This window comes from Pedobacter sp. KBS0701, from assembly GCF_005938645.2.
GTDB lineage: Bacteria > Bacteroidota > Bacteroidia > Sphingobacteriales > Sphingobacteriaceae > Pedobacter.
Genome location: NZ_CP042171.1, coordinates 1095756 through 1153426, shown reverse-complemented (window position 1 = coordinate 1153426; position 57671 = coordinate 1095756). Strand labels below are relative to the sequence as shown.

The following is a 57671-nucleotide window of genomic DNA, read 5'->3' as shown; positions in this document are numbered from 1 at the left end:
TCAAATATCTTGGCGTTACATTTAGATTTTCAGCCAAAGTGTTCACATCAGGAAGCCCTTTAATTAAAGAACGTTCTCCTCTAAAATAGTCATCCAATTGCCGTTCCAATCCGGCAAGAAGGTCGTTGCTCACAGTCTTCCTGGTGAGAAACTGCCGGTCATAAAATCGATTGGCATAATTGAGCAGCAACTCGATTTGCGAAATGATCACATCCTGGCTAAATTTATCAATACGCTCATTCAGCTCATCCTGTATAAACCTGTAAATGCTCAGGATGGTTGCTTTTTCTTTTTCCGAAAGATATAGTGCCTCTGCGGCAGAATAACTAAAAAAACCATATTGTTTAATCCCAGAATTTAGCGGATAGGATCTTAAGAAATCCGGGTGGATATGGAGCGTCATCCCGCTGTAGTCCGCTTCCTCATCCTGCATTTTCAAAAGCTGTCCGGGGGCGATGAATGACATTCCGCCTTCTTCAAAATCGTAGTATCCCTGACCATATTTCAGTTTCCCTGAAAAACTCGTCTTGAAAGATATCTTGTAAAAATTCAGGATGATGCCATGCTCAAAATCCATTGGATCAAACTTTGCATCTCCATAATTCATAACGCTGATCAGCGGATGGGACGGAGCCGCCTGCCCCATCGCCTTATGCAACTGGGAAAGCGAATCGAATAGGACCGGATGTTTTCTCATTGTACAAATTTAGTTAATTCATCAGCAGCCACTCCCATGTCAATCCATTATAGAATGGCTATATCTATTAAAATACGAACTGGGAACGGAGTTTTTCGAATTGTCCTTCCGGAGTTAATTCAAGGCGCTCTTGATATAAACCTTTAGCATCATTGCCGGCAATATACCTCAGCTGTTCTTTATTGTCTGTAGCTGCATCATAAATGATTTTGGCTACGTCTTCTGCTTTTGTGTAACTGGCAATCTGCTCTTCGCTATAGCCCTCACTAACCTTAGTCACCAGTTGACTGTAAGCTTCGTGCATTCCAGCCTGTAGAGATCTTCCTGCAAAGTTAGTCTGCATTCCGCCTGGGGCCACTACTTTCACCGAAATTCCAAATTGTGCCAATTCATAAGCCAGACCTTCTGAAAAACCATCAACAGCGAATTTGGTAGCATTATAAATGGAGCAGGTTGGATATCCCAGCAGGCCAAATGTACTGGTAATATTGATGAACGTTCCACTCTTTCTTTCTCTAAAATATGAGATGAATGCTCTTGTAACATTGATCACGCCAAATAAATTCGTCTGTACCTGAGTCTGGATTTGCTCATCTGTAAAGGCTTCCAGCGGACCAATTAACCCATAACCTGCGTTGTTTAATACTACATCAACAGAATGGGACTTCAAAACCTCTGATATCGCATTCTTTATTTTTTCCGAATCAGTAACATCCAATTGAACTATGGTTACATTTGGAAGTTCCTTCAATTCATTTTCTTTTTCGGGATCGCGCATTGTTGCGATTACATGCCAGCCATTTGCATGAAATAATTTGGCTGTTGATTTGCCCAGCCCGGATGAGGTTCCGGTAATGAAAATTGTCTTTTGCATAATTCTTTGTTTTAGATTGAACTATACAAAAGTGGGCATTGCATAAACACTGAAATTAGTCTAAAACGAATTATGGTAAGTCAAAATGACGTTTTGGATTTAAAGCTGTAACGGGTGTTCAAACTAATCTGCTATTCCCACTTTACCAAACTGAAAATTAAGCCAAATTACAAAGTCTATAAGTACATATTTCCCCTTGAAATCTGATAATTAACGCAAAAACAATCCATCCTTTTCGATAAAACGGTTATATTTCTCCTAATTATCAGTTGTAATTCTCTTTTTATGGTTTGTACCCCATTGCGCCAGGGCCGTGATGATATCCTTTAAAGATTCACTATATTCAGTGGGCAGGTACTCCACTATAACCGGAAACTGATCGGCCAGCACTTTCCTTTCCACCAGTTGATTTATTTCTAATTTTTTTAATTCTACCGACAGCATTTTCGCAGAAATTCCTTTTACCGTTCGTTGCAGTTCATTAAATCTGGTATTGCCACCTAAAACCCCGATCATCACCCTGATGGTCCACCTACCGCCAAGAACATAAAGGGCATCCTCAGTTGCCGATATACGGTTTGTACATTGTACTGGTGTGTATTCTAATTTACTCGTTGCCATAGTTTCTATTTGATTTAACTAACCTAAAGGTTACTACTCACCTTTGGTATACTACTATACTTTGGTTAGCAAATGTACATAGCTTTGTAGCATAAAATAATAGAGAAATGAACAAATTAAAAATTACCTATTACGCTACAACTGCAATTATTTCAGCAATGATGCTATTTATTGCTTTTGAAACGCTTACAAAGCCCGAAGTTAAAATTTCCATGGCACATTTAGGTTTCCCCGATTATTTCAGGATTGAATTGGGAATTGCAAAAATTATAGGTGCAGTTTTAATCTGGTTGCCTGTCCGCTTGTTGAGGGAAGCCGCATACATCGGTTTCGCTATTATGTTTGCCTCAGCTTCCCTATCACATGCGGCAGTAGGCGATCCTGTTGGTAAAGTGATAACAGGATTGGTTTTCCTGGCGATCCTGATTGTGTCGTATGTGTGTGGTGCAAAACTTCCAAAAACAAACAGAGATTAATAACAATTTAAAAAATAAGTTATGATTTTAGTTACAGGAGCAACAGGCCAATTTGGTTCTAAAGCAGTTGAACATTTGTTAAAGAATGGAGTTGAACCTTCAGCAATTGCGGTTTTGGTAAGAGACAGCAACAAAGCAAAGGACCTGGAAAAAGGAATAGCCATTAGGGAAGGTGATTATACCGACCAATTTTCGATGGTAAAGGCTTTTACGGGTGTAGATAAATTATTGCTGGTATCAAGCAACAATAGAGAAGCGATTGAAAACCGGACACAGCATCACAAAAACGCTATAAATGCGGCTAAAGAAGCAGGCGTTAACCATATTGTGTATACTTCTTTTGTGAGAAAACCAGGATTTGAGGACTCAGCGATTGCTGATTTTCAAAAATCCCACCTCGAGACTGAAAAACACCTGGCCGAAAGCGGACTGGATTATACGATACTTCAAAATGGGATCTATGCAGAAATGATAATGGCTTTTTCAGGTGATAAGGTTGCGGAAACTAAAAGCATTTTGTTTCCTGCAGGCGAAGGAAAAGCGAGTTGGGTGCTTCGTGAAGAACTGGCAGAAGCTGCTGCTCATGTTTTAATTACCGAAGGCCATAAAAATAAAACCTATACGTTGACTAATTCCGAAGCTGTAGGTTTCGAATTCATTGCACAGCATATATCTGAAATACTAGGCAAAGAAATTGAATATAAATCTCCTGGCATCAGCGAATTTAATGCGATTCTGCAAAAGGCAAATGTCCCGGAAATGTACATTAATATGTTAACCATGTGGGGTACTGCATTGAAACAGCAGGCAATGGATCAGGAAGATGATACTTTAGCCCGTTTTTTGAAGCGGGAACCAACTTCTGTAAGCCAATATCTGGAAAATTATTTTAGAAAATAGCAGATAAACCTTTTGATGCCGTCACTGGTGTCTGTTGATTTGGCGAAATATAAAAATCTATAGCTCGTTGAATAAATGATATCGAATAGCAAAAAGCTATAAGTTTTAAGCCACTTGGTTTTTATGTTAAATATCGGTTAGCATAGGGAATAATGACTCAAACATTTTATTTGCTTTAACCAAAATCTCGTCCTTATTTTCATTCTTATTATTTATGGCTAAATAAGTGCTATTTTTCCTATCCATGTGATGTGAAAAAGTTTCTTCATTTAAATAATTCATCATAACATACCTATATATTCGATATCTTTTTGTTTCGCATTTAGACTCAACATATTGTTTGGAAAAATCAATAGTATTTGATCCTAAAAAACCAAAATTGGCGAGTGGATTTTTTTTGAGGGTTTGTAACATAACCTGAACACAAGTTGCAACGATTTGAGGCATTTTGTTTTCGTTGGTAAGTATATTAAACCTCTTGGGATGTCGCTTTAGTTTTTTTGGGCAGAATTTAATAATGTAAATATTATGCCCATATTCTTCAACATCAATTAAGTAGCTCTCGCCATTATCAATCTTGAATACGTAAGTAGTTTTACTTTTTAAATGATTTTTACCACCAAGATCCTTTGAAAAAAGCTTTGTAAATGGATAAGAATTATCAAACAAGGTATTTATAAGCGGAACATCTTATTGTTCTTATTTCTTCAGTTGAGACTTTAGTTAATTGAGACTTTACGGCTTCTGGCTTAATGGTATTTTTTGTAGAAGCAACCATGTATACTCCTTGATCAGCCCTGCTGTTCAATGGACCAAAATTGTTGTCTTTACCCATTTTGAATTCGATTTAAAGTTCTGTTATTTAAGGGAGTGCAAAAGTAGGATAATTTTTTAAATAAAATACTACTCTACAAAAAAATATGTCGTTAAACATATTCTTATTTTAGCTCCTTCTGCTTAATAACAACTAATATAGCGTAAAGTTTGAAACTTCCAAATATAATTATCAAAATATTACATAACTTTTCAATTGTAAATCAACTATTTACCAATCATTACAAGCAACCCTAACACTCGGCGGCCGACTTATTGAAGATATCAATTATAATTTATGATATAGCTATAAGTTTGTATATAAAAATACATACTAAAACTAAAAACGCTTTGTAAGTCTATATTTTACAAAGCGTTATCTTTTACTGAGTACCATCAGCAGGAATAATTGAATATACAAATCGTCTTTTATTTCTTGCTGAGCCTATTATTGAGGATTTAGAGTAATAAATTTTAGTCATAAGTTAAAAATAAAGGTGATTTTAGAATCGACAACTTTACCAGATTATAACCGGACAAAAAAGTAGGAAATGACCGATCCCACTTTGGACGCTGATGAGAAACAAAATTAATAATTAAAGTTCTTTGAGATTTAAGATATTATTTCTAAATTGCTAATGCGAATTACTAATTAATATCATCATTCACTTAAACACAGAGCTAAAATCAATTAAATTTCTTTAACAATATTCCTGGTCGAGTGGTAGCCCCACATTTTCAATTTCTCTGTGAAGAGTTATTTGGTAGTTCGCAGCGACCAGGATACTTTATTTTACGGTTATGCGAACTACCAAAAGTAAAAACCAAAACACACAGCTCCCTGTTCAGGTTGCAGCTGAATCAGCCAACATTAATGTATTACCTGCCATTTGCGCAGTGAAGGCTACCTTACATCATATTGATGGGCATGTTTCAGAAATCATGATGACTTTGCCACGCTACACCGGTTGGGCAGAATTTTTAGAGGACGGGCAAAATTCCATTCGGGAATATGTGTATCAGCTCACCCGGCATTGGGTTCAAATCACCCATTTCTTTATAGAATCCGGAACCATCACTACCAATGGAACAATAGCCTCTTGTTTTTTGCCACGCCGCTTCGAAATCCCTTTAGGCAAATTTTATAAACCGATGGAACCGGGTGCCTGGGTATCGGCCAATCAGCACCCGCATCATCTAAGATATAACCAAAAAGGTTCGAGTAAAAATTTATCAGCCTTAATCGCCATTGCAAACCATAGAAACGATGTTGTTTATCATCAAATAGAACCAAATACCATGCTTTGCGGTATTCCATTCGAAAGTAAATCAGCTTACTTTGAAAAAGGCGATATTCCTATCGGGCATTTCCAAAAGAACGGAACCGAATATATGGTGATTTACAGCTATGTTGCTGATGGGAAAGGAAGTTTTGAGTGATGAATGGCTAACTAAATTTAAGCCCTTGCGGATTGTGAGGGCTTAAAATATGTTAGAATTCAAATTACCTCCTTAGCGGCACACTTTATATATTACTTACTGGCAGATTAACGTTTAGCAAATTCACAACGATTTCGGACCCTTAAACTGCACCAGAGTAAAGGATTAAGCCCCTAATTGGGGATAAGGGCTTTTTAAAAAAAAACACACGGTCTTTAACATGCTAGATTCCACCTAACATATTGTGGAGGTTTCTTGAATTTCGAGCCTGTTCTTCAGCCTGCGCTTTGTGTACCGCTTCACATTTGTCTGCAGGGAGAACCTCTTCAAATGTAAACTCTACACTATGAAAAACACCTGCACCAAAATATCTGCAAACTACTGAACCTTGGTTAATTGCTGCGACATACATTTCTGGCCCTTCTTTTAGAAACTGGTGCTTAACCATATCCCCAATGTTTAATGATTCACTCATAAATTTTGAATTACCTTAAGCTGCAATATACGACTTATTTACATTCTCTGATAACCTCGCTACCTTACCTACCTTACTTTGTATTTCAGGGAAAGTGAGTTATCTGTTTAATGCCAAACTGGGCAAAAATCTGATTACCGGCTGATGCATATCTAAGTTTCTTTCCCTATCTGCCCATAGAGTTAATTACAGCGACTCTACGGATTATGGTGTAGTGTTGAGTTTCTAAACTTCACAAGGTTTTATCCTTTATATGTAGTCTCCCTACCCTGTATCATAAGGCTCAAGACTACTTAAAGATGGGTCAAACATTAAAAAGTTGTCTTTATAATTTTTTCAACACCATTAATCAAGTCGCTTACCTCAGCTAATGTTGGATCTTTCTCTTTGTTATGGTCACACAAATTACGAATGTCTCCTAAATGTTGAATGAATCGCCATTTAGCTGTATCTATGACGTCGTTATTTTTTAATAATTCGTTAAAATCATTAATCGTAGGATTTTTCTTTCCCGCATTTAACTTATGGTTTATCGCTACTTGATGTAGGTGTTTTTCAAGAACCACACCTGAAATTGCTCCCGCAGCCCGTATAAACTTATGTTTGGCAAGCTCCTTAGCAGAGCCTAACTCTGAATCGAACAAATCTGCCTGCACTAATTGTCTAATGTCAAATAAAGAGCTCTCGAAACGCCTTTTGACGGATCTTACTATATTTAATTGCTGTCTAAACTGGGGAATAGCTGCATCAGGTCCTACTACTTTTTCCTGATTATATCCTCTAGTTATGGTTAATTTCTGTAAATAGTCTTCAATAACATAGTTTCCATAAGATACATCTTTTCTAGTTTTTGGCTTTTCATAGAACTTAACGAAATCGAGTACTCTGTCTGGCAAAAGTTGCTTAATTAAAACCAAAGCTTCCGAATACCAAAGTTGGTAGCTGGTAGAAAAATCAGGCAATTTCCCGATGAAAGCCATGACTTTTTCGTCGGTTTTAAGAGTTGCCATTGCTTCTTTCTTAAACTGACCAGGGAATTGTTCATATTGCATAGCATTTAATAAATCACTCCCCTCATCTATCAAGTCTAATAGTTCATTCTTATATTTTTCTATGTTTGAAGTCATTTTCAATTGTTTTTATAGCAGTTATCCTAACATATTTATTTCACTTAATAATTTTTCGCGATTTTTTTGATTCTCAATCCCGTTAACCACTTTCAATGCTATTGCTTTTAAAATTTCCAGGCTTTTCTTCAATTGGTTATCGGTTGGTGTGTCGATTCCATGTAGAAGATAATTTCGTAATTTTCTAAGATCATTTAATTCACTTACCTCATTTGTATTTAGTACATTTTTATCTGTCAAAACACTAAAGTTCGGGATCATGTATTTTCTTGACTTTTTTTCATCCTCGGTAATAAACTCGCGTGTAGCTTTTTCCAAAATCACCCAATATTTCACAAAAAGCTCAAAGATTGATGCTTTTCTTTCCGAAATCTTCAAATTCTTAAAATAGTCTTTCACGTCTACCAAATTCAGCTTGCTGTTAAACTCGTTAAACAACATACCTAGTAATTGATCAGTAACGGATTCATTAAGATCTGTATTAATTTTACTAATAAATTTTGTAAAGGTGTTTGTGTTAAGCGTTTTATTGGTTTTCAGAAAATTATTCAACAAAAAAGTATCGCCTAATTTAATCTTATCATGATAGTCTTTATCAAGATTATTAATCAAATAGTTTGTTAATTCATACTTGTCTTTTATATCTTTTTTTGAGCGTGTTCTTTCAGCCATAGCGACTTGTAATCTTTCTAATGCAATTTCACCACTTAATACGAGACCATTTATTTCATCAAGGATAGCGAGTTCTGAAGCAGATAAATTTCCTGAAAAAGGTTTATACACTAAATCATGTTCTACTTCCGACCAAGCATGCATTAGCACAGAGGCAACCTGTATTTCAACAATTGAATCTGAATATCTTTTTATTAACCCTTCCTCTTTTAACTTTATTCGGTAGTGAGTGGCCCAGTATCCAGAAAAACGTTTTTCGTGCACTGGCTTATGCGCCTGTTCAGGAAACTTCTTTTTCTTTTCAACATTAAAAAGCTCAGTGATTATTTCGTCTAAGATATCGCGATCCGATGGAAAATAAAGAGAAACTCTTATTCCTGCCAAATCAACGATATCCTCATAAACATCTTTAATGCTTTCATAATTTTTGCCTTGATTTCGTTTTGTTAACTTATCAAAAAGTCTATCTGGCTTTTTTGCTCTAAAAGTGACGATTGCTTTTATACCCCGTTTAAAAAGCTGGTCTTCAATTTTGCTAGACACTATTTGTGAAAGCTTTTGGTAGTAATCGTATTCTTTGTTGTACTGCTTTATAAATTCTTCGACTACGTTCATGAGAGTTATCTTTGGGGTTAATTTGATATGTAAGTATATAGAAATACTTTGACTCTTGTCACTTCACGTTGCAAAAATTTTATAACACTTTCCTAACGCAAGTCTTAGCCGCTTGGGAACTGTTATGGCTGACTTGTGCTTTCCAAAGCTTATAAATAATTATCCTTAATAATCATTTTACTAAAGCGCAAATCAATAGGAAATAAAAAGCCGGAGTCAAGATTAAAAAACTTGAACTCCAGTGAAGTACCAATTAACAGAGACTTCCCCTATCAATTCAGCCAAAGAAATCAAAACCAATCATCGAACGTGGTGAAACAGGGAGTTACCGTGGCGAAACGAGCATTAAACACCAGCATTCTACCCAATTACAATTACCTACTTTGTGTTAACATTAACTTAACACAACAGACATCTTTTCTCCATACCTTCGTGCCGCATTGAAAAATGATCTATGTTAACGCGAACAACCAGACATTAAAATCAAAGCATGAAATTAAAAAACATCCTTACCTATTCAGGATTTATCGGCATCCTGATCCTATCCTCCTGTTCAAAAAAAACAAGCATCGGAGATGAAAAACCAACAACAACAACAAAAGCGCCAACGGCTTATGCCATAACGGAGACTTTCGAATCTGGCAGCAAAGGCTCTTATGCGTTAGACAGTGTTCAGCTACTAACCGGCAAATGGACATTGAGCGATGCGCTGCTGGGCAATCTTGCAGCTGATGCCAAGGATGGCGCGAAGTCTGTCCGGTTAAGAACAGGTTACCTGTCTATGAACTTTGATATCGCAGGCACTCAAATGATTTACGTTTCCCATGCCAAATATGGAACAGACGCCAGTTCAACCTGGCAGCTTCTGGCTTCTACCGATGGAGGTAAAACCTTCACGCAGTTAGGTACTGATATTACAGAAAACAGCACCACACTGGTTACCGATTCCTTTAAGGTTAATACAACAGGCAAAATACGCTTTCAGATCAAAAAAGCTGGTACAACCAGGATCAACATCGACGATATCATCTTTAAAGGTACAGGTGATCCGGGCATTACCGTAGGTGGAGCGGATACGGATCCTGTGGATAACGGCGGTTCCTCAGCAACACCAGGAAGAGGCACACCAGATGCAGGTCCGGATGCACCACCGGCCGGAGGTGATAATTCCAACCTACTTTTTGGCAACCCATCAGGCGCTACGGCCAACCTGGTTTCAGCAGAAAATTACCTGATCGATCAAAAATATTATACCGAGAGTTACAGTATGACCCGCGGGACACCAAACTGGGTAAGCTGGCACCTGGATCCGAACAACTTTACTGGTGCAGCAAGCAGAAAAGACGATTTCGCTTCATTTACAGGCCTGCCGGCAAATTGGTACCAGGTACAGAGCAACAGCTATTCAGGTTCTGGTTTTGACAGGGGGCATAACTGTCCAAGCGGTGACCGTACAAGCTCAAATACGGCCAATTCAGCAACTTTCCTGATGACCAACATGATCCCTCAGGCACCGAACAACAACCAGAAAACATGGGAATCTTTTGAAAGCTATCTCCGTGCCCAGGCATTGAACGGATACGAGGTTTATGTGATTATGGGCAGTTATGGCACAGGCGGCATCGGTTCAGCAAGTGCATCGGTAGTGAACACCATCAACAATGGCAAAGTTACCGTTCCGGCAAACGTATGGAAAGTGGCAGTACTGCTAAAAACGGGAGACAATGATATCAGCCGCGTGAGTAGTTCGACAAGGGTTATTGCCATCAATACACCCAACGTCAACAGCACAAATCCAAGCTGGAAGAACTATATTGTGTCTGTACGCGATATAGAAAGTGCAACGGGTTATAATTTACTTTCAAATTTACCGCAGAACATACAAGACGTGGTGGAGAAAGTGAAAGATCCGGGTAACTAAAACCAGTTATTAACTTGAGGATATAGCTATTACCCCCTACAGAGGCGAAATTTGCATCCCATAAACAAGTTAAAAAATATACTTTCAGAACTAAAAAGGAATCCCATTGCCGATGAGTACAATGGGATTCCTTTTTATACTTTTTTTTTGCTCAGTAGGATGTTCGACTTATGTTCAAATACTTACATTATCGCATATCAATTATTTGACAATAACAGTTGGGGTAATTCTGTCTATCAGCGCGTTATTTAACCAGACCTTTCCTAATCCGATTGAACCCCCGTTTCTTACGATTTCTGCCTTGACTGTATCCGGCTTATTCTCCCCAAATTGGATGAGGGTATAACTTATCCCGCTTTTATCTGTTTCGGTGTTTACGAATAATTCAAGTTGATATTCCGCTGCATTCTGCTTCTTGAATATTTTAATATTTTTTGGAAAATCCATTGATGGTTTGTTTATCAGCTGATACGTACCATCTATTAGGTTAAAAATCTGTATGTTTTGCTGATTGAATCCGTTTGCAGTCCCAGGAGCCAGAAGATCTGCCTGTACATTATTTTTTACAGCAAACATCACACTTGTTTCCACTGAAACATTTGCAACCTTCTTTTTGCAGGAAAACAACGGGTAGATCATAAAGATTAAAGCTATTACTCTTGTCATTTTTCTCATAACGGTTTTATATTATAGTACATGATATTTTTATAATTGTAAGTACCCTCAAAATCATCTCTGTAAACATCCCGGAAGTTAGTAATCGTAGGCCCAAAATCCCCAACCATATACCATCCGTTATAAGAACCGTTCCAACCCCAGTTCATATGAAAATAAGTTGGATAAGTTACTTCGACGCGTTCGTCAAAATAGTCATCTACAGGTATTTGCACAATACGGGTATATTCATAGCGGTAAAATCCATCGCATACCCATTCATGACCGCCTTTATAGGTATTAAAGAAAATAAAGGAACCCTTTCTGCCTCCGGAAATGATAAAAGGCCTGTTAGCGCGCAGTTCGTTTAAAAAATCATTGGTCGGATCGGTGGCAGAGAATGCCTTGAATTCCCTTTTGGACATGGAGTAACCTAATAAATTAAAACCATCAACAGTTTTTGTACCGCCATTTGTTCCCGACCCGTCACATTTATAGTCCATATCTACCGCTACGCCGATGTTATGCATTAATCTGGCCGTTTCGGGTGTTCCGTAATAATTAGACATGGAACTCCAGTTGTAAGAAGACGGGAACTGATGATAGGCCGCAATCTGGGCGATGGCTGTTGCTACACATCCGGTAACCGCCCTGCCGTTGGTTGCGTAGGTGTTTCCGCAACTCATATAGTCACATTGGTCATTGTATCCGTCACCTTGTCCCCAGTAAGTTTGTACCAAAGGATCTTTATGTTCGATCAGGACATTATCATCGCTGGTTGCAGGCAATTGACCATTCACCCAAGCGGCTGTTTTTTTACCACTCGAAATGGCTACATCGCTGGTTGCAGGCAATTGCTCCTTCACCCAGGAGGTTGTTTTTTTACTATTTGAAATGGCTACACCAGATGTAGTAGTGGGTTTAATTGCAAATTGATTTGCACGAATGTTCTCTATGCTATGCTTAACATCACTCATCCAACTCAGTATACCTTCCGTTCCATTGTCTTTGTTGAATGAGGCAGTCTCAGAATATGCGAGTAACGATGGTGCCCTTTCATCAGCAGATACGATACAAAATCCGTTCGGTTTAAAATTGATAATATAGAAGGCGTTAATGCCAGCCCGATCTTTTACCGTAAAAACGGTATCTACGCTATTCGTCTCACTGGAAGTTCCCTTCCGGCTTGCCAAATTAGAAACCGAGGCAAAGGAGCCCGACATTAATTTACCACTGGGTTTACGATTTAAACTTAGCGCATAGCTTTTAGCCTGATCAATCCCAATGAAGGCACTTTTATTTAAGGAATCTAAGCGGGAATGATCGGTTTGTGCCTCATTAAGGCTCTTCTTACAGGAGAAGTTTAGGATAAGACTGCATGCAATCAGTAGAATCGAGAAATTTTTGTTCATAAATGTTATTTTAGATTGGGCTCAAATATATCAATTTATAATTATTCTAAATAATAAATTTGTAATTTAATATAGACATCAATATTCACAATTAAATGAATGAGTATATTTTAAAAAATACATAAAATGTTAATTTCAGGATACAGTTTTCTCTTGATTACCAGCATTACTCACACTGGCGCAAGTCCAATGTTATTAAGTTAAGCCATTAGGCATAAGAAAATAATTTAACCACAGATAGAAAGGATGCACACAGATATGAAAATCCGTGTTTATCTGTGCTTATCTGTGGCTAAAAACCACACTGGCGCAAGTCCAATATCATTAAGTTAAGCCATTAGGCATAAGAAAATAATTTAACCACAGATAGAAAGGATGCACACAGATATGAAAATCCGTGTTTATCTGTGCTTATCTGTGGCTAAAAACCCTTAACTTAATGGCATTGGGCGCAAGTCTTAGCGATTGAGGAACTGTTTTGGGTAACTTCTGTTTTCCAAAAACACAATAAATTAATTATTCAATAATCATTTTAGTAAAGCACGAATCATGCCCACCGCTTAGAACTTTGGGCACAAAGACCGCTTACCTGGTATTTAATGAACAGTTGGCTGATGAAGTTTGATTTTCACATTAGGATCAATGGTTGGATCATGGGCTTATCGGCACTCTCGATCACTTTAATAGCCTTCCTGACCGTGAGTTATCAGGCCATCAATGCCGCGAAATCTGATCCTGTAAAGGCCATCAAATACGAATAGTAACAGGCAAGAGCGTGGGGGATCCAAAATGCCCAGACATTGGGTGGTGGTTCCGTTACAGACCCACTTAGTATGGACTTTAAGAAAAAGTATCAGCGTAGACTTACCCGGAAAGAAAGTCCAGAGTTTCCACTATCAAAGATTTACGAGATGTATGGGGGTGGTTACCTGATAAGAACAAGCCCGAAAAATAATCTTAGTCCAACTTTATGTGTATCTTTTGATGTGTACATTTTATATCAATGCATTTAATTCTTCGGTGTTGTTTTGAAGCACGCCAATTTGGGTAATCCTTTTTACTACTGTATATTAGCTTATAAAATACGTATATGACAACTGAATCTGGTGCCGGCCTGAAACTAAAAAAACTACTTCAAAGGGATAAAGAACTGAAAGCTTGTCCGGAGATACGTGTGCATTATTTATTTAGCTCTTTCTGAAATGCTACAAAAAAACTTTAAAGAACATAGGCTTGCAAAACACTTGTCACAAAAGGAGCTTGCCGACCGTTCCGGAATTTCTTTGAGGACCGTACAAAGGGTCGAAAAAAATGAATCGTCAGGTAGCCCATACGTCATACGGACATTGTGCGAAACGCTCGGTATTGAAACGAATAGTCTTTCGCAAAGTTCAGATCATGAGGGGGCCAAAGCATTTCAGGAGGTTATCGGGTCCGTTCCCCCGGACAGATACCTGAAGTATATTAACGTTAGCTCACTTTCTGTGCTTTTATTCCCATTTTTAAATGTAGTGGTGGTGACCGGAACCTATCTGATCTTTAGAAAAAAGTTTGTTTTCCCGAACGACAGGGCCACTGCTCAGAAAATGCTGAGTCTTCAGATCATATGGTCAGTAGCCACGCTATTCATATTGATCTTTACGCCATTGATTGACTATTGTTTTCTGCATGTCGGAGAAGTACTGGAAATCCCCTTATTTATCTGGATATACCTGGTGCTGCTATTTTCACACCTGTTGATTACAATGTTAGCTGCTGCCCGGCTAAATATGGGCAAAGACCCTATCCCGTATATTCCCAATATCATTTAAACGATATTAAAGGGAGTTGGCATAAAGATGGCGTAATATTGACGTTGGTCTTGCGGCATTATTTTTAGGTTAGCAGGATACCTTTGTCAAAAAAAAATAGCTATGGCCATTAAACATTACAGATCAATTTTGCTGTTGGCATTTCTACTTGCCAGTAATGCCCTATCGGCACAAACAACGCTCAGTGACTCAATCAGCAGTCAATTGAAAGCAGGTGTTAAAGGATTTCAGGAGCGTTACCACTCGCCAGGTTTGGTATTGATAGTTGTCCACAAAGGAACGGTGATTTTCAGTGAGGCATCGGGATATGCCGATCTGGAGAAGAAGGTTCCGGCAAGCGTAGATACCAAATATCAGATTCAGTCGATCACTAAACTATTCACAGCGACACTGGCCATGAACTTGTGGGAAAAGGGGATTATAAAACTGGATGGTGATGTCGGGAAATTTGTTCCGGAATACAGGATTACGGATATTCAAGGCAAACCTGGTAAAACCACTTTTTTAGAACTGGCCACACACAGTTCCGGGCTTCCAAGAAATTCGCAGGCGGATGTTGGGTTTGCTAAGCAGGCGGACACCTGGATGCTTACCAACAAGGAAATGGCCTCCATCAAGGCGCCTTCTATGGATGAATTGCTAAAATCATTGAGATTGGCCAAAAGAGAATACCCTGAATACGAATTAAAGCCCCAGGATTCGCGTCAATATTCCAACATGGGCTATGCACTCCTTGGTCTCGGCCTGGGCAGAGCGGCAAAAACAAGCTACCAGGAGGCTGTTTTAACCAGGATCTGCGGACCCCTCCATCTTAATAATACCGGGTTCGGCACCGTCAGCGATCAGGATAAGGTGTTGGCAACAGGATATTCTTACTCAAATGAAGCGCAGAAATTCATTAAAACCCCCGATTATGATGCAAATGCGATGGCACCGGCGGGCGGAATATATTCAACAGCAACAGATCTGGCCAAATTCATCAGTGCACAGTTCAATACAGAAAACGGCGTACTTTCAGAAAAATCCATCAGGATGATGCAATCACTTGGTATCGGTTGGCAACGTTCTTATCCTTACGTGAAACACGAAGGGGCGATGCTGGGTGCGCGTACTGAAATTGTGATTCACCCTAAACTGGAACTGGGCTGGGCTGTACTGACCAATGTGACCGATTTTGACTTTAACAGGATTAATGAATATGTCTCCAGTTTGGTATTGCCACTGTTTGCCGAAAAACCGGTTACCGATCTCAACCAGTATGTAGGAACGTATGCGCTGGTGGGCGGCGCGGACAGCATCAAATTGTATTTAAAGGATGGTAAATTGTACTCTACCTACCTCGCGGATGTTTTACCACTGCAGCCATTGATTTTTTCAGGCAATAATTCGTTAAAGTCAAGCGGGCTGAATGGGCATGAGGTCAATTATAATTTTCTCACGGACAAAAATTCAGAAATATCGGTGCTGAACTTAAGTCAACTCATGTGGATCAAACAATAGGAAAGGTTAAAGCTTTTGGCTTTGTGATCGTACAGCTTTTTCTGGCGACTTTTTATCCGGTAATGGCATGCTCCCAAAAAACGGAGGCAAAAGTGATAAAAACAATAGACGGCAACACAATCGCAATTGATGATGTTGAGAAATACCTGTCAGGCCAGATGGATTCGTTAAAGATCCCTGGCCTGTCTATCGCCATTATCAATAAAGATTCGATCGTCTATTCAAGAAATATGGGTGTGAAAAATATGCCCCCCAAAGAACCCGCAGGCCCGGGTAATATGTTCGAGGCATGTTCGATTAATAGGTATCGTCAATTTTATCGCACCTTTCCGATGGTGCATGCACAATTGAGCTGGACACAGCATAAATACTCCTCTTAGCATATCCTTCTGTCCTCTTTTGGACAAACCAATTAACATATTCGATTAATTTATTTTGTAGATTCGCATGTCATCTTCGATACATGTCAGCAAACCTTCCATATAATGATCAGCAACTAGTCCTACTTCTAAAGCAGGATAGTAAGCCGGCCTTTGGTGAAATTTATGGTCGGTACCAAACATTGCTCTTCTTATTTGCGGTCAAAAAGCTTCAGGATGAGGAAGCTGCGAAAGATATTGTACAGGAAGTATTTATCTCCTTATGGAACAACAGGGCGGCAATTATCGATAGTGCACCTCTTGCGCCTTATCTTTATCGGTCAGTATTGAACAAAGTGCTCAATATTTTCCGTGGGAAAGGTGTTACTGATGAATACATCGCATCTCTGCAGTATTCTTTAAACGGCCAATCTCATCTTTCTGCGGATTATCTGATTCGCGAGAAAGATATTTCTGCAATGATCGAATTGGAAATTTCAAATTTGCCCGATAAAATGCGGGAAGTTTTTGAATTGCGACGCAAAATGTATTTAAGCAATAAGGAAATAGCCCTCAAACTTAATTTATCTGAACATACTGTTGCTACGCAGATGAAAAATGCTTTGAGAATTCTTAGAAAAAGGCTCGGTTCAGCAATTTTTTCAGTTTATTTCATCAATCTTTAATTTTTTTTTCTCTTCTATACCCGAATGCCCAGAGTAAGGTGTAATGTATGGTATAGAACCATAGGAGAATGCAACAAAGAGAGGCTGAAGAATTATTTGAGAAGTTTAAAAATGGAACCTGTAATGCATCCGAAATGGAAGCCATTCGCCATTGGCTCCACCATTACCGCTCGGAAGCGGTCGTGAAATATTCCTCAGCCGATCTTGAAAACATTTCAGATGAGATATGGAGTAAAGTAGAGCCATCATTACATGAACGTAAACCCCGGGTTATTTCTTTAAAAGTTAAAATTGCTGCTGCTGCCGCAATAATACTACTGGCGTTGGGTGGGCTTTACTTGCTTCAGCACAAAGCGCCACTTTCTGGCCAGATTGCCAGCGTATACAAAAATGATATTGACCCTGGAGGGAATAAGGCCTATTTGACACTCGCTGATGGGAAAAAGGTTAGTCTGGATCATCTTAAGCAGGGTAATATTGCCCAGCCTGGCGTTCAGATATCAACTTTGCCTGATGGAATGGTGGTGTACACAGCCTCTGCTGGTCAGGAGGCCACGGATGCAAACAACACACTTGAGACCCCTAAAGGCGGCAGGTTTTCGATCGTTCTTCCTGATGGGACAAGAGCCTGGCTCAATGCAGCATCTACCTTAACCTACCCGCTTTCTTTCAAGGATAAAAAGGAACGTATAGTGACATTATCAGGGGAGGGATACTTTGAAGTGGCTCATGATAAGTCACATCCTTTTCTGGTGCACGCCCAAAGGCAAACTGTTCAGGTATTGGGAACACATTTCAATATTCAAGCCTATTCCAATGAAAAGCACATCAGAACAACACTATTATTGGGTTCGGTACAGATATCAGGCAGTAAGCAGGGCGCAAAAATACTTAAGCCTGGAGAACAGGCAGATTTTGATACGAACGGAATTACAGTTTCGCAGGCAGATTCAGAACAGGCAAATGCCTGGATAAATGATGATTTTGTGTTTAATGGCGAAGACCTCCATACGGTAATGAGGCAGGTGGCAAGGTGGTATGATGTGGAAGTAGTGTATGATGGAGAACAGGATAATGCCGCATTTTACAGTACCATTTCGAGAAATAAAAAGCTTTCAGAGATCTTGAAAGCGCTAACCATGAATCAGGGTGTACACTTTAAACTGGAAGGAAGGAGGGTAACTGTTATGCCTTAACCGGAAAAATGCCTGGACTGGTAAAAAAGCGGGAGCGTTGGAGGCGCCCCCGGTTAAAGGCCGGTACAGATGAGTAATTGTTCAAACACTATTATCAACTAAAACCAACCAAACAAATGTATAAAAAATACCATGGAAATGGATATGATCCAACTAATCATGTCTGTAAGTCAGGGTCCCTTTTCGGGAAGATCACTCAGGGCGCAGGGATAGCCCGGAAATGTTTTTCGCCGGGACTATATTGTTTACTTTTCTTTTTTCTGCTGTTTCCGGCAAGTTCCTTTGCTCAGAACGAGCGCATCACCTTATCAAAAAAAGATGCGCCGCTAAGTGAGGTGCTTAGGGAGATTCGCAAGCAGTCGGGCTTTGATTTCGTGATTAACCGGGAGCAGATCGGCCGGTCGAAACGGGTAAGCATCCAGGTTAAGGATGCCGGTTTGAAAGACGTTCTGGATGAATGTTTTCGCGATCAGCCTTTCGACTATACCATAGAAAACAGGATTATTATTGTGATTAACCGGGTCAAAGTAGAAAACAAAGCTTTTTTAATCAACCTTAAAATCCGGGTACAGGATCAAAAAGGTGGGGTGTTGCCTAGCGCCAGCGTAACTTCAAAAGAGGCAGGCCTCATGGGTTTCACCGATACCAACGGTGAATTTGTGTTTTCGAGGATTCCTCGGGATGCAAGTGTGGTGGTTTCCTACGTCGGTTACAAATCGGATACCTTGACGGTTAAATCAGCTTCTGAAATTTTAGTGATGCTGAATCAGCAAATCAATATGATCGATGAGGTTTCTGTTGTTTCTACCGGTTACCAAACGCTTTCGCGTGAACGGGCAACGGGATCTTTCGGGAAACCGGATATGCAGATTTACCAGAACAGGGTGGCCACGCAAGACCTGGTTTCCAGGCTGGATGGACTGGTTGCCGGGGTAACGGTAATTGCCGGGCCGAAGGGACTTGCAGGAAACAGGCAGTTTGGCGGTGGAAATACGCAACAAAGTATCATCAGAGGTAAATCGACTGTACAGGCACTTGGTGATCCGCTCTATGTGGTAAACGGTGTTCCTGTAACCGACTTATCGGTAATCAATCCTGATGATGTTCAGGATATTTCGGTGTTGAGAGATGCCTCCGCAGCTTCCATCTGGGGCGTGAAGGCTTCAAACGGTGTAATTGTGATTACAACAAAAAAGGGATCTGCAGGAAAACCCTTAAAGATCAGCTACTCGGGAAATATCTCGCTCTTCGGTAAACCAGATCTCGATTATATTCCAATGATGAACAGTGCGCAATACATAGAAACGGCGAGGGAGCTGTTCAATCCAGCTGCTTTTCCATATGGATCCATTGGCACCACGGTGATCGCTCCACACGAACAAATCCTCTACAACCAGGACCGGGGCCTAATCAGTGCAGCTCAGGCGCAGCGTAGTCTGGACAGTCTGGGCAATATCGATAACAGGGACCAGATCAAAGATTTGTTGTTTAGAAATGCCTTCACCACCAGCCATACGCTTTCTGCCTCAGGCGGATCATCAGCTTACAATTTCTATGCCTCTGGTTCTTACACCAATACCACCAGTAGCCATCCCGGGGATCAGAATGGCGTATATCGTTTAAATATCAACCAGACTTTTATGCCAATCAGCAGGCTTCGGATCAGTCTGAATACCGCATTGAACAATACCATAACCGGTAGCGACAGAAGCATTGTGATCGGCAGCAATTTTATTCCATATCAGCTCTTTCAGGATAATGCAGGCAATAACCTGCAAATGAATTATGTTCAGGGACTTTCGCCGCAGGTGAGAAGCGATTACCAAACCAGAAGCCGGATCAATCTGGATTATTCGCCCCTGGACGAAGTCAATATGGGATTTATAAAGGGGAATGCCCTCTCGGTGAACCTCACCGGGAATGTGAACTTAAAAATATGGAGAGGACTGAGCTTTGATGGTACATACAGCTATCAGAAAGCGCCCTCTACCAGCCAGCTTTATAATGATAGCAAAACCTACGAACTGCGAAGGGAGCTGCTGGGTTTTACTGTTGCACGTACGGCGAATGATGTTCCCGTATACTATTTGCCTACCTCGGGAGGAACTTATAAGACGGTGAATATTGATCAGCGAAATTATACACTACGAAACCAGCTGATTTACAATATGGGCCTCAGGGATGGACGGGACAGGATCAATGTTCAGATTGGTCACGAAGCACTTGAACAGCTTGCAACCAACAGAACGAACATTGCCAGGGGTTATGATCTTGATCTGTTGACTTCTGCAAGCCTTAACTATTTGGCCCTGAGCCAGGGCATCTTTGGAGCAGTGTCGTCCTTTAGAAGTACTTTTAACGAAAAACCATTTGAGACTTTTGAGCAACTTAACCGGAATGAATCATTTTTCGGATTGTTCAATTATACACTGAATGAAAAGTACATGCTTGATGCCAGCGTAAGGAGGGATTATAGCAATCTGTTTGGTTCGGAAAAGGGAAAGCAACGCAAACCGACTTTTAGCGTGGGTACGAAATGGCTGATTAGTAAGGAAAGCTTCCTGGAGAAAAGTACATGGATCAATAATCTGGCGCTTCGTACCACATATGGCGTCACCGGTAATTCGCCGTTCATTGGTGCAGGTTCATCCAGGGATGTGATCCAGATTGGCCGGAACAATGTAACCGGTGACTATTATTCGCTGGTAGGCCTGGCCAATAATCAGCTTACTTTTGAAAAAACGGCGACCGTTAATATTGGGTTGGATTTTAGTGTGCTGCAGAACGCGCTTAGCGGAAGCATTGATTTGTATAATAAGAAAACCACTGATATTCTTGGGCAGGTAGATCTCAATCCGGTCAACGGCGCATCTATTATTCGGGGTAACCTTGGAAACATGAACAACCGCGGATTGGAAGTGACATTGAATTCAAGAAATTTGCAGCTTAAAGATTTTAGCTGGACAACAGGCCTAACTTTTAGTTTGAATAGAAATCGCCTGCTGAATTATTCAACTCCCCAGCCCACGCAGCTGACAACCAATGGAAGAATAAACAGTAATTATGTGGTTGGCTACGGTATGCAGCCCTTGTTTGCCTATCAGTTTGCCGGACTGGATGCCCTGGGCGATCCACAGATCCGTTTGGCTAATGGAACCGTTACCAAAGATCCTGAGGTTGCTACGGCCGAAGATCTGATTTATATGGGTACCACTATTCCAAAATTTAACGGTGGGTTGAGTAATACCTTCAGATACAAAAATCTTTCGCTTACGGCAAACATGATCTATAATCTCGGCAACGTGATGAGACGTGACGTTAACCGTTATTTTTATGGAAGGATTGAATATGGCACCGGCAGTTTTGGCGGTAACCTGAGCCCGGAGTTTCTGGACAGATGGAAAAAACCGGGGGATGAGCTCCTGACTAATATCCCCTCTTACGTGGCCAGTGCCGGAGTGAATGTAAGCCGGAGAAATATTGATTATTACACTTATGCTGATATCAATGTGGTGAGCGCCTCCTATATCAAAATCAGGGACATTACGTTGAATTACATGGTGGGGCCTAAGTTGCTGAACCGCTTGCACGTGGAGTCTTTATCGCTTTTTGCACAGACCGGAAACTTTATGATCTGGAAAGCGAATGATTTTGGTATAGATCCTGAGTTCCAGACTTTTAATCAGGGAGGGCGAAATATGCCTGCCTTTAAGCACAGTTTCAGTTTCGGTGCAAACCTTACCTTTTAATCTTAAGATGATGAAAATATATCAATATTTATCTTTCCTGCTGTTGCTGGTTTTTGTAGCAGGATGTAAAAAATCTTTCCTTGAAGTAGTGCCCAAGGGACTATTAGTTGCCCGTACAACGGACGATTATGATAAGATCATGAACGCTCCGGATCTCTATCTTTACTCTTATGCCGGCGGCTGGCAATCGATGGTACTCATGGGAGACGATGTAGCTGCAGAAGGCAGTTACTTCTCATCAGCTTCACCGATGAGCCAGAATGCATTTAATTATAAGGCAGATATATTCAGGGCTCAGGATAATACCTTCGATTTCAAAGCTTACACAAGTAACCTGTATATGGTAAATAAGGTGATTAACGAGATCGATGAATCTACGGGGGGGAGCGCCGAACAAAAGATTGCATTGAAAGCCGAAGCGCTGGCTAACCGGGCATGGATATATTTCCAGCTCATAAATATTTATGCCAAGCCTTATAACACTGCATCGGCATCGCAGGATCCGGGTTTTCCTATTATCCGGGATGCAGACATCAATTTGAGTGGACATGTCAGAAATAGCGTGGCAGAAGTATATGCTTTTATCATTCAGGATTTTAACGACGCCATCAGTACCCTGCCCCTGAACAATAAATTCGCCCAGCGTTTTTCAAAGCCTGCCGCGGAAGGTATGCTGGCCAAAGTTTATCTCTACATGGGCAGAAATGCGGAAGCCCTGGCACTGTTTAATACCGCTTTGACTGACGCTGCCGCCCAGGCCAGGCCTGCTAAGCTCTACGATTACAATGTGGAATTTGCTTCGGGCGGGAAATTTGATCCAATTGGCTACAATGGCCCGAATAATTCGCCTGGGATAAACTATGACGACGTAACAGAATCAGTGCTGGCGAAAACATTTTACAATGGGCCCTACAGCGGAAACGAATTTGGGAGTGACTTTCTTGTACTGTCTCCGAAGGCACAGGCGCTGTTTGCTCCGGATGATCTGAGGCTGAATTTTTATGGCCCTTTTTTCCCGTATTCTACACCTAACCCTTCAGGCAGGTTATCAAAATATTCAGTTAATTATTCAAAGTTTGGATTACAGTTGGCTGAATTATACCTGCTAAGGGCAGAAGCAAATGCAAGGTTAAATAACCTTGCAGCCGCAGTTTCTGATCTGGAGCTGCTGCGCAGAAACCGTATGCCTGTAAATGTTGCCAGTGTTCCCGTTCAGGCTGCTTCCGGTAAAGAGTCACTGATCAGGTTTATCTTCCAGGAGCGTACCAGGGAATTCGCAATGGAGGGATACCGGTGGTTTGATATGCGACGCTGCTCCATCGATCCGGTTTTCTCAGGCGAGACTTTCTCTCATATCATTTATAATGACGAGACTTCTACCAATATTACCAGTTTTAATCTGCCTCAGGAAAGGCTTACGCTCCGGCTCCCGCCAATCGTAATGAATGCCAATCCAGGCTTTACTAATAACCCTTAAATAATGATCATAAATATTTTAAAAATCAAGATACGCTTAGCGATTACCTTAAGTTTGCTACTGTTTTCAGTAGCTGCCTTTTCACAGAACAAATTCACCATCAAAGGGCAGCTTTCGCCGGAGATTAACGGTAAAAAGATTTTGCTGTCTTACAAAAACAATGGCGTAAGTGTAGAAGATTCCACCACAGCCGAAATGGGTAAATTTATGTTCAAGGGGTTGATCGGAGATCCGGCCTATGCGCGGATCAGTGTAGATCCACCTGCCATGACCACCATGCAAAACGTAAAAAGTATTGATGTTCGAGATTTCTTTATCGATGCCGGAGAAATCTCGGTTACAGGGCCTGGGGGAGTAAAAACTGCTGTCATCAAAGGCGGGAAAACACAGGGAGATTACCAGCGGAGGTTTGAGCTTTACAAGCCGGTGCAGGCCCGTGTCGACTCCCTGAATACATTGATCGGCGGTTATAAGGAAAAAGGAGACACTAAAGCAATGGATGCTGCCAGACTGGAGATGAATGCAGAATACGCTAAAACAGGGAAAATTGACAGCAATTTCATTAAGGAAAACCCTAACAGCTTTCTCTCACTTGACATCTGGAGATCAAAACACCGGGGAACCCTTCGTTCTAACTTTGAGCCAGAGTTCAAAAAGTTCAGTCCGGCGATTAGAAATACCTTTGCGGGCAAAGAAATACAGGCTAAGTTTGACCTGGCAAAAAAACTGGCTCCGGGACAGTTAGCGCCCGAGTTCAAACTTAAGGACACAGCAGGGAATGAAGTTTCTCTTTCCACACTTCGTGGAAGGAATGTATTCGTTTGCTTCTATGCACCGGATTTTATGAACTACGATGCTTTTGCATTTAACCTCGGCCGTATCAATAGGGCTTTGAAAGAAAAAAATACGGCGATGGTAACGGTTTACTACGGCTATGCCGACAGGCCGGATTCATATTGGATGGAAACGATAAAAAGATCCAATTTCAACTGGATGAACCTGAATGATATTGGTGGCGTCAATGATGCCGGTAGCGTGAGCCCAACGGCAAAAGCCTACGGCCTTACTTACTACACCATGCCCAGTGCGCTTTTAATTGACACAAATGGAAAAATCCTGGCCAGCCAGCTCAAGTTAAACGATACGGGTTTAGCGCAGGAACTTGCACAATTAATAAAATAAAAATGAAAAGAAAAATAATATTAATAATTGCGTTTATTGCAACTACTATCATGAGTATGTATGCGCAAACTCCCAAACGGGAATACCTTGATGTTGGAGACACCATTAGTACCTATCCGAAGGTGGAATGGATTAAGGGAAATGCCATCAATAACTTTGATCCTTCGAAAATATACATTATAGATCTTTGGGCCACATGGTGCAAGCCCTGTATCGCTGCCATGCCCCATTTTAACGCGATGGCATCAAAGTTTAAAAACCGGGGAGTAGTGTTTATAGCGCAGGACGTGATGGAAGACGACAGGCAAAAAGTATTGGATTTTGTGAAAGCAAATGATAAAATGATGGGCTTTGATGTTGCTTTCGGTGGCGGAAAGGGAAGTGACTTTGAACAGGAATGGATTAAGCCAGCCGGGGTGAGCGCTATACCCGAAACCTTCGTGATTAAGGGGAACAAGTTGCTTTGGCAAACCTCACCAGACATGATCAACGAGGCAGTTATGGAGATGCTGATCAAGGGCGATTTCAGTATCGAGAAAGCAAAGAAATCAGTTACAAATTAAAAATATTTCCTGATTTTTGCTACTGGTAACCGTTCTGGTTGCCAGTAGCATTTTCTGGTTTTTTTATCACTGGAAAGTTTATGCCAAGTCGCTCATTTCCATCTTAAATCGCCAATCATTTCGCTCCAAAATATGCACTGGTTACCGCTTAAAGTGTGTATTTGAAGATTTATAACGTTTTTAAACTTGTTTGATCGTTTATAGGATCTTCTGTCAGCAGTGATTTTAGTTTCTTTATTCATATTTATTCTATTAATAAGGGGCTATGTTTCTGGAATGCCTATTGTAGATATATCAATATTTATATAAAAATCAAGCTGCAAGAGGAAAAAGCTCAACAGGATGGTTCTATGGGTTTAAATTGTTCCTGGTTATCAATGCCTTTGGAGAGATCATGAATGCTTTTTTTACCCCTGGGAATATTGCCGACAACAACCTTGATACCATGGTTAAACTCTTTGGAAACCTCAAAGGCTACGCTTTTGCAGACAAAGGGTTTATTAATGCAAAAGCATCAGAAAGTTTGATGAATAAGGGATTATTACTAATAACAAAGCTGAAAAAGAACATGAAAAATAAACTCTTGACAATGGAACATAAAATGCTCCTTAACAAAACAGGACTGATAGAATCGGTAAGTGATATTCTAAAAACGGTATGCGATATTGAACACTCCAGACATCGAAGCCCAATCAATGCTTTAGTAAATCTTTATGCTGGCATTTGCGCATATTCTTGGTTGGACAGAAAACCTAGTATATTTTAATTATGACCCATAACTCACGTTATTTTAGGTACCAGTCCTACTCGTGTTCAAAATTAATTAATCCGTAGTCTCCTCACACTCAATCTCAGACACAAGACTACGGACAGATGGGAAAGAATTCAAATATAATCTGCTAATCCCCCTTAATCGTAAAAACCTTTAGCAGGAATACTTTGAACATAGCTGAAATAGCTTTAGACGCCGATTAATACTAAAAACCCGTACTTTGAATTGTTCAAAGTACGGGTTTTATACTAAGCATGAATACTTAGAACTGTACCCAAGAGGAGATCCGATAGCTATCGGATCGAACTCCCACACCCATACAGGCGCCAGCCCCTCAAGCTGGTGCGTCTACCAACCCGATAACTTCGGGGTAGCCTTTAACGATATCGCTCAATAAGTTTAGTTACCAGCTCAGGATATTGCTTTAAGTTTTTAATATAAATTATACTTTTCTTTTTTTTGATATGTAATTCGATCAATCGAGACTGTTTGTAATCAAGGTCATCTATAGTGAAAAATAGTTCCCAGTCTTCTGTCTTAGATGTGAAACTATCCGTAAAACTTTTATCCTTATGCGATTGTAATCGCTGTAGCAAATCCAGACAACTACCGGTGTAAAAACGATTTATTTTTTTAGAAAAAAGGATATAAACTGATGCCATAAACAAACAAAAAAGCTTCGGTGATACCGAAGCTTTAAAGTACCCAAGAGGAGATTCGAACTCCCACACCCGTACGGGCGCCAGCCCCTCAAGCTGGTGCGTCTACCAATTTCGCCACCTGGGTATTTACTATTTATCATTCCCGAAAGCGTCTACCACCCCGATAGCTATCGGGATCGCCACCTGGGTATTTACTATTTATCATTCCCGAAAGCGTCTACCACCCCGATAGCTATCGGGATCGCCACCTGGGTATTTACTATTTATCATTCCCGAAAGCGTCTACCATCCCGATAGCTATCGGGATCGCCACCTGGGTATTTACTATTTATCATTCCCGAAAGCGTCTACCATCCCGATAGCTATCGGGATCGCCACCTGGGTATTTACTAATTAATCATTCCCGAGGGCGTCTACCATCCCGATAGTTATCGGGATCGCCACCTGGGTTTGAATTGTTGCAAATATATAAATTAACCATAGTGCGCTGCAACATTCATAAAATATTTTTTGAACTTAAATTCCGGAAAGCAAATCTTAACATGGCAAATCTTTTCTAGTATCGGACAAATTGTAAACTTATTTTAGTACTTGACACCAACATAATAGCGTAACCGTTGCGTCGGACTTTCGACGCACTTAAGACGGGGTTTCGTCGGACTTATGACAATTTTGCCCGAATAAAAATCGACTTAAGTCAGAAGAAAATACAACTTATTTGTTTATCAATCAGCAATTTACTATATTGTATAAGCTAAATTAATGCAATCATGGGAAAAATAGAAAACGGAATTAACGGTGGCTTCACCGGGACGGTGGGCGCCGTGACCGGTTATTACCTGAACGGAAAATGGGTCATCAGGAGCAAACGCAGAAAGTCCATAAAAAACAAAACCGGTAGTGCTGATCAAAAGGCCTGCAGATCCCGTTTTACCATGATGCAGACCTTCTTAAGTCCGATTGTTGCTTTTATCAGGATTGGTTTTAACCTGGAGTCGAAAAAACGCATGATGACCGCCCATAACGTTGCAAAATCCTATAACATGCTGAATGCCCAAAATGCCGCCGGTGAAATCGACTATGCCGCTGTACGTTTAAGCTTTGGAAACCTCAGCGGTGCAAAGGTTGTTAAGCTGGAACACGACGATGCGGGTGTACATTTCAGCTGGACGGATAACTCTAACGGCGATTACACCAGGCAAAATGACCAGGTGATGTTAATGGTTTATGATGTGGACAACAAAACAGCCATTTATGAAACAAGTGGTGCCAGGCGGTTAAAAGAAAGGGAAAGCCTGGAAATTCCTTCCTTTTATAAAGGAAAGACATTTCACACCTGGATGGCTTTCATTGCAGACGACAGAATGGGGATATCTGCGAGTACGTATTGCGGCAGTTTTGTTTTTTAATCACAAACGAATGAAGCTTTTACGTTAAATAACGCTAACATTCGAAACTAAACCCATCGTAAGCCAGCCTGATGTTCGATGGCAAGTCTTTTTCAACATCGGCATGTTTACCCAAAGTATGGCTAATGTGTGTAAGATAGGTGGTTTCGGCCCCTACCCTTTCTGCAAAGGCAATGGCCTCACCCAGGGTAAAATGCGAAATGTGCGGTTCTTTCTGCAAAGCATTAAGCACCAATGTTTTTGTTCCCTTTATTTTTTCAAAACTTTGCTCCGATATCGTTTTGGCATCGGTAATGTAGGTAAAGTCGCCAATCCGGTAGCCTGTAATCGGCAATAAATGGTGCATTACCTCAAATGGAATGATGGTAGTTTCGCCAATTTTAAAATCTTCGCCATTGGTTACCGTATGTAAATTAATCTGCGGTAAACCATGGTATTTGGTTTCGGCAAAGATGTAATAAAACTCTCTTTTTAATGCTGTTTGTACCCTTTCGGTAGCATAAACATCAATTACCTTATGGAGCAGGTAATTAAATGGCCTGATATCATCCAAACCTGCAATATGGTCTTTGTGTTCGTGCGTAAACAGAACGGCATCCAGATCTTTTACCTTTTCGCGCAAAAGCTGGTAACGAAAGTCTGGTCCGCTATCTACTACAATGGTTTTATCAGCCAGTTCTAATAAAACAGATGTTCTTAAGCGGTTGTCTCTATGATCTGAAGACCTGCAAACTTCGCAATTACAAGCAATTACAGGAACGCCTTGTGATGTGCCGGTACCTAAAAAAGTAACTTTCATCTGCTTAAACTTTCCTTTCTAAATAAGTAATCCTTGCGTTGTATCTTCATTAAAATAATTCGGTTTGTTGTAAAGATTGATAAAACTGCCGTTGTTTCTCGTCTAAAAGGTTTTCGTCGGCATTGGTCTGTTTTACCAGGGTAATCAATGCGGCAATTTTTCCTTCCAGGTTGGAGAACTTATTGACTACAACAACCTTATTGTGTTCGAGCAGGCACGAACCGGTTTTAAAGTTCCCTTTCTCATAACGTACCTTATAACCCATAGCAAAAAGCAGGGCTTCTAATTTCTCTAAAGTATGGTTTGTTAGTGGCAATGACATTGGAAACAAACTTAGATAAATCTGCGCAGCATTCATAAATACCGGATGAAAAATTTATCAACCAGTGTGTTCATTTCCATCCTGAACAATGTCCTATCAAGTACAATTACTAAAGCGATCATCATGCTGAACTTATTTCAGCATCTTTTCTGCCATTAACTTATCTTGATTACTCAACAAATAATTTTAGAGCAATGTTCATTTTCCCGCTCTTTGCCGCGGAGGCATGGTACTTTGGAGCGCCAAAGTACCCAAAGCGCATTGTCATCCGATGGCTATCGGATCCAGCAATGAGCCTCTTGCACAATCCTATGCTCATCAAAAAAACAGCGACACTTCGTTTTGTGTTCAATATTTTTTTTAAAAAAATCAAATTATCGGTTATGAACACAAAACCACTGCGTTTCAGGTTTGTTAGTGCCATTTTTACTGTTGTGCACCTGTTTTTTTGATTTCACCGGCTCTTGGGATTGACGGCGTTCTTCGGTAAAACCTGTGTGCTATTAAAGCAAGCTAGCATGACGCCTAAACTATTCTCAAAAAGATGTGACTACACGCATAACTTCATCAGGATGCCTTCTCATGATTTAATGAACATTAGATAGGTGCTCACCTCTAAGTAGCTATTAATCCTTGTAACAAAAAAAGTTCAGCTGTTTCCAACTGAACCTTTTTACGGGGAGAACAATTCTTAATAAATTCGGTTAAAAAGCCCTTTTACATTACCAGAGCCACCGCTGCCTGTGGTCGTGATGTGGCCGGCGTTTCCATTTCCATCGTAACCGCTTCCTTTGTTGTTATTGGCTTTGCAATTGGTAACGGTATGCGGAACATTTTGTCCGGCACTACCCAGTTTGAAACCATTTCCATCACCATTCGTACCATAACCATTATTGGTGGCCGTACAATTATTGATTACAACAGTATAAGGTTGTCCGTATAAATCCCAGCCATCATCAGAATTGTGGTAGGCATTGCAGGAGTTAAACTGATTACCCGCTCCGGCAGATAACTTACAGGCATAACCATCTGCATTTTCACCACCGTTGGCCACATCATAATTATCATAAGAAGTAGAATTATTGATGCTATTGTGGTGACCGCCGTTATAAATCTGAAGTCCGGAGTCCTTATTTCCATGAGTAGTTACCTTATTCACATAATTGTAGCCACCTGTCTGGAAAACAATCCCGCAGTCGGGTGCATTTCTGATGGTCATGTTGGTAATATTCCAGTAACTTCCATTTACTTTTACACCCCAGTTAGCACCAGAAATACCTGAACAATCCAATATACCGCCGGTAAAATTAATTTTGGAGCTGGATGTACCGCTTTTAAGTAACTGAAGGGTACTGGTGAGGTAAATGGTACCGCTTACGGTAATCACATCGCCTGGTTGCGCGTTTGCTATGGCAGCTTTTAAAGCCGCTTCATTGCTCACTGTAGTGCTTACCGCCGCAACTGTTAGCCCTAGTTTGTTTGGCTGAACAATGGATTGACCACCTGCAACATCAGCTACTGTTGTTTTGTCTTTCTTGCATCCGAACAACGCAATAGCCATCCCGAGTACGAGAATACCTGATTTTTTTTTCATGTTTGTAGAATTATATTTGGTTAATACTAAGCATGAAATTAATCATTAAAATACAACAATGTATGATAAATCATATATATCTGTGCAATCGTTCCCGTAACTAAAAACGAAATAAAATTACAAAATCAAGATCTTGCTTATACGCATTAATGTAAATCATAAAAGATAAACGTATAGGCATATAAAAGAAAAAGCGACTTAACCAGGGATATCTCCTGATTAAATCGCTTTTTTATAGATAGCGCTAAAACCTTGCGCTGCCTGCCAAATCTGTTATCTCAAATCTACCACTTCAACACCAGGATATTTTTTGGCATCGAAAGCAAAAGTAGTTTCTGGTATGTTTACGTTAGGCGAAAAAGTTTTCACATTGTAGGTGTATTTGTTTCCGTTTTTATCAAACAACACCACATTTGCAATTTGTTTAGCGGCTTTATCGATACTTAAACGTACTTTAAAAATCGATTTTTTAGCATCAACTGGTGTTAAATCGATCATTTGATAGGTTTTAGCACCAGCTTTTTCTTCGCCAGTATAAACGTATTTAAATCCTTTTTCGTAAACGGTAAAGATCTTAGCCGGATTAATGGCATCCCCGCTATTATCTACATTACTTACCTGTACTTCTTTGTCTTTTTTCAGATAAGTCCACTGGCTTTTACCATCGCTAAACAATTCCTGGTTAGTCATGGCTACTTTATACTTGTTAGAATTGGCTTTAACATACAAGGTACCTTGCTGGGTTTCTTTTACTTTAGCTTTTGGATTATCCAAAGTAAAGGTAAAATCTGTTTTAACTACGTTATACGATTTGTATTTTTTACTCACTTCAGCTAAAATGGCTTTAGCTTTCGCATCAGTTTGAGCATAAGTTGAAGTTGTAAAAGCAACTACAACCATTAATGCTGAAATTAATTTCTTCATCTTTTCTTTTTTAAGTTTTTCTTTGAAACGTTAGAGTAGATTATTGTTAAATGGTTTAATCTAATCCTTGTTATCCATACCATTCAAGAATTGTTCCAAAGAATACTCATCAGGATATAAAACTTCTCTTGCTTTACTTCCTTCAAAAGGGCCAACAATTCCGGCAGCCTCTAACTGGTCGATAATACGACCGGCCCTGTTATAACCTAATTTAAGTTTACGCTGTATTAATGAAGTTGAGCCCTGCTGATGCATTACAATTAACCTTGCCGCATCTTCAAAAAACTTATCACGCTCGTTCGGATCGAAATCGGCCTTGCTTCCCTCTCCTGCTTCATCAATGTATTCTGGCAGTTGATAGGCATCAGCATAACCGCGCTGGTTACCGATATACTCAGAAATGCGGTCTACCTCAGGTGTATCAACGAAAGCACACTGTAGCCTGATTAAGTCGCTACCGGTAGATAAGAGCATATCACCACGGCCAATTAACTGATCGGCACCACCACTATCTAAAATGGTTCTCGAATCGATTTTCGACAATACCCTAAAAGCCAGCCTGGCCGGGAAGTTGGCTTTAATGGTTCCCGTAATAATATTTACCGATGGCCGCTGAGTAGCCAGAACCAAGTGAATACCAATAGCCCTCGCCAATTGTGCCAAACGTGCAATTGGTGCCTCCACCTCTTTACCTGCCGTCATCATTAAATCGGCAAACTCATCTACTACTAAAACAATGAATGGTAAAAAGCGGTGGCCGTTATTTGGATTAAGTTTGCGTTTAACAAACTTATCGTTGTATTCTTTTAAATTCCTAACCTGTGCATCTTTCAATAAATCGTAACGCTGATCCATTTCGATACAAAGTGAGTTTAACGTATTCACTACTTTTTTGGTATCGGTAATAATGGCATCAGCCTCTCCAGGCAGTTTTGCCAAAAAGTGTCTTTCAATTCTATTAAATAAGGTTAACTCTACTTTTTTAGGATCGACGAGTACGAATTTAAGTTGTGCAGGGTGTTTCTTAAAAAGCAGCGAAACCAAAATGGCGTTAATACCCACCGATTTACCCTGACCGGTTGCCCCTGCTACCAACAAGTGCGGCATTTTAGCCAGGTCGGCAATATATACCTCATTGCTAATGGTCTTACCTAAGGCAATCGGCAAATCCATAGTGGTTTGACTCCATTTTTCGGTATTTAAAATACTGCGCATAGGTACCATTTCCGGATGTTGATTCGGCACCTCGATACCTATGGTACCTTTACCAGGCATTGGTGCTATAATACGGATCCCCAGGGCAGCTAACGAAAGTGCAATGTCATCCTCCAGGTTTTTAATTTTCGAAATCCTGACCCCCGGGGCCGGAATAATTTCGTAAAGGGTAACCGTTGGGCCAATGGTTGCCTTAATCTTATCAATTTCAATATTGTAATGATTAAGCGTTTCCACAATTTTATTTTTGTTGGCTTCGAGTTCTTCAGCATTTACCGAAATTTTATTCGTACCATAATTTTCTAACAAATCAATGGTTGGATATTTATAACCGGATAAATCCAGTTTTTCGTCATAATTGCCAAATTGCTCAACCAGGTCATCCGATTTTTTTTCTTCTTCGGTTTTTTCTATTGTAAAAGCAGGTTCCTTTTCCACTTCAATTGGTGGTTCTACCACTAGAGGCAATGATGTAGCCGCAGCAGTAGCCAATGGCAAATTAGCCGCCAATGGAGATAATACCACAGGTGTTACCGTTTTTTCCTCTTCTTTTTCCTCGAAACGGTTTGGCTGTAATACTACGTTCTGTTGTTTACGTTCGTTATTTACAGATTTATCGCGCACCGGAAATTCAATAGGCGCAGACGGCTCTTCAAAAGTTTTGTTTTTTACCGCCTGCTCCCTGATATCGTTTACATAATCTGGTGTTTCATTATCAAGGTAAACTTCTTTTGCCTTACGTTCCGGAAATTTAAAATCGATATTATATGCAATGATTAAAATGGTTAACCCGGCAAAAGCAATTAACCCGGCAACACCGGCCGCGCCAATTTGGGCACTCAATAATTTATTGCTCCAATAGCCAAATTCACCTTCCAGGTAGTGTGGTGATTCTGACCAGAAACCATGTGCAAAACCTAAGGTTAATGAAATAAACAGTAAAAAGAAAAAGCTGTATCCTAATGTTTTAGAGATGGAAAGGATTTTAACTTTAAATAACAGACGGTAACCGATAATGAAAAAGGCCAGAACAAACAGGAAAGAGGCAATACCGAACCATTCGTAAATGAACTGATGTGACAATAATGCGCCAAACTTACCCAGCCAGTTTTGAACAACAGGCGTGGTAACACCAGCAGTTTTTAATTCTTCGGCTGTTTTAAAAAGATTGCCCCAACCACCATTGGCATCGATTACATAACTCTGGTCATCCTGCCAGGTAAATAGGTATGAAGTAAAGGCAATTAAAAAATATAACGATAAGATCACAAAAAACAGTCCTGCAATTTTAACTGCACGGCCATCTGCCAGATCGAAGCTTGGCAAAAAATCTCTTTTTTCTTTCGGTTGCCTGCCTGATGATGATCTGCCGGGTGCACTTTCTGCACCTTTATCTCTGAATGTATTGGTTTTAAACTGGTTACCCCTTACCGACATTTTCTATCCTAAATAATTTAATATTGAACAAACTTAGATAAAACTGCGCAGCATTAACGAAAGCCTGACAAAAAAAATAATTACAAACTGTAACCATTACTGTTATATGCTTTCTGCCATGCCTCCTCTTTTTAAAACAACGCATTAAACCCAGGTAAATATATCCTTATACCTTATTTTTTAATCTGCCTTAAATTAAATAAAAATATTCATCAGGCATTAAACCTTAAACAGAAATTATTGTCTATTATTTTAACAACACACAAGTTGTGACGTTTTTATCAAATGAAGCGGATTTTGTTTTAGGTTTTATCCCGTTTTACCTGGAGAGGTTAAACGGGATTTTTTTGTCAATCCTGAGCCTGTCGAAGGACCTTGTCAACTTATTTATTCAATATTATTTGTAAAGCAGGCTTCGGTGCTTTTCGGTTACGGTAGTCCTGCTATCCCTTCAAGTCCTCGCTATACTCCGGGCTTTCCGTTCTATCAGGTTTATTTAACCTGGGCCTGTAGTGCTTAAACTATGTCATTCTGAAAGCAGTGAAAAATCTTTTCTTAAATATTAATATAATATTACCGCCCCAGATTTAACAGATTGCTGAAAACTACTAGTCACTTCAGTGTCTTCTTCCATTAATACCGCGTTAGGGATTGTAAGGGTCCAGTACCGATCCTTCATCGGTACCGGAGCGCAGCGCAGCCCTGCAAAGCCCGCCCCTTGCGTAGCTTGGGGAACGCCCAAATCAATTGGCAGCTTTCAGCTGGCAATTTTCGTCCGCTGGTTCTTTTTGGAAACATAATAGTTTTTTAACCGCCGAAGCCTTGGTAGATTGCCTCACACTATATATATTTAAGCATTAAAGTTTACAATTCCTTAATTTTCGTTAATTTAAAGCGATTTTTGAAACAATATGATGGGTATAACGCAACTCGAAGAGCAAATTGAGGCTGGAAATTTACAATCAGTAAAAGAAATTTTGGTTGAAAATCCAAAATTGGCAAATATTAATACTTCTCATCACATTTCGCCATTGTTATTGGCTTGTTATTACAAAAAACAAGAAATAGCAGATTTGATTGCTGAGTTTGTAGATCATTTAACCTTGTTTGAGGCCTGTGCCGTTGGCAAATTCGACGCGGCTACGCTACTGATTTTTCAAAACCCTGCCAGTATCAATGAATTTTCTGAAGATGGCTTTACACCGCTTGGTTTAGCCTGCTATTTCGGACATGAGGAATTGGCCCGTTTTCTGGTTTTAAAAGGCGCTGAAGTAAACCTGGCATCAAAAAATGGCTTCAATGTATTTCCAATCCACTCGGCAGTTGCAGCTAATAATTTTAATATCACTAAAATGCTCTTAGATGCGGGCGCATACCCTAATGTTTGTCAGAAAGCAGGCTTAGCTCCCTTACACACTGCTGCTCAACTTGGAAATATTGAATTGATTATTTTACTGTTAGAACACGGAGCGGAAGTTTCTTTACGCATGGAAGGCGGAAAACTCCCGGCAGATTTGGCCGCAGAAAAAGGCTTTAATGAAATTGCCGAAATTTTAAGAGATGATGACTAGTTCAGTTTTCAATTCTCAATTTCCAGTTAATTTAACTGTCAACTGAATACTGCCAACTAGCACTTAGATACTATTAACTTAAAACTGCCAACCAGATACGGTCAATTGAAAACCGGATACTGTTAACTGCAAATTGGACACTGCCAACTGAAAACTGCCTACTGAAATCATTCCCAGATCCTCAGCCGCATTCTTTTCATGTATGTTCTGATATCGAGCACAACAGCAGCTAAAAAATAAAATAATATAGGAAAACCCACCGCCAAAAACGATGAGTAAATAAAAAACAGTCTCACTTTAGCTGTACTCATATTCAGCTTATTGGCTAAATAGGTAGACACTCCAAAACTCTGCTGTTCAAAATAAGTGATAATTCTCTGGAACATTTTAAGCTTATTTTAAAAATCTTAATCGCACTGCACAAAATAAAAACTATCCAAAACCGAAACCATTATATGATTTCAGAATCTAATTTAGGAAATTTAATTGGTTAAATTTTAATGGCAAACGAAAACGCATTTATTCCAAAATTAATTTTTCGAAATCCTGCCTATCTTCATGTTTTATAAAAAGCGTTTGTTGTTCTTCCAATCCTGAAAACTTTTTAATCAATTCTGCCTTAAATTGATGGATATCGACATCTCTGTTTAAAATAACAGTTAAGGCATCGGCATTACCCCTAACCTCAGTAATCTGATTAGGATATAGTTCTTTTAGCTCGTGTGGAAATTCCATAATGTGGAAACAGATTATAGTGTATAAAGTTTTACCGGAAAGCAGAAAAGCTTAGGCCTGTTTTAAAATTTTAATTCCAATACCACAAGACAGGCATTTTTTCTCATCGCAATATTGCTTTTTTAATTGCAAAATTCCCTGAGAGGCAAATGCATTCTCCATCTTCACGCCTGCTTCAGTAAACTTATTGGTAATTGCATTTTGCTCAGCAGGCAAACTTTCTAACAGTTTTACGGCTCTACTGATAAAATATTGTGCTGCTGTATGTTTTCCATAAGCAAATAAAAACAAGGCGACGGTATTTAAGAGGACATTATCTACTGATGTTTTTCCGATCTGTATATTTACGGTGGAAGCTATCTTTTTAAAATGATAATGTGTTTTCCAGTAATCGTTTACGGGCAGGTTTTCAAATAAGCTACGCAGTTCAGCCACATTCTTTATTTCCATAATTTTAGAAAAAAGATGATTGGCTTTGGTTATTAATGCTGCAAATTGTGCCAAACGAATGGTTGGGAAATTTTGAGGACGCATGCGCATAAACTTCCAAAGGGAAACATTAATGGGTGTAATGTTATATTTCTTTTGGAGAAACTGAAATTCTGCTTTTAACTTCCGCGGGTATTCTTCTTCAAAATGATCATTTAAAAAGCCTGCAGCACCAAAAACCAATGCTTCTATCTGGTGTGGATTGTTTTTATGCCTGGCATAAATATGCTGTGGAACAGCCTTGGCAAATAACTCGAAAGGCAAGGCATTTATTTTGAAACCAAAATTACGGGCCATAAAGCGGTAGAAAGTCTCATCCCAATTCCCGTTTAATTCATTCAAGGTTTCTGTAACAGCATTTGTTTTCTGCTCAAAACGCTCAACCAATGTTCTTGACAAAAAAGAATCTACGATTAACTCATCTACCCTTCCTATCTGGGAAATGCAAGGAAAATCAGTTAAGGTGAGGAACAGGTTTTCGTACTTGCTGATCAGATCCTTTGAAATCCGGCTCTTCAGTTCTAAAACCGGCAAAATGGTTTCATCCATCCTGGTTATTTCAGCATCATGCTGGTAAACAACATGTAAGATTACATTTTCATACGCAGGATTAACCTGGTGGTTGTGTTTTAACCAGTCAGATGATTTTAAGTGAATTTCTACATTTCCTGCCCACAGCGTTTCTCCTATCTTAATCTTGGCATGGTTAAAATCCGGACCTGCATTTCGGTTAAGCAATCCCGTATTGATGATTTCCAGATTTTCACCATCACAGGTTTGCAGTCCGTTATAATCAAACGACCTGAATTGCCATACATAATGAAGAAAATCTTCTGGAAAATTCATCCTTGAAGATAATGAATTATTCTTAAGAGTTGTATAACCTTTATTTTCTTTTTATATATTCAACCACAGATGGACACAGATAAGCACAGATATTTTTAGAGATCATAGCCGTTAAGCATTCTTTTTATTTCAATTCTAGGTTTACCAAAATTGATAATTAAACCACAGCGCCTATTGCAAGCGATTAAATAGTTCATCAATTGAGCCTGATGGATATCTGTTATATCTTTGACCGTTTTTAACTCAACAATCACTTCATTCTCAACAAACAAATCAACAAAGTAATCTCCAACAACCTGTTCGTCATAAAAAACCTGAAGGGCTTGTTGTTTTGTTACACCGAGTCCAGCTTTTCTTATCTCAATGAATAATGCATTCTCATACACTTTCTCTAAAAAACCACTTCCTAATGTATTTGAAACTATAAATGCAGCTCCAATTACTTTTTCAGTGATTTCATTTAGGTTATTCATGAAACTAATTTATTAAAAATATTTCAACTCAGATTATTTGGAACTAAAATCTGTGTTTATCCTTTTCATCTGTGGTTAAATTAGCTCTGCTTTAATCAAAATCTGCTCCATTTCCTGTTGCAGTTTTAAAGCCTCTGCTCTGGCTTTTTCGGCAAAGTCTTCTCCCTGGCTGGCATAGATAATCCCCCTTGATGAATTGATCAATAATCCGCATTGCGAATTTAACCCATATTTACACACTTCACTTAAATCGCCACCCTGCGCACCAACCCCAGGTACTAAAAGAAAGTGATCTGGTGCCAGTTTACGTACATCGCCAAATGCCGCACCGCGTGTAGCCCCAACTACATACATTATCTGCTCATCTGTTGCCCAGGTTTGTGAGGTTTTAATCACTTTTTCGAACAGCCTTTCTGCTCCAATTTCCTGCAATTGAAAATCGGCATGCCCCGCATTTGAGGTTAAAGCCAATAGAATTACCCATTTATCCTTAAATGTTAAAAACGGCGTTACCGAATCGCTGCCCATATAAGGTGCAACGGTAACCGAATCGAAACTCATTTCAGACGATGCAGCGTTAAAAAAAGTTTCGGCATACATGGCAGAAGTATTTCCAATGTCGCCGCGTTTAGCATCAGCAATAGAAAAAATATCTTGTGGCATATATTTCCAGGTTTCAATTAAGGTTTCCCAACCTTTTTTGCCATAACATTCGTAAAAAGCAGTATTGGGCTTATAAGCCACACACAAATCTTTTGTGGCATCAATAATTTGTTTATTGAATTCCAGAATCGGATTTTCGTATTTCAACAGATGCTGTGGTATCTTATCCAATGAAGAATCTAATCCGACACATAAAAATGAACGTTTTTTTTGTATCTGCTCGAAAAGTTGCTCTTTGGTCATATATAGGCTTATTTGCTGCAAATATGAAGATTTTTAAGTTTTCTGAGCGAAAAAATAATTCGCACATCAATTATTTTTATAAACATTTTAAACTTTTGCTTGCAGATTACGTTTCAAATACATACAATTGCACCATAATTTCTCAACCGTTTATCTGAATATCCCAGAAAAATTTATCAAGACTTGTTTTTTGTTACCATTTTTTAAAAGCAAATATTGCTTTTTATTCAGCTTGTAAACAATTATGAAACAATTTGAGCATTATCCCTAATGAACTCATTTAATGTTTTATAGCCTTAAGAACTTATGCACAATGAAAAGCCGGGCTTACGCTAACACAAATATTTTTTAAGCCTGTGCAAATTTATAACAGAAAACATCCGTTATAAACAAATGAAAAATTTCTTGAAACATATATATTTAGAATGTTTAGTAAAACAGAATTAAATGATAAGCTCACAACAGAATTACGTGAGCTAGCAAAAAGCTATGGCATTGAAGGTGCCGACTCCCTAAGAAAAATCGACCTTGTTGAAGTACTTTTACACCAGCAAGAAATTATAAATGCCGCTAAAGCTGGTGCAGATCCTTATAGCGAAACCGAACCTGTTGCAGCTACTCCTGCGCCTAAAACCAAAGCTGCAAAAGCACCAAAAGTTGCTGCCGCAGCTGCAGCCGCTGCTTCTACAGTGGTAGCCGATAAGCCAGCAGCTACTACTGCCGACAAGCCTGTTAAAAAAAGAGCAAGGCTAACAAAAGATGAGCCTGCGGCGCCGGTTACAAGAAGAAGAGATGCTGTAACATTATTTGACGAGCCTCAACACCAACAACAGCCGGAAAGACAGCCCGACAGAATTGTTGAAGCCGAAGAAAGTGTAAAGCCAATCTCTGCTTTAATAGAAGAAAGTGCAGAAGTGCTTCCGGTGGCTCCAAAACAAAAACAAGAACCTAAAGAAAAACAGGAAAAACCGCAGCGAGACGAAAATCGCCAGCAAAAACAACCAGGTGGTGGCAACCACCACAAAAACGAAAACAGTTATTCTAACCTGGATTTCGATAATGTAATTACAAATGAGGGGGTTTTGGAAATTATGCCTGATGGTTATGGTTTCTTGCGCTCTGCAGATTACAACTACTTAACTTCTCCTGATGATATTTATGTATCTCAGTCTCAAATAAAACTTTTTGGATTAAAAACCGGTGATACGGTAAAAGGTAGCATCCGTCCGCCAAAAGAAGGCGAAAAGTATTTCCCACTGGTTCGTGTAGAAACCATTAATGGCAGAATTCCTGCTGAGGTTCGCGACCGTGTTCCTTTTGATTATTTAACACCACTTTTCCCAACTGAAAAATTAAATTTATTTACGGATAACAGCAATTACTCTACCCGTATTATGGATTTGTTTACACCAATTGGTAAAGGGCAGCGTGGTTTAATTGTTGCACAGCCAAAAACAGGTAAAACCAATTTATTGAAAGAAGTGGCTAACGCAATTGCTAAAAACCACCCTGAAGTTTATTTAATTATCTTATTAATTGATGAGCGCCCGGAAGAGGTTACAGATATGGCACGTAGTGTAAGGGCTGAGGTAATTGCCTCAACTTTTGATGAGCCGGCTGAGCGTCACGTTAAAATTGCCAATATTGTTTTAGAGAAATCGAAACGTTTGGTAGAAAGCGGACATGATGTGGTAATCCTTTTAGATTCGATTACCCGTTTGGCGAGAGCATACAATACCACTGCACCTGCATCTGGTAAAATATTATCGGGTGGTGTTGATGCCAATGCATTACACAAACCGAAACGTTTCTTTGGTGCTGCACGTAATATAGAGAATGGTGGTTCACTAACTATTCTGGCTACCGCACTAACCGATACAGGTTCTAAAATGGACGAGGTGATCTTCGAAGAATTTAAGGGAACAGGTAACATGGAGTTACAATTAGACCGTAAATTATCTAACAAACGTATCTTCCCTGCAATTGATATTACCGCTTCAAGTACCCGTAGAGATGATTTATTGTTAGATAGGGATATTTTGCAACGTGTTTGGATTCTACGTAACCACCTTGCTGATATGAACAGCCAGGAAGCAATGGAATTTGTTCAATCTCAAATAAAAGGAACAAAAAGTAACGAAGAGTTCTTAATTTCGATGAACAGCTAAATAAGGTTAAGGGTTGGAAGGTTGAGGGTATGAGGGTTTGCCTACTACCTTCCAGCCTTCCAGCCTTCCAGCCTTCAAACCCTATGAAAAAGCATCTCCCTAATGCGATTACCTGTGCAAACCTTTTTTCTGGTTGTATCGGAATCGTTTTTGCATTTAAAGGCAATTTAGAAACCGCAGCTTATTTCGTTATTTTATCCGGAATATTCGATTTTTTTGATGGTATGGTTGCCCGTTTATTAAATGTAAAATCGGCAATTGGTAAAGATCTTGATTCTTTGGCAGATATGGTAAGTTTTGGGTTTTTACCCGGGGTAATTATGTTTCACCTGTTAAAGGCAAGTGATTATTCATCTGAATACCTTCCCTATCTTGGTTTTATTATTACTGTTTTTTCGGCACTTAGACTGGCAAAATTCAACAATGATACGAGGCAAACAGAAGATTTTATTGGCTTGAATACGCCTATGAATACTTTGTTTATCTGCTCTTTACCTTTTATTGCGCACGATTATCCACAGATGATCTCCTCCAGTATTTTACTGATCGCCATTACGGCAATAACCAGCTTCTTACTGGTGAGCGAAATAAAAATATTCTCTTTAAAATTCAGCAATCTAAGCTGGAATAAAAACAAAATCAAATTTATTTTCCTCATCCTATCGGCAGTATTAATTGCCTTTCTAAAATTCGCGGCAATACCTTTTGTTTTGGTACTGTATATTGCTTTATCGGTATTGCATTTTAGGGGTGCTACGGCTAATCACAAAATATAACTAAGTTTTTCCCGCAGATTAAGAAGATTAAAATCGCAGATCAATGCGCATTAGATTGATCCTTTAAAAACGGTGTTCCTTCTCTGCAAAAATTAAAAGTTAATGCGCTACAGTTTTTTAACCTCAAGGGGATCGTCAATATTGCGACTGATGGACAAAATCGTTTCTCCCAGTACAGGGTGCAGCACTTCGGGGGCGATCTCGGCCATGGGTTCCATCACAAATTTCCGGCTCTGCATATGCGGATGAGGTACCTGAAGTTTATCCGGAATATTGATGATTTGATCTCCAAAAAGGATCAGATCAATATCAATTAAGCGCTCCCCCCATTTATCTTTCCTCACCCTGCCCAATTCCTGTTCAATACTTAATGCCAGATCTAAAACTTCCAAAGCACCTAAATTGGTTTGCAAAGCTATTGCCTGGTTTAAAAATGCAGGCTGGTCAGTTTTGCCCCATGCTGCCGTTTCATAAAGAGATGAGATGGCTATCACCTTACCAATTTTATCGTTCAATAGTTCGATGGCTTTTTTCAAATTTGCCTCCCTGTTACCTAAATTTCCACCCAGTAACAAATAAGCCGTACTGTACTCTAAAGCTTGATTAAGCATCATGTATTTTTATATCTTTACAGCACAAAATTAAAACATTTAAATGAGAGAATTCTTTAAGTATTTATTTGCCTCTATGTTGGGCTTTTTCTTATCGATAGTAATTGTATTTATTATCTGCTTCGTAGTTGTAGTGGGTTTAATATCTTCAATTGATAGCGACAAAACAGTTGTTGTGTCCAACAATTCGGTGTTATTTCTAAATTTAGATCAGGCCATTACCGAGCGTACACCTAAAAATCCATTCGGAAACCTGCCAATTGTTGGAGGTGAGGAAAAAGAAGCCATAGGCTTAAACGACTTCTTAAAAGCGCTGCAAAAAGCCAAAACAGATGATAATATTAAGTGCATTTACCTCAATGTGAGCAGCCCCAATGCGGGTTTTGCTACGTTACGTGAGGTAAGGAATGCGCTGATCGATTTTAAAAAATCGCATAAAAAAATTATCGCGTATAGCGAAGTGTATACTCAGGGGGCTTATTATTTGGCTTCTGTTGCTGATAAAGTATATTTAAATCCCGAAGGTGCATTAGAATTTAAAGGATTTAGCTCAGAATTAACTTTCTTTAAAGGAACATTAGAAAAAGTTGGTGTAGAAATGCAGGTTATACGTGTAGGAAATTACAAAAGTGCAGTCGAGCCATTTATCCTGGATAAAATGAGCGATTATAACCGTAAACAGGTTACTGCTTATGTTGGTGGTTTATACAATACTTTCTTAACCGATATTGCGCAAAGCAGAAATATCCAAAAAGATAGCCTTAATAACATTGCCGATAACTACAAGGTGCAGCAGCCACAAGATGCGGTAAACTTTAAAATGATCGATGCTTTAAAGTACAAAGATCAGATTTTAGAGGAATTAAAAGGATTATCCGGCAGAACCAGAGGAGAGAATATTCGCTCTGTTTCGATTAACGATTATGCCAAAAACAATAGCGATACAGGCGAAGGAAAAGATAAAGTTGCCGTAATTTATGCCAATGGAGAAATTAACGGAGGAGAAGGTTCTGATAACCAGATTGGTTCAGAACGCATTTCCAGAGCAATCAGAAAGGCTCGTTTAGACGATGATATTAAAGCGGTTGTACTTCGCGTAAACTCTCCCGGAGGTAGCGCGTTAGCTTCAGACGTGATCTGGAGAGAGGTTGTACTGACCAGGAAAGAAAAGCCGGTTATTGCATCCTTTGGCGATGTGGCTGCATCAGGCGGTTATTATATTGGTTGTGCTGCCGATAGTATTTTTGTACAACCGAATACCATTACGGGGTCTATCGGTGTATTTGGAATTATCCCTAACTTCCAGAACTTAATGACCAACAAACTGGGCATTACATTTGATGGCGTTAAAACCGGTAAATATGCCGATATTATGGCCACCAACCGCCCTATGACGGAAGGTGAAAGATTCATCATCCAGAATGAATTAAACAGAATTTACAGCGGTTTTGTGAGTCGTGTGGCCGATGGCAGAAAGAAAAGCAAAGCCTATATCGATAGTATTGGCGGTGGCCACGTTTGGATCGGAACAGATGCTGTTCAAATTGGCTTAGCCGACAGAATCGGAGGTTTTAAGGATGCCATTAAGGCTGCTGCTAAAAAAGCTAAATTAAAGAACTATAAGGTTGTAGAATATCCGGATGTAATTGATCCATGGAAATCGTTAATGGATGAAGGTACAGACAGGATTAAGACCTATTATACCAAACAAGAACTTGGTGATAATTATATGCTTTATCAGCAAATGAAAAAGGTAATCGCAAGCTCTGGAATTCAGGCCCGCATGCCATTTGAAGCAGTAATTAAGTAAAATTCAGACCTCGCAGGTTTCAAAAACCTGCGAGGTCTAATCTAAAGTTATCCATCTCAAATCTATTATCTAAATTTCTCTATTTATTCAATCAATTTCCACTCCGGATGTAGCGTTAAATAAGTAGCGTTAACCGGAGTATTTACCGGATGAACCGTTATGGAAACACTTTTCCCTTTTAGAAATTCAAAGCCAATACCCTCTTTTTTCGCATCGTAAACGGTAATGGTATCTTTATCTTCATTCAAATAGGCAGAAAGTTTTTCAATAGCTGGAAATTTATTTTTTGCTTCTTCCATCGTAGTGCCCGTTGCCAAACCATCCTGTGTTTTAAACTTATCCGAGGTAATCCTGATCTGTTTTACATCTTTTACAAGCATACTGGTATCCCGATAAGAAGAATATACCGCAATTTCGTTGGGATGCTTTCCTGTCGAATCATCACTGTACCAAATCCCCCAGGCTTTTCCCATTGCGGCATCGCCGTCATCAGGTCTCCCAAGTTTTTCACCTACCTGTTCCATATTTTCTCCTAAGGAAATTTCGCCAATGGATTTACCGGCTACAATCAGGAACCGTCCATCCATAGCTTGAGTTGTCGCCGATTTTAGGTTACTTACCGAATCCGTTTTCTGTTGATCATTTTTATTGGCAGATTGGCATGCTGCCAAACTTATGCTTAATCCCCAAAGGACAGTTTTTATAGATTTCATGAGTGTAAAACAACGCTTTAATAAAATTGTGTTTTAATTTGTCCGCCCTTAAGGATTTGAGGCATTATTTCCTAATTTTACCCCCCTATGGAAAATAAGACCATCGCCCGCACTTTACGCCTCTTATCGCAGCTTATGGAACTGCATGAAGAAAATCCTTTCAAGATTAAATCAGTCGCAAACGCCTATTTTAAAGTAGATAAACTGCCTTTTGCGTTAAAAGACAAACCTTTGGATGAACTGGATAAAATTGACGGTATTGGCAAAGGACTGGCTTCCAAAATCATAGAACTTCTCCAAACAGGAGAATTAAAAGAACTTAACGAAATTCTGGAGAAAACGCCCGAAGGCGTTGTGGAAATGCTGGCCATCAAAGGCATAGGGCCAAAAAAGATTTTCATTATCTGGCGTACGCTGGGGATAGAGAGCATTGGTGAACTGTATTACGCCTGTAACGAAAACCGCCTGATTGAAGCCAAAGGTTTCGGTTTAAAAACACAGGAAGAAATTAAAAATGCCATTGAGTTTAAACTTGCCGCAAATGGCAGGTTTTTATATGCACAGGTAGAAGGTTTTGCCAAAACTTTGTTTACGCAACTTTCTGTTTGGACTGCCAATATTGATGACAATGCACTTTTGGGCTTCGCTGGTCAGTACCGCAGGGCATGCGAAATTATTGATGAGCTGGAAATCGTAATCGGTACAGAAAATATCGAAAACATTAAACAAAGCTTACCTGCTTTCGACCCGCTTTCGCTTATCGAAGCTGAAAACTTGTTTATCTGCACTACTGAGGCAGGTTTTAGGATAAAACTACACGTTGTTGAAAAATCAGCTTTTTATTTACAGTGGTTTATATTAACCGGAAATACCGAACATGTTGAAAAAGTGTTGGCTTTAGCTGGCGATGGACCTTTCGCAAATGAAGAAGAAATTTACAGCAAGGCGGGATTAGCTTTTATCGAACCTGAACTACGCGAAGATTTTGATGAAATTGAACTGGCCAAAGCAAACAAACTCCCAACGCTGATTCAATACGAAGATTTAAAAGGTAGCTTGCACAATCATTCGACCTGGAGCGATGGTGTACACACTTTAGAGCAGATGGCCGTATATTGCAAAGAGAACTTAAATCTTCAATATTTAGGAATCTGCGACCACTCTAAAACCGCAGTTTATGCAAAAGGATTAAACGAACAACGCGTTTTCGGCCAGCACCAGGAAATAGACGAGCTCAATAAAAAACTCGCTCCCTTTAAAATCTTCAAAGGTATTGAGAGCGACATTTTAAGCGATGGCTCATTAGATTATTCAGATGATATTCTAAAAACATTCGATTTTGTAGTCGCTTCTGTGCACAGTAATCTCCGGATGGATGAAGCCAAAGCTACAGCACGTTTGTTAAAAGCCATCGAAAACCCATATACCACCATTTTAGGCCACCCAACTGGTCGTTTATTGTTAAGCAGGGCCGGATATCCGATCGATTACAAAAAAATTATCGATGCTTGCTCAGCTAATAAAGTAGTAATCGAAATCAATGCCAACCCTTTACGCTTAGATTTAGACTGGCGCTGGCACCGCTATGCTTTAGAAAAAGGTGTGTTACTCTCTGTAAATCCAGATGCCCACCGTACCGAAGGTTTCCATGATATGCATTACGGTATTTTAGTGGCCCGCAAAGGCGGCTTAAGTGCCAATAAATGTTTAAATGCTTTCTCCTTAGAGGAGATTACTGCGTTCTTTAATAGTAAAAAGCCAAATTAACCACAGATGAAAAGGATGAACACAGATAAGCTTAAATCTGTGTTTATCTATGAAAATCTGTAGTAAAAAAACATAACTTTGTCCCCATGATAAGTGAAATTGCCAACCGCATATTTAATCAGGTCATTACAGACTACCACAAGTTTGATGATATTGACCATCCGGTTGAAAACCCTTACGATGCAGAAAGTTTAGAGCATCTTTTTTATCTGAAAAACTGGATTGATACTGCCCAGTGGCACATGGAAGATGTGGTGCGCAATCCACAGATTGATCCTGTTGAAGGTTTGAGCTGGAAAAGACGTATCGATGCACAAAACCAGGTGCGTACTGATATGGTAGAGTTTATTGATGGCTATTTCTTAAATCTTTATCAGGGAATTGCTGCTTTGCCAGAGGCAAAAATCAATACAGAAAGTCCGGCATGGGCAATAGACAGGCTTTCTATCCTGGCTTTGAAAATTTACCACATGCGTGAAGAGGCCGAACGAGAAACTGCCTCACCTGAACACCGTGAACAGTGCCAAACTAAACTCAATGTATTGTTATCGCAGCGCGATGATCTTTCAACCAGCATTGATGAATTACTGGCTGACATTGAAGCTGGTAAGAAATACATGAAAGTGTACAAACAGATGAAAATGTATAACGACCCGAGTTTAAACCCGGTTTTGTATAAGAAAGGTTAAAGACTAAAGCGAAAAGTAAAGAATAATCACGCTTAAAGACAAGAAGAACACAAAGAAAAACTTGGTGCTTTTGTGTCTTTGTGGTAAAAAACATGACATATACTCAAAAAATCATCGTTTTACGTTTTTCGGCCATGGGCGATGTGGCCATGGTAGCCGCTGTTTTACAAGAATTTTCGGAGCAGAACCCGGCAGCCGAGCTCATTATGGTAAGCCGGCCTGCTTTTAAACCATTTTTCGATCATATCCCCCATCTCATCTTCCATCCTATCCAACCAAAAACCATTCATAAAGGGATAGATGGACTATATAAACTTTATCAGGAACTCCGCAGCTACAAACCAGATGCTATAGCTGATTTACATGATAATTTAAGGAGCAGGGCGATTTCTACCTTTTTTCGTTTAACAGGAACAAAAATTAAGCGGATTAATAAAGGAAGGGCTGAGAAAAAGGCATTAACCCGTACTAACAATAAGATTTTTAAAGCGCTCAGAAAAACTGTAGAGCGCTATGCTGATGTTTTCCGCGAATTGGGCTTTAATGTTAAGCTAAGTCATAAAATAAATAAATCTCAGCAGGAAATTCCAGCAAATGCACAAAATTTATTTGCTAATAAAGCCACAAAAAAAATAGGCATCTCTCCTTTTGCTCAGCATGTTTATAAAGTATATGCTTTAGAAAAAATGGAAGAGGTAATTTCATCCTTAAATAAAGTAGGACACGAAATTTTCATTTTTGGAGGTGGAAAAGCAGAACAGGATATCGCAGAAGATTGGGCGAAAAAATATGTGAATACCCATAATTTAATCGGCAATTTTAACTTAACGGAAGAACTTGCCATCATCTCGAATTTGGATATCATGTTAAGCATGGATTCTTCAGGCATGCATATCGCTTCACTTGTTGGTGTACCTGTGGTATCAGTTTGGGGGCCAACACATCCTTACGCCGGCTTTTTAGGTTATGGGCAATCAGAAAGTGATTGTATTCAGATCGACCATCCTTCGAGGCCAAATTCTATTTATGGAAACAAACCCTGCCTTTGCGGTGTTGAAAATTGTATAGACTTAATTAAGCCTGAAACAATTGCAGATAAAATTAAAGAGAAACTAAATGGCTAAGCAACTACTTCTGGTCCGCCATGGCAAATCGGATTGGGGAAATTTAGATTTAAAAGATTTCGATCGGCCGTTAAATAAACGCGGCAAGGAAAACGCGCCAGAAATGGCTGAAAGATTGATTAACCGCGGTTTTAAAATCGATCAGATCGTGAGCAGTCCGGCTAAAAGAGCCAAATCTACCGCCAAATATTTTGCAGAAGCCTACAATGTAGACCATATTCAATTTGAAGAATCTATTTATGAGGCCAATACTTCAGCTTTGCTTAAAGTGCTTAATGGCTTGGATGATGATGCTGCAAGTGTAGTAATGTTTGGTCATAACCCTGGTTTTACCGATTTTGCGAACGAGTTATGCGACGCCGACATTTACAACATTCCAACTGCAGGCATGGTATTAATTTCTTTTCCTTTTGATTCGTGGCAGATGGTGAGCAAAGGGACTGGTGAATTGGTCTTTTTTGATTACCCAAAGAATAGTGATGAAGTTTAGATTTATTTACCATTAAGGAGTTAAGAGTATTAAGGCAAGTAGTCAGTTAATTAATTGCCCCGGAAACACGGATTTACACGGAAATTATTGGGAGTTTGCATTAACTCAGTAGCTTTAGCCAAATGCATAAATACTTAAAATGACTTTAGCTCATTGGCGCTAGAAAGATTTTTCGCGACAGGCACAATCCACAGTTAAATAAACCCGATGGGAACGAATGCCGATTTTTCTTCGGCAGCAGGGACAGCGGGACTGAAGAAGCCAAGAACTACTGAACGAACATTTCCAAAAAAAAATCGCCGCACTTAAATTATCAGAATTTAGATAAGCATACTACAAATTAAATAATCGTTAAATAGTCCTCGTTGCAAAGAGGATTAGTGAGAGACGCATTTGTAATGCAAATTAAGTGCATAGAAGCGATAGAATCGCTATTCTCTTGCAGCCTCGTTACAAACGAGGACGATAGATGATCACCCCACTTAAATTATCACAATTTAGATAAGCATATCACAAATCAAATAATTTTATTAACTTTGACTATATAAAACGAAAATCTGGCAATAGACATTTCGGTGAATTCATAACCTAAACTCCTCTGGTTATTTCATAATTCGTATCGCCAGAAAATTTACCCATTAATTTATCTGAACATGAGTTTTGACTATAATACTACGCGTAGCCATTTAATTTTATCGGAATATGGCCGTAACGTACAAAATATGGTGAAGTATATTTGCGAATTACCCACCATTGAAGAACGTAATAAATATGCCCAGGCGGTAATTGACCTGATGGGTTTTTTGCAACCACATTTACGTGATGTTGCCGATTTTAAGCATAAACTTTGGGATCACCTGCACATTATTTCTGGCTACCAGATTGATGTAGATAGCCCGTATCCAAAGCCATTAATCGAAAATGCTTACATTAAACCAGCGCCCCTGGCCTATCCTCAACAAAGAATTACCTACAAACACTATGGTAAAACCGTTGAAAATCTGATCGAAAAAGCCATGCGTGAAGAAAATGCTGAAATTAAGAAGGCAATGGTGCAGAGCATCGCAAATTTCATGAAAATGGCTTATGTAACCTGGAATAAAGATAACGTGAGCGATGATACCATTATTAAAGATCTGAAATACCTTTCTGGCGGATTGTTATCACTTGATGAAGGTGTTAACCTGGCCAAGGTAGAATTTAGAGTGCAAAACCCTCGCCAAAGCAATAACAATAACCGGGGCAGAAGCAATAATAACAACAACGGTAAAAACCGTCAGAACAATAACAACAACAATAACAACCGTCAACGCAACAATAACAATAAACCTAAATATTAAGGTTGAAGGCAGAAGGCGGAAGGTTAAAACATCCGCCCAATCTTGATACTTTATACTTGATACTAAAAATATATGAACGCATTTGAAATAACAGGCGGAATTAAATTAAAAGGCGAAATCACTCCCCAAGGCGCCAAAAACGAAGCTTTACAGATTTTATCTGCAGTATTGCTGACCGAACAAAAAGTAACCATCAGCAATATCCCTGATATCAAAGATGTAAATAAACTGATTGAGTTATTGGGCGATTTGGGCGTTATTGTTGAACGCATTAATAAAGACACCTATACCTTCGAAGCCAAAAACATCGATTTAAATTTCTTCGAATCTGATACTTTTAAAGCTAAAGGCGGTGGTTTACGTGGTTCGATTATGATTGTAGGACCATTGTTGGCCCGTTTTGGTAAAGCTGCAATTCCTAAACCCGGTGGCGATAAAATCGGTCGCAGAAGATTGGATACCCACTTTATCGGTTTCGAAAAACTGGGTGCAAAATTCGTTTACGATAGCAAAAAGGCTTTCTTTAACGTTGATGCCACCAATTTACAAGGTGCTTATATTCTATTAGATGAAGCATCCGTAACCGGAACAGCAAATATTGTAATGGCAGCTGTTTTGGCTAAAGGTACCACTACCATTTACAATGCAGCCTGCGAACCATATTTACAACAACTTTGTAAAATGCTTAACCGCATGGGTGCCAAAATTTCAGGCATTGGATCTAACCTGCTTACCATTGAAGGCGTTAAAGTATTGGGTGGAACAGAACACAGAATGCTGCCTGATATGATCGAAATTGGCTCTTTCATCGGTATGGCCGCGATGACAGAATCGGAAATTACCATTAAAGATGTTTGTTACGATGAGCTTGGCGTAATACCGGAGGTTTTCAAAAAGCTAGGTATCAAGCTAGAGCGTCGTGGCGACGATATTTATGTACCATCGCAAAAACACTATGAAATCGACACCTTTATTGATGGTTCGATTTTAACCATTGCCGATTCGCCATGGCCAGGTTTTACACCTGATTTATTGAGCATTGTTTTGGTTGTGGCTACACAGGCAAAAGGAAACGTGCTCATTCACCAGAAAATGTTCGAGAGCCGCTTATTCTTCGTGGATAAACTGATTGATATGGGCGCACAAATTATCCTTTGCGATCCGCATCGTGCGACCGTTAATGGTATTGATAAGAAATATAAACTTCGCGGCATTAGCATGACTTCTCCTGACATCAGGGCCGGAGTTTCATTATTAATTGCAGCTTTATCTGCTGAAGGTAAATCAACCATTTATAACATCGAACAGATTGAGCGTGGTTATCAGGATATCGACACCCGTTTACGTGCCTTAGGTGCACAGATTAAGCGTGTAAATGCTGATGCGCCTGGTCACTAAGGTAGAAGGTTTGAAGGTGGAGGGTTTAAGGTAATACCCAAAGCGAAAATAACATAAAGAAAAACGTCCGGGAGTAATTACCGGACGTTTTTTTATGGTTTTTCGTCATCCCGACTGAAGCGCAGCGAAATGGAGAGATCTAACTTGACAGATTTAGCTTCGCTGAGCCTTCGGGTTCTTGGTTCCGTTGCACTCCACTCAAAAGGATGTATCGAAAGGGATAACTCCTTGAAAGATCCTGAAACAAGTTCAGGAGGACGATCGTAGGAATTACACCATCATTCATCTCACATTTTCCATTTTACTTCTTCTTACCCTGATATCGCATTAATAATATCGTACTGAGTGATAATCTCGATCTTTCCAGATTCATCTTCCACTAAAACTGCTGAGTTTTCTTTATTAATCAACGAAGAAATTTTATCAATCGACGTATTCAAATCCACAAACGGGAAAGTAGCCGTCATGATTTCTGAAATCGGAGCTGATTTTAAGCCTGGATTTTCAAGCAAGGCAGATAAAATATCACTTTCGGCAATTTTACCCACAATCATTCCTTGCTGAGTTACCGGAATTTGAGAAATATTCATCGATTTAATGGTATTAATAGCCTCGAGTACTGATTTCTGAGCATCAAGTGTTACAATCTCTGTGCTTTCTTTTTTAGCCAAAATTGATTTAGCGGTTAATTTTTCGTCCTGTAAAAATCCGCGTTCGCGTAACCAATCTTCATTGTACATTTTACCCATGTAACGGCTGCCGTGGTCGTGAAAAATAACGACAACCACATCTTCCGGCTTCAGTTTATCTTTTAACTGAATTAATCCACCAATAGCAGCGCCGGCAGAGTTACCCACGAAAATCCCCTCTTTACGCGCGATATCGCGCGTCATTAAAGCCGCATCTTTATCGGTAACCTTTTCGAATAAATCGATCACATCAAAATTTACGTTTGCCGGAAGAAAATCTTCACCGATACCCTCTGTGATGTAAGGATAAATCTCATCCTTATCAAAAATGCCGGTCTCCTTATATTTTTTGAAAACAGAGCCATACGTATCAATTCCCCAGATTTTAATATCCGGGTTCTTTTCTTTCAGATATTTCCCCGTTCCGGAAATGGTTCCACCTGTACCTACACCAACTACTAAGTGTGTAATTTTACCTTCTGTTTGTGCCCATATCTCAGGACCAGTTTGCTCATAATGCGCCTGTGAATTGGCTAAATTATCATACTGATTGGGTTTCCATGAATTTGGAACCTCGCGTTCTAAACGAGAAGAAACAGAATAATATGAACGGGGATCTTCCGGTTCAACGTTTGTGGGACAAACGATTACCTCGGCACCAAAAGCACGTAAAGCATCAACCTTTTCTTTTGATTGTTTATCAGTTGTGGTAAAAATACATTTATAACCTTTAATAATAGCGGCCATAGCCAGGCCCATACCTGTATTTCCGGATGTTCCTTCAATAATTGTTCCGCCTGGTTTTAGTTTCCCGCTTTTCTCGGCATCCTCAATCATTTTAACCGCCATACGGTCTTTAATCGAGTTGCCTGGATTAGTCGTCTCTATTTTGGCAAGGATTGTCCCCGGAACACCTTTTGTAATCGTATTCAATTTTACCAGCGGCGTATTGCCAATGGTTTCTAAAATATTATTGTACCACATATCACAAAATTAAGCAAAGGCATTAAGTATTTTATAAACTATATTTTATTTGAAACAAAATTTCGAAAATTAAAATTTAAAAGAATTTAATTCCATAATCTATAATTATGATAGGTATTATAGATTGATTATTAGGCAAAACGCAATGCAAAAGTAGGTTAATTTCGACTGTAGTGAAACAGAATAGAGAAATCTAATATCTAGTCCTCATTACACCAACTTGTAAATTTTTCCTGGTAATGAAACAATAACACCCTGCATCTCTAAGGTAAGGATTACAATTGCCAGTTTACTTTGCTGAATATTCAATTGCGTGCAAAGTTCATCTATAGAAAGCTGGCCATTTTTTAATGCGCTAATAACCCGCTCCTCATTAGGTGTAAGGCTCAGCTGTAAGGTGGTTTGTTGAACATTATGCTTCACCTTTACCTCATCATCCCAACCCAGGTAATAAATCAAGTCATTAGCATTGGTGATTAATCCAGCTCTATTGGTCTTAATCAGGAAATTACATCCTTCTGAAAAAACGTCATTTGTTCTACCTGGAAAAGCATATACATCCTTATTGTAGGAATTTGCGATTTCTGCGGTAATTAAGGCCCCGCCTTTTATTGACGCTTCAACAACCACGGTAACATCTGCAATGCCGGCAATAATCCGGTTTCTTTGTGGAAAATTAGGCCGGTCGGGATTGGTCAGGATTGGGAACTCGGTGAGCAGGCCTCCATTCAGAACCATTTTCTGAGCAACTGTTTTATGAATTTTTGGATACATCCGGTCTAAACCATGACCAAGTACCCCAACAGTAGGAATATGATTTGCCAGGCATTCTTTATGGGTGGTTACATCAATGCCGTAAGCCAGGCCACTAACGATTAAAACATGATATGGCGCCAAAACTTCACACAACTCTTTACAGAGATTTTTCCCGTAAACTGTTGCATTACGGGTTCCAACAACGCTGATGATACGCTGCTGGTTAAAATCAACTGTACCTTTGGCATAAAGCAGGATGGGCGAATCGATACAATTCTTTAACCTTTTAGGATATCTCTCGTCTGAAAAAAACAATACTTCTATCCCATGTTTTTCAATAAAATCCAATTCTTGCCTGGCCCTGATCAAGGCATCGGTACCACGAATGGCTTCAATTGTTTTTTCTCCAATGCCCGGAATCTGCAAGAGCTGTTTTTTATTTGCCGAAAATATTTGCTCAGCACTTCCGCAATAGGCAAGAAGGTTTTTGGCCGTTACCGGACCGATAGATTTAATAAAAGTTAAGGCAATTTTATGTAGCGTGCTCATAATCTGATAAGGTTAAATAAATTCGGGATGATTTATTTCCTTAAAGCAAGCTTAAAAATCAATGTCTATTAAACTTTTTAACGGAATATGAATATTGTTTTTTAGCTGTATATATTTCTCTGTTACTGCCCAAACTGTTGTATCAACACGTTTCGGACCGATGGTTGTATTAAAAGTAATGACGGCTTTTGATTTAAATTCATTACCTAACCTTTGCGCTTCATCAAGTTTGGTTTGCAGTTCATGGGAGTGATCTTCCTTAGCATTGATGATATTTAAATAACTAATATGTTCCTTTTCTACAATTTCTATTGGCATGAGTCTCTTTAACGATTAATGTTAAACAAGCTTATCAATTTTTTATAAAAAAAGCAATACTTATTTACTCAAATATTGCAGTAACAATATAAAAAGGGCCAGATTTGAGATACAAAACTGGCCCTTTCAGAAAATTATTTAAACTTCAGCTTTCTGGTTTCAACCATTCCTTTAAAATCATGGTCCATTTTGCCAGACAAATCTTCAACACGGGTTTTAGATAGTGGTGATGTACTGCTAATGGTATTGTCTTTCAGTAAAGCAGAGAAATTTCCATTGGCAGAATAATATAAAGCCTGTGCCAATAGTTTTTCTGTAGGATCTCCAAAATCTTTGGTTACATCATCAAAAATATCTTTATCAACAGCCATTCCATCAAAGTAACCACCTTGATTTAATTGATTTTTGGTTTCAAACTGTGGAATATACAAGTCGTTTTTATCTATGCGGATGGAGAAAAAACCAACTGGTTTGCCATAAGTTTTCTTGCCGATCAATTTAACATCGATTACAGGTTTCAAATTGTTAATCAACAACTCACTGGCAGATGCTGTTCCACCTGTTACAATAAAGTAAACTCTTGTTAAGCCATTAAGCGAACCACGTTTAGCAAAAACCTCCTGGTTTCCGGCTGCAACTGTAGGTTTATAAGAATAATCAAAATAAGAATACATCCGTGTTACCCCATCATTACCTTTAGCATAAAACTTTTGGTTCTGAAGAATTGTGGCTTGATCATCCTGCATAGTTTGTGTCCAGTAAGTAGTATACATTACTTTACCATTTTGTGTAGAAGGTGCAATCAGGTTGGCAAAGGCCTCTGATGTTTGTACCGATCCACCACCATTATACCTTAAATCTACAATCAGCTCGGTAATACCATCCGTAGTGAATTGACTGAAAGCCTTATCTAACAAGGTTGCAGAATTTGTTGTAAAGGTGTTAAAAACAATATACCCCACTTTTTTAGCGCCAATAGTATATGTCTTACTAAATAATATTGGGTTAACATTATATTCAGCCTTAGTTACCGTTACATCCTGAGTGGTCTGATCAGGTTTTAAAACAGTTAAGGCAACAGTAGTGTTAGATCCAAAAATCGCATTCACTACATAATTAATACTGGCATCACTAGTATTTATGGTTGAATTACCATTAATTTTTATAATCTGATACCCTCTTTTTAGTCCCTGACCGGCCGCAGGTGATGCAGCATACACATATTTAATCCTCAAATCGTTATCTCCTGCAAAAAACACCGAAAATCCAAAATCACCATTCACGCCCCCCAACTGACCAGCAACAGAGCCATCATCTATAAAAGAATATTTAGGAGAGGTTGAACGCTCTACATATTCGTATGGTTTGTTTGTTTGCGGATTAATTGCAATCTGAGTCATTGCATACAACAATTTCTCGTTGGATGAAAAAGCTCTTGGATTGAATTTATCGTAAGTAGGCAAACTCTTATTCCAATAATAGGTTTGCTTGGCGTAAAGAAAGATAGAGTCTTTAGTGAGTAGTGTCCGATCGCTGGTTGGTGTTTGCAACAGGTTGGATTCAACATCTGTATTGGCGTCAGGATTATTATTCGATTTTTTACACGACACGGTAAATCCAACCACAATAAGCAAAGCATATAAAAATGCATTTTGCGAAATAAATTTTCTAAGCATATTTACTTGTAAATTTCTAGTGACACAATATACGGCAAATTAATTAGTTTAGATTGTTGCTCATCAAATTTATTTGCACCAACAACTAACGCTTGGTTAGGCGATAAATTATTGCTGTTTAGTATATTCTGAAAAATTTCTGCTTTAGATTGACCAAGTTCATTAACAAAATATACGGTAAGATATTGCTCCAGCCCATTCCACTCTGTTTGCTTAATTTTATTAAGTTGTTGTTCCGGATTACCAGCCGTTACAATAAAGATCTGTTTACGGTTTACAACCAACTCCTGCATAAACTCAAGCATATTTTTAAAGAGCAGCAACTTAAGTGGCAAACGGGCATTTAAATGCAGGAGATCGAAATTGTATTTATATTTTTCATCAATCCCAAATTGTTTAGCTGTTTTTTCGAAAAGCACATCCGTTCCATTATTTTCAT

Annotated in this window: 53 protein-coding genes and 1 tRNA gene (2 of these 54 cut by a window edge); 26 read left to right on the top strand and 28 right to left on the bottom strand. The window is 39.3% G+C overall.

All coding sequences use genetic code 11. The features are described from left to right. The 3 genes from FFJ24_RS04530 to FFJ24_RS04520 form a co-directional block, all read right to left on the bottom strand. Positions 1-697, bottom strand: the 5' portion of a protein-coding gene (locus FFJ24_RS04530; protein ID WP_138822962.1) for an AraC family transcriptional regulator. The gene continues 215 nt to the left of window position 1, outside the view; the window shows 697 of its 912 coding nt (coding positions 1-697); it begins with the start codon at positions 695-697; its stop codon lies beyond the left edge, outside the window. Between the two features lie 67 nt (positions 698-764). Next, on the bottom strand, positions 765-1571 hold the full coding sequence (locus tag FFJ24_RS04525; RefSeq protein WP_138822960.1) for an SDR family oxidoreductase: 807 nt from the start codon (positions 1569-1571) through the stop codon (positions 765-767). 258 nt (positions 1572-1829) lie between these two features. Then, complete coding sequence (locus FFJ24_RS04520) at positions 1830-2192, bottom strand: helix-turn-helix domain-containing protein (protein WP_138822958.1); 363 nt, start codon at positions 2190-2192, stop codon at positions 1830-1832. A 107-nt stretch (positions 2193-2299) separates the two neighbouring features. On the opposite strand from FFJ24_RS04520, the gene FFJ24_RS04515 reads away from it, so the two are divergent. Both FFJ24_RS04515 and FFJ24_RS04510 read left to right on the top strand, forming a co-directional pair. Then, positions 2300-2668, top strand: a complete 369-nt coding sequence (locus tag FFJ24_RS04515; protein WP_138822955.1) for a DoxX family protein — start codon at positions 2300-2302, stop codon at positions 2666-2668. Positions 2669-2689: 21 nt separating this feature from the next. Then, a complete protein-coding gene (locus FFJ24_RS04510; RefSeq protein ID WP_138822953.1) occupies positions 2690-3568 on the top strand; it encodes an SDR family oxidoreductase in 879 nt (292 codons plus the stop codon). 126 nt (positions 3569-3694) lie between these two features. Here FFJ24_RS04510 and FFJ24_RS04505 read toward each other — a convergent pair whose 3' ends face one another. Continuing rightward, entirely contained in the window at positions 3695-4237 is a 543-nt protein-coding gene (locus tag FFJ24_RS04505; RefSeq protein WP_138822951.1) for a hypothetical protein, read from the bottom strand. A gap of 945 nt (positions 4238-5182) precedes the next feature. Between FFJ24_RS04505 and FFJ24_RS04500 the strand changes: the two genes are divergently transcribed. Further along, positions 5183-5821 carry a hypothetical protein gene (locus FFJ24_RS04500; RefSeq protein ID WP_138822949.1) on the top strand — a complete coding sequence of 213 codons (639 nt, stop codon included), beginning with the start codon at positions 5183-5185 and terminating at the stop codon, positions 5819-5821. Between the two features lie 223 nt (positions 5822-6044). Here the strand turns inward: FFJ24_RS04500 and FFJ24_RS04495 are convergent, their stop codons facing one another. The 3 genes from FFJ24_RS04495 to FFJ24_RS04485 all read right to left on the bottom strand — a co-directional run bounded on the left by FFJ24_RS04495 (position 6045) and on the right by FFJ24_RS04485 (position 8710). After that, on the bottom strand, positions 6045-6296 hold the full coding sequence (locus FFJ24_RS04495) for a hypothetical protein (protein WP_138822948.1): 252 nt from the start codon (positions 6294-6296) through the stop codon (positions 6045-6047). 311 nt (positions 6297-6607) lie between these two features. After that, entirely contained in the window at positions 6608-7423 is an 816-nt protein-coding gene (locus tag FFJ24_RS04490; protein ID WP_138822946.1) for a hypothetical protein, read from the bottom strand. Between the two features lie 21 nt (positions 7424-7444). Continuing rightward, positions 7445-8710: a GTP pyrophosphokinase family protein gene (locus FFJ24_RS04485; RefSeq protein WP_138822944.1), complete on the bottom strand. Its 1266-nt coding sequence runs from the start codon at positions 8708-8710 to the stop codon at positions 7445-7447. 490 nt (positions 8711-9200) lie between these two features. Here FFJ24_RS04485 and FFJ24_RS04480 point away from each other — a divergent pair, with 490 nt between their 5' ends. Further along, a complete protein-coding gene (locus tag FFJ24_RS04480) occupies positions 9201-10631 on the top strand; it encodes a DNA/RNA non-specific endonuclease (RefSeq protein WP_138822942.1) in 1431 nt (476 codons plus the stop codon). A gap of 201 nt (positions 10632-10832) precedes the next feature. On the opposite strand, the gene FFJ24_RS04475 is transcribed toward FFJ24_RS04480, so the two are convergent. Continuing rightward, positions 10833-11297: a hypothetical protein gene (locus FFJ24_RS04475; protein WP_145315323.1), complete on the bottom strand. Its 465-nt coding sequence runs from the start codon at positions 11295-11297 to the stop codon at positions 10833-10835. Positions 11298-11302: 5 nt separating this feature from the next. Beyond that, complete coding sequence (locus FFJ24_RS04470) at positions 11303-12697, bottom strand: C10 family peptidase (protein WP_138822939.1); 1395 nt, start codon at positions 12695-12697, stop codon at positions 11303-11305. Between the two features lie 599 nt (positions 12698-13296). On the opposite strand from FFJ24_RS04470, the gene FFJ24_RS25970 reads away from it, so the two are divergent. The 11 genes from FFJ24_RS25970 (at position 13297) to FFJ24_RS04420 (ending at position 25986) form a co-directional block, all read left to right on the top strand. Then, positions 13297-13458, top strand: coding sequence for an ABC transporter permease (locus FFJ24_RS25970; RefSeq protein WP_168202385.1), 162 nt, complete (start codon positions 13297-13299; stop codon positions 13456-13458). A 441-nt stretch (positions 13459-13899) separates the two neighbouring features. Next, entirely contained in the window at positions 13900-14508 is a 609-nt protein-coding gene (locus tag FFJ24_RS04465) for a helix-turn-helix domain-containing protein (RefSeq protein ID WP_138822937.1), read from the top strand. Positions 14509-14610: 102 nt separating this feature from the next. Further along, positions 14611-16008, top strand: a complete 1398-nt coding sequence (locus FFJ24_RS04460) for a serine hydrolase (protein WP_138822935.1) — start codon at positions 14611-14613, stop codon at positions 16006-16008. Next, complete coding sequence (locus FFJ24_RS04455; protein ID WP_138822933.1) at positions 15993-16388, top strand: serine hydrolase; 396 nt, start codon at positions 15993-15995, stop codon at positions 16386-16388. Before FFJ24_RS04460 ends, FFJ24_RS04455 begins: the two co-directional genes overlap by 16 nt. Positions 16389-16471: 83 nt before the next feature. After that, positions 16472-17053: an RNA polymerase sigma factor gene (locus FFJ24_RS04450; protein ID WP_138822931.1), complete on the top strand. Its 582-nt coding sequence runs from the start codon at positions 16472-16474 to the stop codon at positions 17051-17053. A gap of 68 nt (positions 17054-17121) precedes the next feature. Continuing rightward, on the top strand, positions 17122-18249 hold the full coding sequence (locus tag FFJ24_RS04445; protein ID WP_138822929.1) for a FecR family protein: 1128 nt from the start codon (positions 17122-17124) through the stop codon (positions 18247-18249). Between the two features lie 116 nt (positions 18250-18365). Continuing rightward, a complete protein-coding gene (locus FFJ24_RS04440) occupies positions 18366-21998 on the top strand; it encodes a SusC/RagA family TonB-linked outer membrane protein (protein WP_138822927.1) in 3633 nt (1210 codons plus the stop codon). Between the two features lie 7 nt (positions 21999-22005). Beyond that, on the top strand, positions 22006-23475 hold the full coding sequence (locus FFJ24_RS04435; RefSeq protein ID WP_210419456.1) for a RagB/SusD family nutrient uptake outer membrane protein: 1470 nt from the start codon (positions 22006-22008) through the stop codon (positions 23473-23475). Between the two features lie 3 nt (positions 23476-23478). Next, positions 23479-24657: a DUF4369 domain-containing protein gene (locus tag FFJ24_RS04430; protein WP_138822925.1), complete on the top strand. Its 1179-nt coding sequence runs from the start codon at positions 23479-23481 to the stop codon at positions 24655-24657. A gap of 2 nt (positions 24658-24659) precedes the next feature. Next, the gene (locus FFJ24_RS04425; RefSeq protein ID WP_138822923.1) at positions 24660-25220 is read left to right on the top strand and encodes a TlpA disulfide reductase family protein; all 561 of its coding nucleotides are present in this window, start codon (positions 24660-24662) and stop codon (positions 25218-25220) included. 289 nt (positions 25221-25509) lie between these two features. Then, complete coding sequence (locus FFJ24_RS04420; protein ID WP_138822921.1) at positions 25510-25986, top strand: transposase; 477 nt, start codon at positions 25510-25512, stop codon at positions 25984-25986. A gap of 383 nt (positions 25987-26369) precedes the next feature. Here FFJ24_RS04420 and FFJ24_RS26715 read toward each other — a convergent pair whose 3' ends face one another. Then, positions 26370-26654 carry a GIY-YIG nuclease family protein gene (locus tag FFJ24_RS26715; RefSeq protein WP_138822919.1) on the bottom strand — a complete coding sequence of 95 codons (285 nt, stop codon included), beginning with the start codon at positions 26652-26654 and terminating at the stop codon, positions 26370-26372. Positions 26655-26694: 40 nt separating this feature from the next. Then, a tRNA-Leu gene (locus FFJ24_RS04410) sits at positions 26695-26778 on the bottom strand. A gap of 646 nt (positions 26779-27424) precedes the next feature. Between FFJ24_RS04410 and FFJ24_RS04405 the strand changes: the two genes are divergently transcribed. Continuing rightward, positions 27425-28063, top strand: coding sequence for a DUF6266 family protein (locus tag FFJ24_RS04405; RefSeq protein WP_138822917.1), 639 nt, complete (start codon positions 27425-27427; stop codon positions 28061-28063). 34 nt (positions 28064-28097) lie between these two features. Here FFJ24_RS04405 and FFJ24_RS04400 read toward each other — a convergent pair whose 3' ends face one another. From FFJ24_RS04400 to FFJ24_RS04380, 5 genes are all read right to left on the bottom strand, one after another. After that, entirely contained in the window at positions 28098-28862 is a 765-nt protein-coding gene (locus FFJ24_RS04400) for an MBL fold metallo-hydrolase (RefSeq protein ID WP_138822915.1), read from the bottom strand. Positions 28863-28911: 49 nt separating this feature from the next. Further along, positions 28912-29184 (bottom strand): hypothetical protein, encoded by a 273-nt coding sequence (locus tag FFJ24_RS04395; protein WP_138822913.1) that lies wholly within the window; start codon positions 29182-29184, stop codon positions 28912-28914. Between the two features lie 691 nt (positions 29185-29875). Next, entirely contained in the window at positions 29876-30778 is a 903-nt protein-coding gene (locus tag FFJ24_RS04390) for a right-handed parallel beta-helix repeat-containing protein (RefSeq protein WP_138822911.1), read from the bottom strand. Between the two features lie 273 nt (positions 30779-31051). After that, complete coding sequence (locus FFJ24_RS04385) at positions 31052-31702, bottom strand: outer membrane lipoprotein carrier protein LolA (RefSeq protein WP_138822909.1); 651 nt, start codon at positions 31700-31702, stop codon at positions 31052-31054. Positions 31703-31762: 60 nt separating this feature from the next. Next, positions 31763-34354: a DNA translocase FtsK gene (locus FFJ24_RS04380; RefSeq protein WP_138822907.1), complete on the bottom strand. Its 2592-nt coding sequence runs from the start codon at positions 34352-34354 to the stop codon at positions 31763-31765. Between the two features lie 911 nt (positions 34355-35265). On the opposite strand from FFJ24_RS04380, the gene FFJ24_RS04375 reads away from it, so the two are divergent. Continuing rightward, positions 35266-35925 carry an ankyrin repeat domain-containing protein gene (locus FFJ24_RS04375; protein WP_371716949.1) on the top strand — a complete coding sequence of 220 codons (660 nt, stop codon included), beginning with the start codon at positions 35266-35268 and terminating at the stop codon, positions 35923-35925. A 167-nt stretch (positions 35926-36092) separates the two neighbouring features. On the opposite strand, the gene FFJ24_RS04370 is transcribed toward FFJ24_RS04375, so the two are convergent. The 5 genes from FFJ24_RS04370 to pyrF form a co-directional block, all read right to left on the bottom strand. Continuing rightward, positions 36093-36311, bottom strand: coding sequence for a PspC domain-containing protein (locus FFJ24_RS04370; RefSeq protein WP_029277136.1), 219 nt, complete (start codon positions 36309-36311; stop codon positions 36093-36095). 133 nt (positions 36312-36444) lie between these two features. Further along, positions 36445-36660, bottom strand: coding sequence for a hypothetical protein (locus FFJ24_RS04365; RefSeq protein ID WP_138822905.1), 216 nt, complete (start codon positions 36658-36660; stop codon positions 36445-36447). Between the two features lie 51 nt (positions 36661-36711). After that, positions 36712-37995 carry a DUF2851 family protein gene (locus FFJ24_RS04360; RefSeq protein WP_138822903.1) on the bottom strand — a complete coding sequence of 428 codons (1284 nt, stop codon included), beginning with the start codon at positions 37993-37995 and terminating at the stop codon, positions 36712-36714. A 95-nt stretch (positions 37996-38090) separates the two neighbouring features. Next, positions 38091-38468 carry a GxxExxY protein gene (locus FFJ24_RS04355; protein ID WP_138822901.1) on the bottom strand — a complete coding sequence of 126 codons (378 nt, stop codon included), beginning with the start codon at positions 38466-38468 and terminating at the stop codon, positions 38091-38093. A 75-nt stretch (positions 38469-38543) separates the two neighbouring features. Beyond that, the gene (gene pyrF, locus FFJ24_RS04350) at positions 38544-39374 is read right to left on the bottom strand and encodes an orotidine-5'-phosphate decarboxylase (protein WP_138822899.1); all 831 of its coding nucleotides are present in this window, start codon (positions 39372-39374) and stop codon (positions 38544-38546) included. Between the two features lie 425 nt (positions 39375-39799). Here pyrF and rho point away from each other — a divergent pair, with 425 nt between their 5' ends. Together rho and pssA are read left to right on the top strand one after the other, a co-directional pair. Beyond that, complete coding sequence (gene rho, locus FFJ24_RS04345; protein ID WP_138822897.1) at positions 39800-41542, top strand: transcription termination factor Rho; 1743 nt, start codon at positions 39800-39802, stop codon at positions 41540-41542. 83 nt (positions 41543-41625) lie between these two features. Continuing rightward, positions 41626-42318, top strand: coding sequence for a CDP-diacylglycerol--serine O-phosphatidyltransferase (pssA, locus tag FFJ24_RS04340; protein WP_138822895.1), 693 nt, complete (start codon positions 41626-41628; stop codon positions 42316-42318). Positions 42319-42425: 107 nt separating this feature from the next. On the opposite strand, the gene folK is transcribed toward pssA, so the two are convergent. Then, positions 42426-42932 (bottom strand): 2-amino-4-hydroxy-6-hydroxymethyldihydropteridine diphosphokinase, encoded by a 507-nt coding sequence (gene folK / locus FFJ24_RS04335; protein WP_138822893.1) that lies wholly within the window; start codon positions 42930-42932, stop codon positions 42426-42428. 40 nt (positions 42933-42972) lie between these two features. Here folK and sppA point away from each other — a divergent pair, with 40 nt between their 5' ends. Beyond that, positions 42973-44739: a signal peptide peptidase SppA gene (gene sppA, locus FFJ24_RS04330; protein ID WP_138822891.1), complete on the top strand. Its 1767-nt coding sequence runs from the start codon at positions 42973-42975 to the stop codon at positions 44737-44739. A gap of 83 nt (positions 44740-44822) precedes the next feature. Here the strand turns inward: sppA and FFJ24_RS04325 are convergent, their stop codons facing one another. Further along, the gene (locus FFJ24_RS04325) at positions 44823-45452 is read right to left on the bottom strand and encodes a hypothetical protein (protein WP_138822890.1); all 630 of its coding nucleotides are present in this window, start codon (positions 45450-45452) and stop codon (positions 44823-44825) included. An 87-nt stretch (positions 45453-45539) separates the two neighbouring features. Here FFJ24_RS04325 and FFJ24_RS04320 point away from each other — a divergent pair, with 87 nt between their 5' ends. From FFJ24_RS04320 to murA, 6 genes are all read left to right on the top strand, one after another. Next, positions 45540-47219, top strand: a complete 1680-nt coding sequence (locus FFJ24_RS04320; protein WP_138822888.1) for a helix-hairpin-helix domain-containing protein — start codon at positions 45540-45542, stop codon at positions 47217-47219. A gap of 86 nt (positions 47220-47305) precedes the next feature. Next, entirely contained in the window at positions 47306-47908 is a 603-nt protein-coding gene (locus FFJ24_RS04315; RefSeq protein WP_138822886.1) for a DUF4254 domain-containing protein, read from the top strand. 92 nt (positions 47909-48000) lie between these two features. Further along, entirely contained in the window at positions 48001-49032 is a 1032-nt protein-coding gene (locus tag FFJ24_RS04310; RefSeq protein ID WP_138822884.1) for a glycosyltransferase family 9 protein, read from the top strand. After that, the gene (locus FFJ24_RS04305; protein ID WP_138822882.1) at positions 49025-49522 is read left to right on the top strand and encodes a histidine phosphatase family protein; all 498 of its coding nucleotides are present in this window, start codon (positions 49025-49027) and stop codon (positions 49520-49522) included. The genes FFJ24_RS04310 and FFJ24_RS04305 overlap by 8 nt, the downstream gene beginning before the upstream one ends. Positions 49523-50175: 653 nt before the next feature. Continuing rightward, positions 50176-50862 (top strand): DUF4290 domain-containing protein, encoded by a 687-nt coding sequence (locus FFJ24_RS04300; RefSeq protein ID WP_138822880.1) that lies wholly within the window; start codon positions 50176-50178, stop codon positions 50860-50862. Between the two features lie 72 nt (positions 50863-50934). Beyond that, entirely contained in the window at positions 50935-52260 is a 1326-nt protein-coding gene (gene murA / locus FFJ24_RS04295) for a UDP-N-acetylglucosamine 1-carboxyvinyltransferase (protein ID WP_138822878.1), read from the top strand. Positions 52261-52571: 311 nt separating this feature from the next. Here the strand turns inward: murA and FFJ24_RS04290 are convergent, their stop codons facing one another. The 5 genes from FFJ24_RS04290 to FFJ24_RS04270 all read right to left on the bottom strand — a co-directional run. Further along, complete coding sequence (locus tag FFJ24_RS04290) at positions 52572-53933, bottom strand: pyridoxal-phosphate dependent enzyme (RefSeq protein WP_138822876.1); 1362 nt, start codon at positions 53931-53933, stop codon at positions 52572-52574. 210 nt (positions 53934-54143) lie between these two features. Then, positions 54144-55238: a DNA-processing protein DprA gene (dprA, locus tag FFJ24_RS04285; RefSeq protein ID WP_138822874.1), complete on the bottom strand. Its 1095-nt coding sequence runs from the start codon at positions 55236-55238 to the stop codon at positions 54144-54146. Positions 55239-55289: 51 nt separating this feature from the next. Next, the gene (locus tag FFJ24_RS04280; protein WP_132401083.1) at positions 55290-55556 is read right to left on the bottom strand and encodes a hypothetical protein; all 267 of its coding nucleotides are present in this window, start codon (positions 55554-55556) and stop codon (positions 55290-55292) included. A 134-nt stretch (positions 55557-55690) separates the two neighbouring features. Beyond that, entirely contained in the window at positions 55691-57232 is a 1542-nt protein-coding gene (locus FFJ24_RS04275; RefSeq protein WP_138822872.1) for a S41 family peptidase, read from the bottom strand. Between the two features lie 2 nt (positions 57233-57234). Then, positions 57235-57671, bottom strand: partial view of an HAD family hydrolase gene (locus FFJ24_RS04270; RefSeq protein ID WP_138822870.1) — the 3' portion only. Its footprint extends 172 nt past the window's final position; 437 of the gene's 609 nt are visible here — the last part of the coding sequence; its start codon lies off the right edge, out of view; the stop codon is at positions 57235-57237.

What these genes read in the sequence shown, in the direction of transcription:
- FFJ24_RS04400 (WP_138822915.1), bottom strand. Translation starts at nt 28,862, where the DNA reads ATGAAAGTTACTTTTTTAGGTACCGGCACATCACAAGGCGTTCCTGTA.
- FFJ24_RS04435 (WP_210419456.1), top strand. Translation starts at nt 22,006, where the DNA reads ATGATGAAAATATATCAATATTTATCTTTCCTGCTGTTGCTGGTTTTT.
- FFJ24_RS04315 (WP_138822886.1), top strand. Translation starts at nt 47,306, where the DNA reads ATGATAAGTGAAATTGCCAACCGCATATTTAATCAGGTCATTACAGAC.
- FFJ24_RS04450 (WP_138822931.1), top strand. Translation starts at nt 16,472, where the DNA reads ATGTCAGCAAACCTTCCATATAATGATCAGCAACTAGTCCTACTTCTA.
- rho (WP_138822897.1), top strand. Translation starts at nt 39,800, where the DNA reads ATGTTTAGTAAAACAGAATTAAATGATAAGCTCACAACAGAATTACGT.
- FFJ24_RS04485 (WP_138822944.1), bottom strand. Translation starts at nt 8,710, where the DNA reads ATGAACGTAGTCGAAGAATTTATAAAGCAGTACAACAAAGAATACGAT.
- folK (WP_138822893.1), bottom strand. Translation starts at nt 42,932, where the DNA reads ATGATGCTTAATCAAGCTTTAGAGTACAGTACGGCTTATTTGTTACTG.
- FFJ24_RS04280 (WP_132401083.1), bottom strand. Translation starts at nt 55,556, where the DNA reads ATGCCAATAGAAATTGTAGAAAAGGAACATATTAGTTATTTAAATATC.
- FFJ24_RS04325 (WP_138822890.1), bottom strand. Translation starts at nt 45,452, where the DNA reads ATGAAATCTATAAAAACTGTCCTTTGGGGATTAAGCATAAGTTTGGCA.
- pssA (WP_138822895.1), top strand. Translation starts at nt 41,626, where the DNA reads ATGAAAAAGCATCTCCCTAATGCGATTACCTGTGCAAACCTTTTTTCT.
- FFJ24_RS04515 (WP_138822955.1), top strand. Translation starts at nt 2,300, where the DNA reads ATGAACAAATTAAAAATTACCTATTACGCTACAACTGCAATTATTTCA.
- FFJ24_RS04305 (WP_138822882.1), top strand. Translation starts at nt 49,025, where the DNA reads ATGGCTAAGCAACTACTTCTGGTCCGCCATGGCAAATCGGATTGGGGA.
- FFJ24_RS04365 (WP_138822905.1), bottom strand. Translation starts at nt 36,660, where the DNA reads ATGGAATTTCCACACGAGCTAAAAGAACTATATCCTAATCAGATTACT.
- FFJ24_RS04430 (WP_138822925.1), top strand. Translation starts at nt 23,479, where the DNA reads ATGATCATAAATATTTTAAAAATCAAGATACGCTTAGCGATTACCTTA.
- FFJ24_RS04460 (WP_138822935.1), top strand. Translation starts at nt 14,611, where the DNA reads ATGGCCATTAAACATTACAGATCAATTTTGCTGTTGGCATTTCTACTT.
- FFJ24_RS04495 (WP_138822948.1), bottom strand. Translation starts at nt 6,296, where the DNA reads ATGAGTGAATCATTAAACATTGGGGATATGGTTAAGCACCAGTTTCTA.
- FFJ24_RS04375 (WP_371716949.1), top strand. Translation starts at nt 35,266, where the DNA reads ATGATGGGTATAACGCAACTCGAAGAGCAAATTGAGGCTGGAAATTTA.
- FFJ24_RS04300 (WP_138822880.1), top strand. Translation starts at nt 50,176, where the DNA reads ATGAGTTTTGACTATAATACTACGCGTAGCCATTTAATTTTATCGGAA.
- FFJ24_RS04355 (WP_138822901.1), bottom strand. Translation starts at nt 38,468, where the DNA reads ATGAATAACCTAAATGAAATCACTGAAAAAGTAATTGGAGCTGCATTT.
- FFJ24_RS25970 (WP_168202385.1), top strand. Translation starts at nt 13,297, where the DNA reads ATGAACAGTTGGCTGATGAAGTTTGATTTTCACATTAGGATCAATGGT.
- FFJ24_RS04405 (WP_138822917.1), top strand. Translation starts at nt 27,425, where the DNA reads ATGGGAAAAATAGAAAACGGAATTAACGGTGGCTTCACCGGGACGGTG.
- FFJ24_RS04440 (WP_138822927.1), top strand. Translation starts at nt 18,366, where the DNA reads ATGTATAAAAAATACCATGGAAATGGATATGATCCAACTAATCATGTC.
- FFJ24_RS04480 (WP_138822942.1), top strand. Translation starts at nt 9,201, where the DNA reads ATGAAATTAAAAAACATCCTTACCTATTCAGGATTTATCGGCATCCTG.
- FFJ24_RS04475 (WP_145315323.1), bottom strand. Translation starts at nt 11,297, where the DNA reads ATGACAAGAGTAATAGCTTTAATCTTTATGATCTACCCGTTGTTTTCC.
- FFJ24_RS04425 (WP_138822923.1), top strand. Translation starts at nt 24,660, where the DNA reads ATGAAAAGAAAAATAATATTAATAATTGCGTTTATTGCAACTACTATC.
- FFJ24_RS04360 (WP_138822903.1), bottom strand. Translation starts at nt 37,995, where the DNA reads ATGAATTTTCCAGAAGATTTTCTTCATTATGTATGGCAATTCAGGTCG.
- FFJ24_RS04470 (WP_138822939.1), bottom strand. Translation starts at nt 12,697, where the DNA reads ATGAACAAAAATTTCTCGATTCTACTGATTGCATGCAGTCTTATCCTA.
- FFJ24_RS04390 (WP_138822911.1), bottom strand. Translation starts at nt 30,778, where the DNA reads ATGAAAAAAAAATCAGGTATTCTCGTACTCGGGATGGCTATTGCGTTG.
- FFJ24_RS04275 (WP_138822872.1), bottom strand. Translation starts at nt 57,232, where the DNA reads ATGCTTAGAAAATTTATTTCGCAAAATGCATTTTTATATGCTTTGCTT.
- murA (WP_138822878.1), top strand. Translation starts at nt 50,935, where the DNA reads ATGAACGCATTTGAAATAACAGGCGGAATTAAATTAAAAGGCGAAATC.
- FFJ24_RS04490 (WP_138822946.1), bottom strand. Translation starts at nt 7,423, where the DNA reads ATGACTTCAAACATAGAAAAATATAAGAATGAACTATTAGACTTGATA.
- sppA (WP_138822891.1), top strand. Translation starts at nt 42,973, where the DNA reads ATGAGAGAATTCTTTAAGTATTTATTTGCCTCTATGTTGGGCTTTTTC.
- pyrF (WP_138822899.1), bottom strand. Translation starts at nt 39,374, where the DNA reads ATGACCAAAGAGCAACTTTTCGAGCAGATACAAAAAAAACGTTCATTT.
- FFJ24_RS26715 (WP_138822919.1), bottom strand. Translation starts at nt 26,654, where the DNA reads ATGGCATCAGTTTATATCCTTTTTTCTAAAAAAATAAATCGTTTTTAC.
- dprA (WP_138822874.1), bottom strand. Translation starts at nt 55,238, where the DNA reads ATGAGCACGCTACATAAAATTGCCTTAACTTTTATTAAATCTATCGGT.
- FFJ24_RS04370 (WP_029277136.1), bottom strand. Translation starts at nt 36,311, where the DNA reads ATGTTCCAGAGAATTATCACTTATTTTGAACAGCAGAGTTTTGGAGTG.
- FFJ24_RS04510 (WP_138822953.1), top strand. Translation starts at nt 2,690, where the DNA reads ATGATTTTAGTTACAGGAGCAACAGGCCAATTTGGTTCTAAAGCAGTT.
- FFJ24_RS04520 (WP_138822958.1), bottom strand. Translation starts at nt 2,192, where the DNA reads ATGGCAACGAGTAAATTAGAATACACACCAGTACAATGTACAAACCGT.
- FFJ24_RS04465 (WP_138822937.1), top strand. Translation starts at nt 13,900, where the DNA reads ATGCTACAAAAAAACTTTAAAGAACATAGGCTTGCAAAACACTTGTCA.
- FFJ24_RS04500 (WP_138822949.1), top strand. Translation starts at nt 5,183, where the DNA reads ATGCGAACTACCAAAAGTAAAAACCAAAACACACAGCTCCCTGTTCAG.
- FFJ24_RS04445 (WP_138822929.1), top strand. Translation starts at nt 17,122, where the DNA reads ATGCAACAAAGAGAGGCTGAAGAATTATTTGAGAAGTTTAAAAATGGA.
- FFJ24_RS04290 (WP_138822876.1), bottom strand. Translation starts at nt 53,933, where the DNA reads ATGTGGTACAATAATATTTTAGAAACCATTGGCAATACGCCGCTGGTA.
- FFJ24_RS04380 (WP_138822907.1), bottom strand. Translation starts at nt 34,354, where the DNA reads ATGTCGGTAAGGGGTAACCAGTTTAAAACCAATACATTCAGAGATAAA.
- FFJ24_RS04395 (WP_138822913.1), bottom strand. Translation starts at nt 29,184, where the DNA reads ATGTCATTGCCACTAACAAACCATACTTTAGAGAAATTAGAAGCCCTG.
- FFJ24_RS04385 (WP_138822909.1), bottom strand. Translation starts at nt 31,702, where the DNA reads ATGAAGAAATTAATTTCAGCATTAATGGTTGTAGTTGCTTTTACAACT.
- FFJ24_RS04320 (WP_138822888.1), top strand. Translation starts at nt 45,540, where the DNA reads ATGGAAAATAAGACCATCGCCCGCACTTTACGCCTCTTATCGCAGCTT.
- FFJ24_RS04310 (WP_138822884.1), top strand. Translation starts at nt 48,001, where the DNA reads ATGACATATACTCAAAAAATCATCGTTTTACGTTTTTCGGCCATGGGC.
- FFJ24_RS04525 (WP_138822960.1), bottom strand. Translation starts at nt 1,571, where the DNA reads ATGCAAAAGACAATTTTCATTACCGGAACCTCATCCGGGCTGGGCAAA.